We start from the raw sequence: 57,671 nt of genomic DNA, 5'->3' as shown, positions 1-57,671 counted from the left end.
CTCGGCCGTGCCCGAGGCGACGCCCGACGAGGTGCCGGCCCGGGACCGCATCCTCCTCACCGGCGACGTGCCCTCCCCGGTCAATCCGCCGTCGGGCTGCCGCTTCCGCACCCGCTGCTGGAAGGCGACGGACAAGTGCGCGAGCGAGGCGCCGCCGCTGGTGCGGGTCGAGGGCAGCCGGGACGGCCATCTGACGGCCTGCCACCACCCCGAGGAGCCACAGACCGCGCCGTCCGTCCCGCAGGCCCGCAGCGCCCCCCAGGGGGCCTCGCTCGACAAGGCCGCCGAGAACCCCGGGACCGAGGCCTGAAACCCCTGACCCCGGTCCCCGGGGAACCCTCGTCGGCACGGACCTGACCGGTCCGGGAACCGCGGGGTTCCCCCGGCCCGAGGAACCGAGCACGTCGGCCCTTTGACCCGAGCCACCTGCGAGCCCGGTTCCCGGGCACGAGGAAGCGCCCGGAACCGAATCGGTTCCGGGCGCTTCCGCATGCCCGCGCACCGCAGGCCCGCGCACCGCATGCCCTCATGCCCGCGCACCGCACGTCGGCACGCCGCCGGACCGGCGCCTCCTCCGGACAAAGCAACGATCACGTCCGCGCCCTACCGCCAAAGCTCAATAGTCGCTCAAGTCCCATATCTCACAGGGCACTTGGATGCCAAGATGTGACGCGTACCCCACAAGAACGCCTCGGATCCGGAGGATCTACGTGAAGCGTGTCATGAGCACCGTTCTCTCCACCGCGCTGCTGAGCGCGGGAGTCGTAGCGGTGTCCGCCGCACCCGCCTCGGCCGGTACCAGGTGCGACGACTCGCCGATCTACTCGATCGGCGACAAGAAGACCGTCTGGCGCGCGACCAACGTGCACAGCGACTGGGCGAAGCCGGGCGTGACTATCAGCTACGCCAAGAACAAGACCGGCACCTGGACGGCCACCGGTACCGCGACGGTCGGCACGGAGGCGGGCGCCATCTTCGCCAAGGCGTCGGCCTCGTTCAGCGTCGCCGTCGGCAAGTCCTGGTCGAAGTCCGACACCTGGACCTACTCGGCCAAGGTCGAGAAGAAGAAGGGCAAGAGCCGGGGCCGCCTGATGATGTACCACGAGGCCAAGGGCTTCAGCGTCACGAAGTACCACCTGGAGCCGAAGTCCGGCGGCGGCTGCAGGAAGGTGCAGAACTGGAAGAAGCCCAACAACGTCGCCCCGGTCAGGAAGAGCAGCAACCTGTGGGGCATCCAGTACGCGTAGGAGCCTGTCGGCACCACGTGCTGACGTACCGTCATGAAAGCGGAGGATGACGGTACGCCGACCACGGCGGAAGGCCCGGAACCCTTGCGGGTTCCGGGCCTTCCGTGTCATACGTGCCGGGTCACGAGGCCGCGCCGACGACGTCCTTCTCCTCGGCGAAGTGGCAGGCCGACTCGTGCGCGGCCGGCGTGTCCGAGGCCTTGAAGCGCTCGGGGACCGCCAGCAGCGGCATCTCCGTGGCGCACTTGTCCTGGACCTTCCAGCACCGCGTACGGAAGCGGCAGCCCGACGGCGGGTTCGCCGGGGACGGGACGTCTCCGACGAGGATGATCCGCTCGCGGCCCTCGCGGGCCTCCGGGTCGGGGACCGGGACCGCCGACAGCAGCGCCTGGGTGTAGGGGTGCGTCGGGTGGTCGTAGATCTCCGTGTCCGTACCGATCTCGGCCATCTTGCCGAGGTACATCACGCCGACCCGGTCGGAGATGTGCCGGACGATGGACAGGTCGTGGGCGATGAAGAGGTAGGAGAGGTTGAACTCGTCCTGGAGCTTCCCCATCAGGTTGATGACCTGCGCCTGCACCGACACGTCGAGCGCGGAGACCGGCTCGTCGCAGATGATGATCTCCGGGTTGAGCGCGAGGCCGCGGGCGATGCCGATGCGCTGGCGCTGACCGCCGGAGAACTGGTGCGGATAGCGGTTGATGTACTCCGGGTTGAGGCCCACGACGTCCAGGAGCTCCTGGACCCTGCGGCGCCGGTCGCCCTTCGGGGCCACCTCCGGGTGGATCTCGAAGGTCTCCCCGATGATGTCGCCGACCGTCATGCGCGGGTTCAGCGAGGTGTAGGGGTCCTGGAACACCATCTGGATGTTGCGGCGCACGGCCTTCAGCGCGCGGCCGGACAGCTTGGTGATGTCCTGGCCCTTGTAGAAGACCTCGCCGGCGGTGGCCTGCTCCAGCGTCATCAGGAGCTTGGCGACGGTGGACTTGCCGCAGCCGGACTCGCCCACGATGCCGAGCGTCTCGCCCTGGTACAGGTCGAACGAGATGCCGTCCACGGCCTTGACCGCGCCGACCTGCTTCTTGAACAGGATGCCCTGGGTCAGCGGGAAGTGCTTGACCAGGTTGCGGACCTGGAGGATCGGCTCGCCCTTCGACACCGGCGCGTCGAGGGCGGCGACCGCCTCCGCCTCGGTGGCGGCGTCGACCGTCTCCACTTCACTGACGTTCGGGGTGGCGTCCACGGGCTCCTTCTTGATGTCAGCCATGGATCGTCTCCTTCCAGAAGTGGCAGGCGCTGCCGCGGCCGACCAGCTCGGTGCCGTCCTGCTCGGTCACCGGGCTCAGCACCGGGATGTCCGTACGGCAGATGTCCTGCGTCATCGTGCAGCGCGGGTTGAAGGCACAACCCGTGGGCACGTTGAGCAGGTTGGGCGGCAGGCCCTTGATCGCGAAGAGCTCCTGGCCCTTCTGGTCCAGGCGCGGGATCGACTCCAGCAGGCCCTTGGTGTACGGGTGCGCCGGGCGCTTGTAGATCTCGTGGACCGGGGCGGTCTCGACGATCCGGCCCGCGTACATCACGGCGATCTTGTCGGCGACGTCCGCGACGACTCCGAGGTCGTGCGTGATCAGGATCAGACCCATGTTGTACTCGCGCTGGAGCTCCGCGAGGAGGTCCATCACCTGGGCCTGGACGGTCACGTCGAGCGCGGTGGTCGGCTCGTCGGCGATGATCAGGTCCGGCTCCAGCGCCAGCGCCATGGCGATCATGATGCGCTGGCGCATACCGCCGGAGAACTGGTGCGGGTAGTCCGAGACCCGGGCCTTGGCGGCCGGGATCTTGACCTGGTCCATCAGCTCGATGGCCTTGGCCTTGGCTTCCTTCTTGGACAGGCCCTGGTGGACCCGGAACATCTCGCCGAGCTGGTAGCCGACGGTGAGGACCGGGTTCAGCGAGGAGAGCGCGTCCTGGAAGATCATCGCGATCTTCCGGCCACGGATCTGCCGGCGCTCCTCGTAGGACATCTTGAGCATGTCCTGGCCGCGGAAGAAGATCTCGCCCCGCGGGATCTTGCCCGGCGGCATGTCGAGGATGCCCATGATGGCCTGGGCCGTCACGGACTTGCCGGAGCCGGACTCGCCGAGCACGGCGAGCGTCTCACCGGCGTCCACGCTGTAGTTGACGCCGTTGACCGCCTTGGCCACACCGTCGCGGGTGTGGAACTCCACGTGCAGGTCGCGGACTTCGAGCAGCGGGCCGACGTGGTCGTCACCCGAGCGTGCGGACGGGACTTCAGCGGTCTTGTCGATGGTGGTCACGTTCGCCCTCCTTATCGCATCTTCGGGTCGAGGGCGTTGCGGACCGCTTCGCCGAGCATGATGAACGCCAGAACGGTGATGCTGAGCATGATCGACGGGTACAGCAGGATGTGCTGCGCGACGCGGATCTGGCTGGCGCCACCGGAGATGTCGATGCCCCACGAGATCGTCGGCGAGGCAAGACCGAGGCCCAGGTACGACAGGGTCGCCTCGGCCGAGATGTAGACACCGAGCGAGATGGTCGCGACGACGATCACCGGGGCCATGGCGTTCGGCAGGATGTGCCGGAAGAGGATCCGGCCGGTGCCGGCGCCCAGTGCCCTGGCGGCCTGTACGTAGTCCGCCTGCTTGATGGTGATGACCGCACCGCGCATGACACGGGCGATCTGGGTCCAGCCGAGGAACGCCAGGGCGAAGACGACCACCCAGACCGTGCGCTCGGTGAAGGCCTGGAGAACGACCATGGCGCCGAGCAGGAACGGGACACCGAGGAAGATGTTGGTGAAGCCGGACAGGAGCGCGTCGACCCAGCCGCCGAAGTAGCCGGACAGCATTCCGACGAGGCCGCCGAAGACGGTCACCAGCGCCGTGACGCAGACACCGACGATCACCGAGGCGCGGGTGCCGTAGATGACACGCGCGTAGACACTGCGGCCCTGGAGGTCGTAGCCGAGCCACTCGGGCGAGCCGATCTTGCTCAGTTCGGGCTTGCCGAGGAAGTGGTGCACCAGGTCGCCGGAGGTCGGCGAGGCACTGGTGAAGAGCCCCGGGAAGACGGTGATCACGAGCAGGATCACGATGAGCACCGACGACACGATGAAGTACCAGTTGCGCCGCAGGTCGCGCCAGGCGTCGCCCCACAGGCTGCGGGCCTTCTCGGCCTTCACGGCCACCGGCTCTGCGGCGGGCGTCCCGGAGGCCTTGGGCGCGGGTGCGGTCTTGGTCACGTCAGGCATAACGGATCCTCGGGTCCAGGACCGCGTACAGCAGGTCGACGATGAGGCTCATGAAGAGGTAGACGAGCACGAGGACGGTCACCAGCCCGACGAGCGTGGTGCCCTCGCGCTTGACGATCGACTCGTAGATCGTGCCACCGATGCCCTTCACATTGAACAGGCCCTCGGTGACGACCGCGCCGCCCATCAGGGCGCCCAGGTCGGTGCCGAGGAAGGTGATGACGGGGATCAGCGAGTTGCGCATCAGGTGCACACCGACGATGCGGCGCTTGGGAAGTCCCTTGGCCACGGCGGTGCGCATGTAGTCCGCGCGCAGGTTCTCGGCCATGGTCGTACGGGTCAGCCTCGCCACATAGGCGAGTGACAGCGACCCCAGCACGATGGCCGGCGCCAGTAGTTCGCCCCAGGTCACGTCGAGCGAGACGTTCGGTTCGATCCAGCCGAGCTGGAAGGCGAACACCGTCTTGATGATGAAGCCGAGAACGAAGACCGGGATCGAGATGATCAGCAGGGTGAAGATCAGGATCACGTTGTCGGTGAGCCGGCCGGCGCGCAGACCCGCGGCCGTGCCGAGGCCGATACCGACGACGATCTCGATGACGAACGCCAGGCCGGCCAGCCGGAGGGTGACGGGGAACGCGTCGCCGAGGACGTCCGTCACCGGACGGCCGCTGGCAATCTGAGTGCCGAAGTCACCGTGCAGGACGATGCCTGTCATGTAATTCCAGTACTGCTGCAGGATCGGCTGGTCCAGCCCGAGCTTGTGCCGCATGGCGGCGAGGGTCGCGGGATCCGCGCCCTTGTCCCCGAACAGCCCGCGCACGGGGTCGCCGGGCAGCGTGTAGACCATCAGGAAGATCAGCAGAGTCGTCCCGAGGAAGACCGGGATCATCTGGAGCAGTCGTCGTGCGACATAGCGCCCCATCATGCCTCCATGTAATAGGCGGGCGGCAGCCGACGGGCCCTCCCTCGCTCCGACTCCCCCTGTGGGGTCGTCAGTTGCGTGGAAGGGCCCCCCGGCCACTGCGTGCGGTCGGCGCGGACCGTCCTCAGTGTCGGTCCCGCGCCGGCGCGCGGACTACGTCGGTGGTTACTTCTTGACTTCGATCTGCGTCAGGATCGGGTCGCCGTCCTGGGCGTAGTCGACGTTCTGGACCTTCTCCGAGTATCCGGCGTTGACCTTGTAGTACCAGAGCGGGATGGAGGGCATGTAGTTCACCAGCTCCTTCTCGATCTTCTGGTAGGCCGCGACGGACTCGTCGAGGGAGGCAGCGGAGTCGGCCTTCTTGATCTCCGCGTCCAGCGCCTTGTTCGAGAAGTCGCCCTGGTTACCGGCGGCACCGGTACGGAACAGGTCCGAGATGAAGTTCGCGTTCACCGGGTAGTCGAGCACCCAGCCGGAGCGGTACAGGGACTTGACCTGCTTGGCGTCACGGGCGTTCGTGTCGGCCTGGAAGTCGGCCTTCGAGTCGCCGGTGCACTTGACGCCGGTCGCCTGGGTGATGCTGTTGCAGACAGCCTCGACCCATTCCTTGTGACCGCCATCGGCGTTGAACTGGATGGAGATGGCGTCCTTCGGGACGCCGCCGCCGTCCTTGATGAGCTTCTTGGCCTTCGCCGGGTCGTACTTGGTGATGTCGCCCGCGGCGTCCGGCTGGTAGCCGAGAACGCCCTTGGCGACCCAGCCGGTGGCGGGCTCGCGGGTGCCCTGGAGCACCGTCTTGGTGATGGTGTTCCGGTCGATCGCCATCGACAGGCCCTGGAGGACCTTCGGGTTGACGTCCTTCCACTGGTCGGTGTAGAAGGCGACGGCGATGGTCTGGACGGCGGAGTACGCCTTGTCCACGGCGCGGTCACCGAGGTCGGCACGGTAGACCGGGAGGTCCTTCGGGCCGATCTGGCGCAGCACGTCGACGTTGCCGGACTTCAGGTCCTCGTAGGCGGTCTCCAGGGTGCTGTAGTTCTTGAAGACCACACCACCGTTCTTCGCCTTGTCGGGGCCCTGGTAGTCGTCGTTGCGGACGACCTTGATCTGCTTCTTGTGGTCCCAGCTGACGAACTTGTAGGCGCCGTTGCCGACCGGCTTCTGACCGGCGGCCTTCGGGTCCTTGTAGAAGGACTCGGGCAGCGGGGAGAAGACCGTGTAGCCGAGCTTGTACGAGAAGTACGGCAGCGCGCCGTTGAGCTCGATGGTGAAGGTGTGGTCGTCGACGACCTTCAGGCCGGACATCGTGTCCGACTTCGGCTTGGCCTTGGCGTCCTCGGGGTGGACGTCGGAGTAGCCCTTGATGTCGCCGAACCAGGACGCGTTGGTCTGGTTGTTCTTGATGTTCGCGGCCCAGTTCCACGCGTTGACGTAGGACTTGGCGGTGACCGGCGTTCCGTCGTGGAACTTCCAGCCCTTCTTGAGCTTGACCGTCCAGAGCTTGCTGTCCTTGGTCTCGACAGACTCCGCGTTGATCATTTCGAGCTTGCCGGCCGGGTCGTAGTCAACGAGCTGCGAGAAGATCGCGTCGGTGACGATGCTGCCGTTCGACTCCATCGTGTTCGCCGGCTGCAGCGGGTTCTGCGGCTCACCGACCTCGACGGAGAAGATGCCGTCGGCGTTGACAGCACCCTTGGCGCTGTCGCCCCCCTTGCCCTTGCCGCTGTCGTCGCCGCCACCACAGGCGGTCGCAGCCAGGGCGATGATTGCCGCTCCCGCGACCCACTTGGCGCTCTTGGCACCACGCATGGGTTTCCTCCTCATGAGTCCACTTTTGACTACAAGAGGGGCACTGGAGTGATCCACCGACACCCCTGACGGTGATCGTTTCAGTGCCCCGAGTGTGCTCGTGAGTCGGCACTCCCCACAGTGCGTGACCCATTGACCCGAGCTCAATGGAGCCAACTATTAAGTACAGCCGGGCCGTAAACCACACTTAAAGGGTCTCGGTTTGACAACATCAGCGAGGCATGGTTGACCGAAATCCGGACAAAGTGATCCCAGACAGACACGCCCGAAACGGACCGTTAACACATGTTCCGGAGAGCGACGCTCGATAACCGGACACCTCGGGCAGGGAAAACGAGTTGACGAAACGACCGGGCCCCCACAGTGTCTGCGGGGGCCCGGCCCTCATGTCAATGGCTCGAACGGCTCATACGGCCGAGCCGCCGGCCGACGCGTCGTCAGCGCTTGGCGCGCGACGCGGTGCGACCGCGCTCCTTCTGGTCCAGGACGACCTTGCGGATACGGACGGTCTCCGGGGTCACCTCGATGCACTCGTCCTCACGGCAGAACTCCAGGGACTGCTCCAGGGAGAGCTTGCGGGCCGGCACCACGTTCTCCGTGGTGTCCGCGGAAGCCGCACGCATGTTGGTGAGCTTCTTCTCCTTGGTGATGTTCACGTCCATGTCGTCGGCGCGGGAGTTCTCGCCGACGATCATGCCCTCGTAGACCTCGGTGCCGGCCTCGGTGAAGATGACACCGCGCTCCTGGAGGTTGACCATCGCGAACGGCGTCACGGAACCCGCGCGGTCGGCGACCAGCGAGCCGTTGTGACGGGTGCGCAGCTCACCGAACCACGGCTCGTGGCCCTCGAAGATGGAGTGCGCGATGCCCGTACCGCGGGTCTGCGTCAGGAACTCCGTACGGAAGCCGATGAGGCCGCGGGACGGAACGATCCACTCCATGCGGACCCAGCCCGAACCGTGGTTCGTCATCGTCTCCATACGGCCCTTGCGGGTCGCCATCAGCTGGGTGATCGCGCCGAGGTGCTCCTCGGGGGAGTCGATCGTCATGCGCTCGATCGGCTCGTGCGTCTTGCCGTCGACCTGCTTGGTGACGACCTCCGGCTTGCCGACCGTGAGCTCGAAGCCCTCACGGCGCATCTGCTCGACGAGGATGGCCAGCGCGAGCTCGCCGCGGCCCTGGACCTCCCAGGCGTCGGGGCGCTCGGTGTCCAGGACACGGAGCGAGACGTTGCCGATCAGCTCGCGGTCGAGGCGGTCCTTGACCTGGCGGGCGGTGACCTTGTGGCCCTTGCCGCCCTTGCCGACGAGCGGCGAGGTGTTCGTGCCGATGGTCATCGAGATGGCCGGCTCGTCGACCGTGATCAGCGGCAGCGCGATCGGGTTCTCGGGGTCGGCCAGGGTCTCGCCGATCATGATGTCCGGGATACCGGCGATGGCGCAGATGTCACCCGGGCCCGCCTTCTCGGCCGGCTTGCGGGTGAGCGCCTCGGTCATCATCAGCTCGGTGATGCGGACGTTGGACATCGTGCCGTCGCGCTTGATCCAGGTGACGGTCTGGCCCTTGCGCAGCTCGCCCTGCTCGACGCGGCAGAGCGCGATACGGCCGAGGAAGTTGTCGGCGTCCAGGTTGGTGACGTGGGCCTGGAGCGGGGCCTCGTCGTCGTACTCCGGGGCCGGGACGTGCGACAGGATCGTGGAGAAGAACGGCTCCAGGTTGTCGCTGTCCTGCGGGACGGTGCCGTCCTCCGGCTTGGTCAGCGAGGCCACGCCGTCACGCGCGCAGGCGTAGACGATCGGGAACTCGATCTGGTCCTCGTCCGCGTCGAGGTCCAGGAAGAGGTCGTACGTCTCGTCGACGACCTCGGCGATCCGGGAGTCGGGGCGGTCCGTCTTGTTGATGCAGAGGATGACCGGCATCTTCGCGGAGAGCGCCTTGCGCAGCACGAAGCGGGTCTGCGGGAGCGGGCCCTCGGAGGCGTCGACGAGCAGCACGACCGCGTCCACCATCGACAGACCGCGCTCGACCTCGCCGCCGAAGTCGGCGTGGCCCGGGGTGTCGATGATGTTGATCGTGATCGGGTCCCCGCCGTCCTTGGGGTGATACTTCACCGCCGTGTTCTTGGCGAGGATCGTGATGCCCTTCTCACGCTCCAGGTCGTTCGAGTCCATCATGCGGTCGTCGAGGTGCTCGGCGGCGTGTGCGGCGAAGGCACCGGCCTGCTTGAGCATGGCGTCGACCAGCGTGGTCTTGCCGTGGTCGACGTGGGCGACGATGGCTACGTTACGGATGTCGTGGCGCGTGGGCATGGGTGGCTTGCGCTTCTCTCGGTTCGTGGGGTCAGGCGTCTCAGTCGCTCTCGGGTCCTCGTACGCCCGCCGGGCGGACGCGCCACGGCTACCACCATGGTACGGGGCTGGCGCCCGGGCGGCTTCCCGGGCAAGAACTACCGGCCGCAGGACAGGCGCTCGGCCTCACGGGCGGCGGCCGGCACGTGCGTGCGGAACGGCTCCCCGCAGCGGAGGATTCCGCCGACCGGGGCGGTGGCAGCGGCTGCGGCCGCCGGTGTCCGCTTCGTGTTTCCGCCCCCGTGGTCATGTCTTCCGGTGGATTTCACCGGTGGTCATGACCACGGTCCCCCGGGCGGAGACGGCAGACACGGGACTTGAGCGGCTTCGGAGGCGGGGCTCCGAGGCGGCTGCTCCGAGACGGGCCCGGAGCCGGGGCTCCGGGGTGGGGGGCTCGGAGGCGGGGGGATGAGCGGCCACCCGGGTCGGCAGGCACCCACGACCTTGCCCGCCGGGGCTCCGGCGGGCAAGGGACTTGAGCCAGTTCTGAGCTTCCGGCCCCCTTCTGACCTGCTACTTCTTCTTGTTCGCCGGGCCTCCTGCGGCCTGCGGCTTCTTGAAGCCGATGTCCTGGTAGCGGGGTGTCCCGAAGCCGAAGGCGCCGACGTTCGCCAGCTTTCTGTTCGTCGCCACGAGCTGCGGGCGCTGGTAGAGCGGAATCGATCCGGCGGCGGCCCAGATCCGGGCGTCCGCCTGCTTCATCAGATCCCGGGCGGCCCCCTCGTCGAGCTCCGCGACCGCCTGGTCGAAGAGCTGGTCGATGTGGTCCGTACCGACGCGGGTGTAGTTCTGCTCGACCAGCAGCGAGCCGTCGGTGGCGGGTACCGGCTTGGCGAAGATCGGGCGGTCGTCGGTCGCCGGGTAGGCGGTGGCGGGCCAGGAGTACAGCGCCAGGTCGTAGTCGCCGGAGGCGATGTGGTCCTGGAAGTAGCTGTCGTCGGCGACCTTGGTGACCGACGTGCCGATGCCGATCGAATCGAGCATCGCCGAGATCTTGTCCCCGACGGCACGCAGCGCCTCCGAGCCGGGACCGGACGGCAGGACGAAGCGCAGGGTCAGCGCCTTGCCGTCCTTGCCCAGCGGACCGCGGCGGGCGTCGGGGGCCTGGGCGGGGGCCGCGGTGCCCGCGGGGGCGTACGCACCGGTGGCGCCGCCGGGCCGCTCGTCCTGGGCGGCGACCTCGGCGGGGGCGCCCTCGGAGGTGACGGTCCCGGCCAGGTGTCCGGCCTGGCGCAGGAGGGCGGCGCTGTGGAACGCGGCGGTGGTGGCGGGGGAGAGGATCCGGGAGGTGCTGCCGGACGCCCTGCTGTCGCCGGGCTTGCTGTCGTCGCCCACGATGTACAGGCCGTCGTCGGCCGCGGGCTCGCGCTCGTGCCGGTGGGCGGCGTGCCCGGCCTTGCCGTCGTCGGCCTTGCCGGTCTTGTTCTCGCCCGCCTTGTCCGGCTTCCCGGACGGATCCGCCTTGCCGTCCTCCCCGGCGGCGGTGTCCTCGTCCTTCGTGCCCTTCTTCCCGGCCTCGCTGCCCGCCTTGGTGCCGTCCGGCTTCTTGACCGCACCCTCCCGCGTCCAGCCCGCGTCGGCCAGCAGCGCCCGCGCCTCCTCGGTGTCGTGTCCGCCGAGTGCGCCGCTGCCGTCCTTGTACCCCGGCTGCCCGACCAGGGCCACGTGGCTGCCGAGCGGCGCGGCGGGCAGGCCGAGCGGTTTGAGTACGGTGTCGGCGAGCTCCTGGCGGTTCAGGGCCCGGGCGACCGCCCGGCGTACCCGGTCGTCGGCGAGCGGCCCGGACTCGCCGTTCAGCGCGAGCTGGGTGTAGGCGGGCTCCAGCGCCTTGCGGACCACGTACGCGCGCAGTCTGCCCTGCTCGGCGGCGTGCGCCTCGGCGGCCGCCCGGTTCTTCTCCCTGGCCTCCTGCGCGGCGGCCGCCGCCTTCTCGTCCGAGCCGTGCGCCACCGCCCAGGAGCGCAGCGCGGCGGCCGGACCGGTCCCCGAGCCGGGGCCCTGGGCGAGCGGCTGCCCGTCCCCGCCCCCGTCCCGGCCGGCCTGCACGACGCGGTGCGCGGTCGCGGCGTCGACATCGGCGACATCGACCTTGCCCTCGGTCAGCGCCTGGGTGCGGTCCTGCGGCTTGACCGCGCGGAAGACCAGTGTGTCGAGCTTGGCCGGGCTGCCCCACCAGCGCGGACTGCGGTCCAGGGCGACCTGGCCCGTCTTCGTGTCCACGCCGCGCAGGCGGAACGGGCCCGCGGTGGCCTTGAGGGTGGTCCGCGCGCCGTCGTTGAAGGCGTTCGGGGTGCCGGTCACCTCCTTCGGGTACAGCGGGGAGAAGAGCGAGCGCCAGTCCGCGTACGGCTTGGCGAAGGTGACCCGGACCTCCAGGTCGTCCGCACCGCGCTCGATCTTCTCGATCCGCTCGTAGCCGGCGTTGCGGGCGGTCCAGTACGCCGAGTCCTTGCCGTTCAGCGCCCGCCACTGGGCGGCGAAGTCGGACGCCCCGATCTCCCGGCCGTCGCTCCACACCGCCTGCTGGTTGAGCCGGTAGAGCACCACCTGCCGGGGCTCGCGCTCGACCACCTTCGCGGACTCCAGATAGTCCGGGTCGAGCTGTGGCCTGCCCTGCGCGTCCAGCGGGAAGAGCGTCGGCAGCAGAGCACCGGTGATACGGGTGGTGGAACTGTCCGCGTCGGCCTGGAAGGCGTTGAGGGTGGTGGGCATCGCGTCGATCGCCCAGGTGGCCGTGGAGCCCACGGCCACCGTGCTCCGGGCCGCGACCGCGATGTCCTGCGGGACCACGGCGGCGGTCGTGCCGCTGTCGTCGGAGCTGCAGCCGGCCAGTACGGGGAGCGTCAGCACACCCGTCGTGAGGAGCGCGAGCGAGCGGCACTTTCGGGCCGTCCCCCGCGGGACGCCGACGTGGGACATGGCTGATACCTCCGAGGCCGTCCCGGTCCACCCGCACCGGAGTGGGCCGGATTGTGCTTTTTTGGTGGCATATGCAGTTGATCACACCGATTCCGTCCGCCCACTGAAGGCGCCCCCGCGCGAGAGGCGGCGCAGACACGGCGCAGCGCCCCCCGAACCTCACCCGTGCGGCGGAACATCCACGGCGGACCGGAAGGGCCCGCACTCTTCCCAACGGGGGTGTGACGCGCGACACTCTCAGGCGCATGAACATGACCACCCGCGACCGCGGAAGTGAGAGCAAGTCATGTCACTGCAAGAGGAATTGACGGTTTTTCAGGACTGCCTCGACGATCTGGTCCGCACCGTCGGCCGGCTGGAGCGGAGTCTCGCGCGGCTGCGCGGGGCGGAAGCCGGGCCGGCCCCGCTCGAAGCCGCCGGCGGCACCGGACCCGTCGACGGCGTCATCACGATCAGCGAAACGCCGTACGACGCCACCCTGTGGACGGACTCGGACGACGAAGGTCTGGGCGTCCGGGGCCGGCACGCCCCCTAGGAGAGTTCCTTGGCCACCGGTACGGAAACAGGAACAGCACCAGGTACGGAACCACCCCACCCGAAGGGCGCGGGAGGCGTCCACCACGCCTCCCGGGCCGCCATCGCCGCCCGCCACCTGCGCACCGACCGCTGGTGGCTGTCGCCCGCGCTGACGGCCGGCGGGCTGCTCGCCTTCATCGCCTACTCGACGTGGCGGGCCTTCTCGAACGCCGACTACTACGCCGCCCCGTACGTGTCACCGTTCTACTCGCCCTGCCTGGCGGAGAACTGCGCCCCCATGCGGCACGGCCCGAACTGGGAGCTCTTCGGCAGCTGGTGGGGCCTCTCCCCCGCCCTGCTGATCCTGATCTTCCCGCTGGGCTTCCGACTGACCTGCTACTACTACCGCAAGGCGTACTACCGGGGCTTCTGGGCGTCGCCCCCGGCCTGCGCGGTCGCCGAGCCGCACACCGCGTACACCGGCGAGACCCGCTTCCCGCTGATCATGCAGAACGTCCACCGGTACTTCTTCTACGCCGCGGTGCCGGTCGCCGGAATCCTCACCTACGACACCGTGCTCTCCTTCCGCGACGAGCACTACGCCTGGGGCCACATGGGCCTCGGTTCACTGATCTTCCTGGCCAACATCACCCTGATCTGGGCATACACGCTGTCCTGCCACTCCTGCCGGCACATCGTCGGCGGCCGTCTGCGGCACTTCTCCAAGCACCCGGTGCGCTACCGGCTGTGGAGCTGGGTGGGCCGGCTCAACGCCCGGCACATGCTGCTCGCCTGGGCCTCGCTGATCAGCGTGGCACTGGCCGACTTCTACGTGTATCTCGTCGCCTCCGGCGCCTTCGACGATCCGAGGTTTTTCTGAATGACAGAGCTCGAACGGCAGCAGTGGGACGTCGTCGTGGTCGGTGCCGGAGGTGCCGGGCTGCGCGCCGCCATCGAGGCGCGGGAGCGCGGCGCCCGTACCGCGGTCATCTGCAAATCGCTCTTCGGCAAGGCGCACACGGTCATGGCGGAGGGCGGAATCGCCGCGTCCATGGGCAATGTGAACTCCGGGGACAACTGGCAGGTGCACTTCCGCGACACCATGCGCGGCGGGAAGTTCCTCAACCAGTGGCGGATGGCGGAGCTGCACGCCAAGGAGGCACCCGACCGGGTCTGGGAGCTGGAGACCTGGGGCGCGCTCTTCGACCGTACGCCGGAGGGGAAGATCTCCCAGCGCAACTTCGGCGGCCACGAGTACCCGCGCCTGGCACACGTCGGCGACCGTACCGGCCTCGAACTGATCCGCACCCTCCAGCAGAAGATCGTCTCGCTCCAGCAGGAGGACCACCGCGAATTCGGCGACTACGAAGCCCGGTTGAAGGTCTTCCAGGAGTGCACGGTGACCCGCGTCCTGAAGGACGGGGACCGCGTGTCGGGCACCTTCTGCTACGAGCGCGAGTCCGGCCGCTTCTTCGTGCTGGAAGCACCCGCGGTCGTCCTCGCCACCGGCGGCATCGGCAAGTCCTTCAAGGTGACGTCGAACTCCTGGGAGTACACCGGCGACGGCCACGCGCTGGCCCTGCTGGCGGGCGCGCCGCTGCTGAACATGGAGTTCGTGCAGTTCCATCCGACCGGCATGGTCTGGCCGCCGTCGGTGAAGGGCATCCTCGTCACCGAGTCGGTGCGCGGGGACGGCGGGGTGCTGCGCAACTCCGAGGGCAAGCGGTTCATGTTCGACTACGTCCCCGATGTGTTCAAGGAGAAGTACGCGCAGTCGGAGGAGGAGGGCGACCGCTGGTACGACGACCCGGACCACAACCGCCGCCCGCCCGAGCTGCTGCCGCGCGACGAGGTCGCCCGTGCCATCAACTCCGAGGTCAAGGCGGGCCGGGGCTCGCCGCACGGCGGGGTGTTCCTGGACGTGTCGACCCGGATGCCCGCGGAGGCCATCCGGCGTCGGCTGCCCTCGATGTACCACCAGTTCAAGGAGCTGGCGGATGTCGACATCACGGCGGAGGCGATGGAGGTCGGACCGACCTGTCACTACGTGATGGGCGGGATCGCCGTCGACTCCGACACCGCGGCGGCCGTGGCCGTGCCCGGTCTGTACGCGGCGGGCGAGGTCGCGGGCGGCATGCACGGCTCCAACCGGCTCGGCGGGAACTCCCTCTCCGACCTGCTGGTCTTCGGGCGCCGGGCCGGGCTGCACGCCGCCGAGTACGCGCACACGACCGGTGCCGCGCCGGTGGTGGACGAGGAGCAGATCGACGCGGCGGCCGCGGAGGCCCTGCGCCCGTTCGGCGCCGGGGCACCGGGCACGGCCGAGGGGCCCCCGGACACTGCGGAGACCTCGGAGGCCGCAGCGACCGCAGAGAATCCGTACACCCTCCACCAGGAGCTCCAGCGGACGATGAACGACCTGGTCGGCATCATCCGGCGGGCGCCCGAGATGGAACAGGCCCTGGAGAAGCTGGCCGCGCTGCGGGTACGGGCCCGGCGCGCCGCCGTCGAGGGGCACCGGCAGTTCAACCCCGGCTGGCACCTCGCCCTGGACCTGCGGAACATGCTGCTGGTCAGCGAGTGCGTCGCTCGGGCCGCGCTGGAGCGTACGGAGAGCCGGGGCGGCCACACCCGGGAGGACTGCCCGGAGATGGAACGCTCCTGGCGCCCGGCCAATCTGCTGTGCCGGCTGGCCGACGGGGCCGCCGAGGGCGTGCCGGGCGGCCCGATCGAACTCGTACGGAAGACGACCGAACCCATCCGTCCGGATCTGCTCTCCCTCTTCGAGAAGGAGGAGCTGGTCAAGTACCTGGCCGAAGAGGAGCTGTACGAGTGAGCAGCTACAACGCACGGTTCAGGGTGTGGCGCGGCGACCAGGACGGCGGTGGTGTGGAGGACTTCGAGGTCGAGGTGAACGACGGCGAGGTCGTCCTCGACATCATCCACCGGATCCAGTCCACCCAGGCGGGCGATCTCGCGGTGCGCTGGAACTGCAAGGCGGGCAAGTGCGGTTCGTGCAGCGCGGAGATCAACGGCAGGCCGCGGCTGATGTGCATGACGCGCATGTCGGTCTTCGACCGGGCGGAGACGATCACCGTCACCCCGCTGCGGGCCTTCCCCGTCGTCCGCGATCTGGTGACCGATGTGACGTTCAACTACGCCAAGGCACGGGAGGTGCCCGCCTTCGTACCCCCGCAGGGGGTGAAGGCGGGCGACTACCGGATGCAGCAGATCGATGTGGACCGCTCGCAGGAGTTCCGCAAGTGCATCGAGTGCTTCCTGTGCCAGGACACCTGCCATGTGGTGCGCGACCACGAGGAGAACAAGACGGCGTTCGCCGGGCCGCGCTTCCTGATGCGGATCGCCGAGCTGGACATGCACCCCCTGGACGCCGCCGCCGAGTCGGGGCTCGACCGGAAGGCGACGGCGCAGGAGGAGCACGGGCTGGGGTACTGCAACATCACGAAGTGCTGTACGGAGGTGTGCCCCGAACACATCGCGATCACCGACAACGCGCTGATCCCGCTGAAGGAACGGGCCGTGGACCGCAAGTACGACCCGCTGGTGTGGCTGGGGAACAAGATCGGCCGGCGCGGGGACCGGACGTGAGGCCGGGTACGGGGGTGGTCAGCCGAGCAGCTTGAGGATCGCCTCGGTGGTGTCCGTCTCGCCGAGGCGCGGGAAGATCCTCTCGACGCTGTTGCGGTGGGCCTCGGCGTCCATGTCGGTGACCGCGTCCGTGGCCACGGTGACGTGGTAGCCGTGCTCGTGGGCGGCGCGGGCGGTGGACTCGACGCCGATGCTGGTCGCGACGCCGGTGACGACGACCTGGGTGACGCCGCGGCGGCGCAGCCGGAGGTCGAGGTCGGTGCCGTGGAAGGCGCCCCAGGTGCGCTTGGTGACGACGATGTCGCCCTCGCGCGGGCCGAGCTCGGGCACGAGGTCGGCCCAGTCGGCGGGCAGCTGCCCGCCGGACTGCACGGGCCCCTCGTTGCGCCCGGGGGCGCCGCCGACGACGTGGACCAGGACGACCGGGAGGCCCTTGGCGCGGAAGGCGTCGGCGAGGCCCGCGGAACGGGCGACGATGCCGGCGGTGGGGTGGACGGTGTCCAGGGCGACGATGCCCTTCTGGAGATCGACGACGACCAGGGCGGTCTTCGGGTCCAGGATGGTGGCGGTCATGTCGGCTCCTCCGAGGGGGCGGATCGATCGTTGGGGTTCAGGTACGACGGGTGCGGGATCCGGGGCGGACGCCGCTCCCGGGGCGCGGACGGCGGACGCGTCACGCCCCGGCCGGTGGGGCGTCGGCCACGCCCCGGGCCGGTGGGGCGCCGGTCAGGTCCTGACCAGCCGGTCGAGCAGCTCCGCGGCCCGGGCGACGGTGAGCTGCTCGTCCGCGTCGAGCTCGGCGGCGACGGCCTCGGCGAGCCAGTTGTGCTTGGCGGCCCGGACCGCGGTGAGCGCGGCCAGTCCGGCGTCCGTGATCGACATGACCGACTTGCGGCCGTCGGCCGGATCGGGCGCCCGCCCGACGAGCCCCTGGCTCTCCAGCGCGCCGAGGGTCAGCCGCATGGACTGCGGACGCACGTACTCGGCGCGGGCCAGCGCGGCCGTGGTGTCCGGGCCCTCGCGGTCCAGCCGGGCGAGCACCGAGCGCTGCGTGGGCGTGAGCAGGCTCTCCGACGACGTGGTGCGCAGCCGTCGCAGCAGTCGGCCGATCACGGCGGCGAGCTGCGTCGCCAACTGCTCGGGGCTCGGCTCGGCGGACGGGGCTTCGGTCGGTTCCGGCATCCCTTCACCGTAAAAGATGCACAGGCAATCTTGCAAGGTTGCCTGTCTGTCCCGTGGCGGTCTTGCCCGTCACACAGCCCGCGATCTAGGGTGAATGCGCTTTCAGAAGAGGGTCGGTACATGCAACAGCAGGTGCTTCGGTACAGAAGAAGAAGCGGACGGTCGGTCGAGTGAGCGCCCCAACGGTGTACGACGTCGCCGAGCGGTCGGGCGTCTCCATTGCCACGGTCTCGCGGGTCTACCGCACCCCCGATTCGGTACGCGCCCAGACCCGCGAGCGGGTCCTCGAAGCCGCCCGCCGGCTCGGTTACGTACCCAGCGGGAACGCCCGGGGCCTGGCCAGCCGGACCACCGGCGTGCTCGGCCTGTGCTTCCCCGACTACGCCGACCCGGACGCCGAGGCCGACGCGGAGGCGGACAGCGACGCCGACGACGCGGTGATGCTCTACTCCGACCAGATCATCCGCGGCATGGAACGGGCGGCGCGCCGGCACGGTTACGCGCTGCTGATCGCCGCCTCGTTGGAGGGCGGGCCGGAGAGCCTCGTCGCGAAGGTCGCGGGGCGGGTCGACGGCTTCGCGGTACTGGCGCAGACCGTGCCGACCGAGGACCTCGACGTGATATCGCGACGGCTGCCGGTGGTGATGCTCGCCGGACCGCGCGAGATCGACCATCTCGACCACATCGTCGTCGCGAACGCCGACGGGGAGCGGGAGCTGGCCCGCCACCTGATCGAGGACCACGGGCTGCGCAGGCTCGCGTTCGTCGGGGGCGAGGTCGACTCACCGGACGCCGAGGCGCGGTTCCTCGGCTTCCAGCAGGCGTGCCGCGACGCCGGACTGCCGGTGCCGGACGAGCCGGACCTGCGGGCCTCGATGATGACGCAGGCCGAGGGGGCGCGGGCCGCGGAGGCGCTGCTCGACCGGGAGCCCGCATGGCCGGAGGGCGTGCTGTTCGCCAATGACCAGATGGCCGTGGGCGCGCTGCGCGCACTGGAGCGGCGCGGGGTGCGGGTGCCCGAGGACATCGCGGTGACCGGCTTCGACGGGATTCCGCTGAGCCGGATCGTACGGCCGTCGCTGACGACCGTACGCCAGCCGATCCGCCAACTCGGCGAGCAGGCAGTCGAGTTGCTGGTGCAGCGCCTGGGCGACAGCGCGCGCGACCCGGTATCGCTGATGCTGCCGGTCTCCCTGATCCACCGAGCGAGCTGCGGCTGCGGCTGACGAGGGCTGCGGCACGCGGCCAGGGCCGGTCCACCGTCCCGCGACCGGCCGGGCGCGGGACACCCCGTCGCCCGGCACCGGCGCGGGTGCCCGGCATCCTCGGCCGACGCGTCAGGACGCAGCCGCCGCCGGGCACGGCACCGGCCCGTCAGAGCCCGGCCCACCGCCGGCCCGGCTCACCGCTTGAGCCACGCCCCGAAGAACCGCCGACGGGCCGCCCGCAGCTCCTCCGTCTCCGCCGTCAGCCCCTCGTACACGAAGTGCCCCGCACTCAGCACCTGGAGCTCGCGCTCCCCCGCCAGCGCGTTGTGCACGGCGAACTGCCCCGGCGGCGGCACCGAGGGGTCGAAGAGCGCCGCGGCCACCAGCACGGGAAGCTCCAGCCGGGTCGCGGCCGTGGCGGCGTCGAAGTACCGCAGCACCTCCGCGACCTCCGGGTGCTCCCGGTGGTAGCCCTGCACCACCGCCCCGCTCCCCGCGCACGGCAGGGTGAGCCGCAGCGGATGGTTGCCGAAGGTCGGCACCGTCAGCTGCCCGGCCCCGAACCGGTCGTCCCAGGGCAGGGCCAGCGCGCCGAGTCCGCCGCCGAAGCTCTCCCCGAGGTAGCCGAGCCGCGGCCTGCCGTCCCCGGGCGCCGTCTCCGGCAGCAGTTCGTGCAGCGCCGACGCCGCACACCACAGGTCCGCCACGCAGTCGCCGATGACGTAGGTGTCGCGCGACTCGATGCCGTGCAGCACATGGGCGTCGGACACGTCCGGGATGCCGTCCCGCAGGCCGCGCGCGCCCATGCCGCGTACGCACGGCAGGATCGCCGCCGCCCGGGGCAACGGCAGCGGCACGTCGGGGCCGGGCTCCTGCCGGCCGCCGTAGCCGTGCCCGATGACGAATCCGTACTCCGCGGCCCCCTCGGCGGGCAGCGCGACCCAGCCCCCGAGCCGGACCCCGCCCACCGAGGTGAAGGTCACCCCGTGGATCCGCACACCGTCGCGCTCCTCCTCCAGCGGGCCGAGCTCCGGCTCCGTGGCGACCTCGCGGGCCTCCTCGTACCGGGCCCGCCAGAAGGCGTCGAAGTCGTCCGGGGCTGCGGGAGCGGGGATGCGCAGCAGGTCGTCGAGCGTGTGCCCGTAGGCCGGATCGAAGGGGAAGTCATGCGCAAAGGAAGCCATGATCACGACAATATCGCCCCCTCCCCGCCCCACCCGTGCCGGTGCGGACCGGCGAGCACGCGGACCAACCACGCGAAATAGGTCACACCATTTCCAATTTCACAAACAAGGCGCTTACCGTGCCAAGTTGAACATTCAGATGTCCAGCACGTTGCACGAGTGTGACCAAGCACCCTCTTGCGGATTCCCGAACCCCTGCCGCAGAGTGATGTATGCGCTTACAGGCAGCGCATACATTCGGATTGCTCAAGGAGGAGCCCTCCATGCCCCGCACCGCCAGAAACGTTTCGGTCGGCATCGCAGCCGCAGCCGCACTCACCTTCGGTGTCACCGCGTGCGGCAGTTCCGGTGGCGACGACGTCGCCGCGGACAAGAAGCAGACGATCACCGTCTGGGCCATGGGGGCCGAGGGCGAGAAGCTCGCGGATGTGGCCAAGGAGTACACCAGGGCCAACCCGAACGTGACCGTGAAGGTGACCCCGGTCGGCTGGGACGTCGCCCACCAGAAGCTGGTCTCCGCGGCCGCCGCCGGCACCCTGCCGGACGTGGCGCAGATGGGCGGCAGCTACATGGGCGAGTTCGCCGAGCTCGGCGTGCTGGAGCCGGTCGACACGAAGACGTTCGACGAGAAGGACTTCTTCCCGTCCGGCTGGAAGCAGGGCGAGGTGGACGGCCAGGCGTACGGCGTGCCGTGGTACGTCGACACCCGCGTCCTCTACTACCGCACCGACCTGGCGGAGAAGGCGGGCATCACCAAGGCTCCGACCGACTGGAAGGAGATGCAGGACCTCGCCTCGGCCTACCAGAAGAAGGCCGGAACCAAGTGGGGCCTGTCCATCCAGCCGAGCGGCCTGGACACGGTGCAGAACTTCTACTCCTTCCTGTACTCGGCCGGCGGTGAGATCGTCGACGACAAGGGCAAGGTCGTCATCGACAGCCCGGAGGCCGTCAAGGCCCTCAAGGAGTACGGCTCGTACTTCGACAAGGGGCTCTCCAACAAGTCCGTGCAGCCCGGCTACGACGTGGTGAAGGACTTCGGCAACGGCCGCGTCCCGATGTTCTTCGGCGGCCCCTGGCACGTCACCCTGCTGAACGAGGGCCAGCCGCAGCTCAAGGGCAAGTGGGCGGTGGCCAACGTGCCCGCCGACAAGTCCTCCGTCTCCATGGCCGGCGGTTCCTCCCTGGTCGTCTCCAAGGACAGCAAGCACAAGGCGGCGGCCACCGAGTTCGTCAAGTACCTGACGGACACCAAGGGTCAGGCCGACTGGTACAAGCGCACCAAGGACCTGCCGGCCAACACCTCCGCCTGGACCTCCGGCGACCTCGCCGACGACGCCGACCTCCAGGTCTTCAAGAAGCAGATGGACACCGCCAAGTCCTCCCCGTCGCTGTCCAACTGGACCGAGATCACCGACAAGGTCGACCAGGCCGTCGCCAAGGTCACCCAGGGCAAGGCGTCCGCCGAGGACGCGCTCAAGACGGCCCAGTCCGAAATCGAAGGCCTCGTGAAGTAGGAGTCATGCGCACCATGACCGCAAAGGCCGCGGAGTCGGCCAAGGTGCAGGCCGGGCCGGGGACCGCCGAGTCCCCGGCCACCGGGCCCGCAGGCCGCCGGGGTGGCAAGAGGCCGTCGATGGGCGTGCAGAACCTGGCCGGCTGGCTGTTCTCCACTCCCTTCCTCGTCCTCTTCCTCGTCTTCATGGCGTTCCCGATCCTCGCGACGCTGGTGATGAGTTTCACCGACTTCGGGCTGCGCAACGTCACGCACCCGCTGGACGCGAACTTCATCGGCTTCGAGAACTACGTCCATCTCTTCAGCGACGACAAGTTCCTCAAGTCGCTGTTCAACACGGCGTACTTCGTGGTGATCGGCGTCCCGCTGACGATCTTCCTCGGGCTGGCCGTCGCCGTCCTGCTGAACAACGGCATCGACCGGGCGCGGACCTTCTTCCGCGTCGGCTTCTACGCCCCGGTGGTCACGACCATCGTCGCGGTCGCCGTGGTCTGGCGGTTCGTGCTCGATCCGAGCGACGGGCTCATCGCGGGGCTCTTCTCCGAAGTGGGCCTCACCTCGCCCGACTTCCTGGGCTCCGAGACGCTCGCCATGCCCTCGATGATCGCGATGGCGGTCTGGCGCAACCTCGGCACGGTCATGGTGCTCTTCATCGCCGGCCTGCAGGCCATTCCCACCGAAGTACGGGAAGCCGCAAGGCTGGACGGCGCCGGTGTCTGGCAGGAGTTCAAGGGCATCACGGTGCCCCTGCTGCGGCCCACGCTGCTCTACGCCACGGTGATCACCACCATCGGTTACCTCAATGTCTTCGAGGAGCCGTTCGTGATGACCCAGGGCGGCCCCTCGGACTCCACGCTCACCGTCTCGCTGAACATGTACCGCGAGGGCTTCAACTTCTTCCACATGGGCTATGCGAGTGCCATGGCGTATGTCCTCTTCGTAGTGATCATGGGCATCACGGTGCTGCAGCTCCGACTGCTGAAGGACAACACGAAATGAGCGCCACCCGTGCACCCGGCGCCGTCTCGACGGCGCCGGCGAAGAAGCCCCAGGACGCGCCCGAGCCGGGCGCGAAGAAGGCCCGCAACCCGAAGCGCGTCCTCGTCTACGTCCTGCTCTCCCTCGGCCTGCTGATCATGTCGGCGCCGTTCCTGTGGATGGCCCTCTCGGCGTTCAAGACGTCGCAGGAGCTGACCGCGAGCCCGCCGGTGTGGATCCCGACCGAATGGACGCTGGACAACTTCCGGGACCTGCTCGACAAGCTCGATCTGCCGCTGTACTTCATGAACTCGGTGATCGTGGCGGTGCTGGTCACCGTCTCGAACCTGGTGTTCTGCTCGATGCTCGGGTACGCCCTGGCCAAGCTGAACTTCGCTGGGCGCAACAAGATCTTCGGCCTGGTTCTCGGCGCCCTGATGGTGCCCGGCAACCTGATGCTGCTGCCGCTCTTCGTGCTGATGAGCAAGCTCCACCTGATCGACTCGTACGCGGGTCTGGTGCTGCCGTTCGCCGCCGGAGCCTTCGGCGTCTTCCTGATGCGGCAGTTCATGCAGTCGATCCCGGACGAGCTGCTGGAAGCGGCCCGGATGGACGGCGCCGGTGAGTGGTACATCTTCTGGCGGATCGTGATGCCGCTGGTGAAGCCCGCCCTGGCGACGCTCTCGATCTTCACGTTCCTGGGCTCCTGGAACAACTTCGTCTGGCCGCTCATCGCGACCAACGACCCCGACAAGTACACCCTGCCGGTCGCCCTGGCCACCTTCGCCACCGACCCCAACAAGTCGGGCGGCTCCAACGGCATGCTGATGGCCGGCTCCCTGCTGATCGTGCTGCCGGTCCTGGTCGTCTTCATCGCGCTCCAGCGGCACTTCACCCAGGGCATCGCGACGGCCGGCATGAAGTAGCCGCCGCCCCGGGCGGGCCGGACCGCCCAGGCCGCCCAGGCCGCCCAGGCCGCCCAGGCCGCCCACCGAAACGTACGAGGCCGCACCCCGCACCCCGCCGGCCACACCCCTTTCACGCACCAGAAGGACAGTTTGCGATGACTCACACCCAGGTCCCGTTCCCCGAAGGCTTCCTGTGGGGCGCCTCCACGGCCGCCCACCAGATCGAGGGCAACAACACCAACAGCGACTGGTGGGTCAAGGAGCACGCCGCGGGCACCCACATCCAGGAGCCCAGCCTGGACGCCTGCGACAGCTACCACCGCTGGCACGAGGACATGGACACGCTGGCCGGTCTCGGCTTCACCGACTACCGGTTCTCCATCGAGTGGGCGCGCATCGAGCCGGCCGAGGGCCGCTTCTCCCGCGCCGAGCTCGCCCACTACCGCCGCATGGTCGACGGCGCCGTCGAGCGCGGCCTGCGCCCCATGATCACGCTGCACCACTTCACCGTGCCGCAGTGGTTCGAGGCGCGCGGTGGCTGGACCGCCGACGGCGCGACCGAGCTCTTCGCCCGCTACGTCGCGGCCTGCGCACCGGTGATCGCCGAGGGCGTCAGCCACGTCTGCACGATCAATGAGCCGAACATGATCGCCGTGATGGCCGGCCAGGCCAAGCGCGGCGACAACAGCTTCCCGCCCGCCGGTCTGCCGACCCCCGACGACGAGACGACCCAGGCCGTCATCGCCGCACACCACGCCGCCGTCGAGGAGGTCCGTGCGATCAACGCCGACATCCAGGTCGGCTGGACCATCGCCAACCAGGTCTACCAGGCCCTGCCCGGCGCCGAGGAGGTCACCGCGGCCTACCGCCACCCCCGCGAGGACGTCTTCATCGAGGCCGCCCGCGGTGACGACTGGATCGGTGTGCAGTCCTACACCCGGACCAAGATCGGCCCCGAAGGCCCGATCCCCACGGCCGACGGCGTCGAGCGCACCCTCACGCAGTGGGAGTACTACCCCTCCGCGGTCGGCTACGCGCTGCGCCACACCGCCGAGGTCCTCGGCAACGACGTGCCGCTGATCGTGACCGAGAACGGCATCGCGACCGATGTCGACAGCCGCCGGATCGACTACTACACCGGCGCGCTGAACGAGGTCGCGGCCGCGATCCAGGACGGCCTGAACATCCAGGGCTACCTGGCCTGGAGCGCGCTCGACAACTACGAGTGGGGCTCCTACAAGCCGACCTTCGGTCTGATCGGCTGGGACCCGGAGACCTTCGAGCGCCTGCCCAAGCCGTCCGCCGTCTGGCTGGGCGAGATGGGCCGCACGCGCGCGCTGCCGCGCATCGCCGACTGACGTCGGCCCCCCGACCGGGAGCGACCTGACCGCTCCCGCCCGTACGGGAACCGGCGGCACCTGACGGACGCCGGTTCCCGTACAGCTCTGCCCGCGTGGACGCCGCCCCTGTCCAGCCCCGCCCAGGTGCGGCGCCCACGCGGGTGCTCGACCACGGGATCCACGGTCATCGGGACTGGGCCGGCGCGGGCGCAGAGGCCAGGTCTCCGCCACCGCGCTCTCGAAGGGCTTCTCAACCGCTCTCCGAGCGGCTCTCCAACGGAACTGGGCCGCCCAATTCCGTACGGCCGGGGCCATGCGCTTCATCCGCGTCGGCGCGTGTCCGTCCCCCCTGAGTGCCGAGGCGTACCGGCGCAGCGTGAAGGGCGCCCCCGGCCTCCGGCCCCGGTTCCCGTGCCCGGTCGCCGGGTCGCGGGTGACCAAGGGTGCACATAGCCTCACAAAGGTGACACCGCTCGCGAGCCGTACCCGGATTCCGATACCGGGCCGGGCCCTTCTCACCGTGCTGCTGGCGGTGTGCTGGCTGGCCCTCCCCGCCGCGCTGACCGCTCGCGCCGACGATCCCGTCACCCTGTCCCGGGACGGGCAGATCACCGATCGGGTGGGGGCGCTCGGAGACCGCAGGGACCAGGTCGCGGCGGCACTCGACCGCCTGTACGACGACCGCCGCGTCCAGCTCTTCGTGGTGTACGTGCGGGACTTCTCCGGCCGCTCCGCGCAGAGCTGGGCCGATGCGACGGCCGACCGGAACGGTCTCAGGGGCGACGACGTCCTGCTCGCCGTCGCCACCCACGTCCGGCAGTACGCCTACACCGTCGAGCAGGGCTCGCGCCTCACCGGCGCCCAGCTCCGGGACGTGGCGACCACGGCCGTCGAGCCCGCGCTCAGGAAGTACGACTGGGCCGGCGCGGCAATCGGCGCCGCGAACGGATACTCCGCCGTACTGGCGGGCAGGGCCGTGCCCACCCCGACCCTCACCCCCGGCGCCCCCGATCCCGGAACCGGGAGTTCCGGCGGGACGGGTGCCGACGACCTGATCCTGCCGGTGGCCGTCCTCGCCGCGGCCGCCGCGGCCGCCGGTTACGCGTACACCCGGCGCAGGAGGCGGGCCACGACCCGCACCACGCCCGGTGCGACCGGCTGGGGTCCGGGCTCCGCCGGACCGGGCGGACCGCCCCGGCCGCCGGTCCCGTTGCCGGAGCTCGATGCCCGGACGAAGGAGACGCTGGTGGGCACCGATGACGCGGTCCGCACCAGCGAGGAGGAACTGGGCTTCGCCACCGCCCAGTTCGGGGAAGAGGCCGCGGCTCCGTTCGCCGCGGCCGTCGCCCGTGCCAAGGGCGAGCTGACAGCCGCGTTCCGGTTGCGCCAGCAGCTGGACGACGCCTTTCCCGAGGACGATGCGACGCGGCGCCGGATGCTGGACGAGATCATCAGCCGCTGCACGGACGCCAACGCCCGCCTCGACGCCGTGTCCGAGGACTTCGACCGGCTGCGTGCCCTGGAACGCGACGCTCCGCAGGCCCTGGCCGCGGCCGAGACCGCGTTCCGCGCCCTGACCGGCCGCGTCTCCGCCGCCGACGCCACTCTGAGCGCGATGCGCGACCGGTACGCGGAGTCGGCCTCCACGCCGGTCGGCGACGCCGTCGAACAGGCCAAGGACCGGCTCGTCTTCGCCACGTCCGGTCTCAATCGCGCCCGGCAGTCCGTGGACAGCGGGAACAACGCGGCGGCGGCGGTGTACGTACGGGCCGCCGAAGGCGCGGTCGACCAGGTGGCCACCCTCGTCGACGCCGTGGACCGGCGGAGCCGGGAACTCGCCGAGGCGGCGGGCAGGCTGCCCGCCGCCCTCGCCGAGACGGACACCGACCTGGCCGAGGCGGGCGGGCTGCTCGAAGGCACCGGGGAAGGTGTGCCGACGGCGGATCTGCGGGGCCGGATCGCCCGTGCGGAGTCGGTGCTCGGTGGTGTGCGGGAGCAGATGCGGGCCGGTCCGTACGATCCCATCGACGCCCTGCGCAGGGTGGAGGAGGCGGACGCGGCGCTCGACGCGGCGCTGGCCGGCGCCCGCGAACAGGAGCAGGGCGCTCGGCGGGCCCGCTCCCTCCTCGACCAGGCGTCGCTCACCGCGCGCTCGGCGATCGCCGCCGCCGCCGACTACATCACCACCCACCGCGGCGCCGTGGGCAGCCAGGCCCGGACCCGCCTCGCCGAGGCCCAGCGGCGGCTCGGCCGTTCCGGCGAACTGGCCGGGAGCGGCGATCCCCAGGGGGCGCTGGCCGAGGCCCAGCAGGCGGACGCCCTGGCCGGGCAGGCCCGGAGCCTGGCCGAGCAGGACGTGCGGTCGTACGGCGGTCCTGGTGGTCCGGGCGGTGGGCGGGGAGGGGGCGGCGGGGTCGGCGGCGCGGTGCTCGGCGGGATCATCCTCGGCGGTCTCCTGGGTGGTGGAGGCGGCCGCGGCGGGGGCCACCCGGGCGGGTTCGGCGGGGGCCACGGAGGAGGCTTCGGCGGGGGCGGCGGGCCCGGCAGCTTCGGCGGCGGGGGCACGCGCGGCCGGCGGGGCGGCGGCGGCCGCTTCTGAGCCGACGGCACGGCCCCGGGCCCAGGGCTTCACACGTACGCATCCACCCACAGGAGAGGCGCCATGACCAAGCAGACCGTCCTCGGCCGTGTCACCCAGCTGGCGAAGGCCAACATCAACGCGCTGCTGGATCAGGCGGAGGATCCGCAGAAGATGCTGGACCAGCTGATCCGCGACTACACGGCCAACATCTCGGAGGCCGAGCAGGCCGTCGCCGCGACCATCGGCAATCTGCGCCTGATGGAACAGGACCACCGGGAGGATGTCGACGCAGCCGGGGAGTGGGGCGACAAGGCGCTCGCCGCCAGCCGCAAGGCCGACGAGCTGCGGGCGGGCGGCGCGGGTGTGGAGGCCGACACGTTCGACCATCTGGCCAAGGTCGCGCTCGGGCGCCAGCTCCAGTCGGAGAAGGAGGCGAAGACCGCGGAGCCGGCCATCGCCTCGCAGACCGAGGTGGTGGACCAGCTCAAGTCCGGCCTGGACCGGATGAAGTCCAAGCTGACGGAGCTGAAGTCCAGGCGTGACGAGCTCGTCGCCCGCGCCAAGTCCGCCCAGGCGCAGAACCCGATGACGGACTCCGTCAAGAGCATCGACGTCCTCGACCCGACCAGTGAGCTCAGCCGTTTCGAGGACAAGGTGCGGCGTGAGGAGGCGAGGGCGCTGGGCCGGCAGGAGCTCGCCGCGTCGTCCCTGGACGCCCAGTTCGAGCAGTTGGACGGCCTGGGCGACAGCGCGGAGGTCGAGGCCCGGCTCGCCGCCCTGAAGACGGCCTCGTGACCTCGCCCCCGCCGGCCTCCCGAGCCCTCCCTTTCAGAACATGCTCAGCGACTGCTTCAGAACATGCTCATCAACTGCTCGACCGTGCGCTCGGCGACCGGCTCCCCGTCGGGCAGCGCCAGTTCGAACCAGACCGTCTTGCCACGCGGTGTCCGCCTGGACCCCCAGGCCACACTCAGCAGCCCGACGAGCTGCAACCCGCGCCCGCCCTCGTCGGTGTCGCGCGCCCGCCGCCGCCGCGGCTGGACGAGGCCCGCGTCCCACACCTCGCAGACGAGCGTACGGTCGCGCAGCAGCCTGAGCCGGATCTCGCCCTCCCCGTACCGCAGGGCGTTGGTGACCAGTTCGCTGACGAGCAGCTCGGTGGTGTCCACCAGTTCGTCGAGCTCCCAGGCGATCAGCTGATCACGGGCCAGTTCGCGCGCGCGGCCCACGGAGCGGGGTTCGCGGGGCAGCCGCCAGTCCCCGACGGCGTCCACCGGCAGCCCCCGGATGCGGGCCATGAGGAGGGCGATGTCGTCCTCGCCGTGCCGGGTGTCGAGGGTGGTCAGCACGTGGTCGCAGACGTCTTCGAGCGGCCGTTCCGGTGCGACGAGCGCGCCGCGCAGGGCGTGCAGCCCTTCGTCGAGCGGATGGTCGCGGGACTCGACGAGGCCGTCCGTGTAGAGGGCGAGCAGGGCGCCCTCCTTCAGTTCAACCTCGACCTCCTCGAAGGGCTCGCCCCCGACGCCGAGCGGCATCCCGGGCGGGACGTCGAGCAGCATGGCCGGTTCGCCGGGCTGGACCGCGGCCGGAGGGAGATGGCCGGCGTTGGCGAAGGTGCACCGCCGGGTGACCGGGTCGTAGACCGCGTACACGCAGGTCGCCAGGTACACCTCGGAGAGGTCTGCCTCACGGGACCTGTGGGCGGCCCGCGAGGGCCACTGGGCGCCGCCGCCGGAGGAAGAGGAGGTGCCGCCGCCGGGCGTGCCGAGCCCTCGCGCGACCTCATCGAGCGCGGAGAGCACCTCGGCGGGTTCCAGGTCCAGCAGGGCCAGGGTCCGCACGGCGGTACGCAGTTCGCCCATGGCCACGGCGGCACGCAGTCCGCGGCCCATGACGTCGCCGACGACGAGGGCGGTGCGGTGGCCGGGGAGTTCGATCACGTCGAACCAGTCGCCGCCCACTTCGGTGGCCGTGTTGCCGGGAAGGTAGCGGCAGGCGATGTCGAGACCGGCGGCGACGGGGTCGCCGGGCGGCAGCAGGCTGCGCTGGAGGATCAGCGCGCGCTCGTGCTCGCGCCGGTAGAGGCGGGCGTTGTCGATGCAGACCGCGGCTCGGGCGGCGAGTTCGGTGGCCAGTGCGCGGTCCCGCTCGCCGAAGGGTTCGCTGCCCTTGGTACGGGAGAACTGGACGAGGCCGACCACCGTGTCGTGGGCGACCATCGGTACGGCGAGCGTCGACTGGACGAAGCCCAGGTCGTCGCCGGGCACGTCCTCGACATGACCGGTGCGCAGGGCGATGGCGCAGGGCGAGCTGTACGAGAAGCGGTGTACGGCGCCGAGCGCGGGCGGGCCGCTGCCCGTGTCGGGTGCGTCGAGGTCGGTGGCGGGCAGGGCGTCCGACACCGCGCTGGCGAGGGCGACGCGGCGCAGTTCGGCGGAGCCGCCGACGGACTCCTGGCGGAGCGAGTCCCAGCGGCCGGGCGGCGCCTCGTCTCCGGTGAGCAGCCCCTGGTAGAGGTCGACGGAGGCGAGGTCGCAGAAGCCGGGCACGGCGACGTCGAGGAGTTCGCGGGCGGTGGTCTCCAGGTCCAGGGAGTTGCCGATCCGCGCACTGGCCTCGTTGAGCAGCGCGAGGTTGCGGCGGGCGCTGGCGGCCTCGCGGGCGGCGATGTGCCGTCGGGTCACATCGGTGGCCAGTCCGGCGATGCCGATGGGGCGGCCCGATCCGCTGTGCACGCGGTACAGGTTCATCGACCAGTGGCGGCTCTCGGTGTCACCCGGCGCGGTGCCGACGAGCTGGAGGTCGGTGACGGACGCGCCGGTCTCCAGGACGCGTTCCAGGGTGGCGGTGAGCCGGTCCGCCTCGGGGCGGGAGAGGTAGTCGTCGACCGTGCGACCGCGGTGGTCCGCGGCCAGGCCGCCGAAGACGGTGGCGAAGCGCTGGTTGGCGCGGATGACCGTGAGGTCCGTGCCGAACAGCACGAAACCGAAGGGAGATTGACCGAATATCGCCTGTGATGCGGCGAGGTCCGTCTCGATGCGGCGCAGCGCGCGGACGTCCACGACGATGCAGAGCGCGGCCCGTTCCCCGGTCTCCGTCTCACTCGGCATCACATAGATCTCGGCGAGTCCGTGCACCGGGTCGTCGCCCGGTATCCGGAAGGGGACGAGGCCCGTCCATTCCCTGCCGTCGAGGATCTCGCCGATACGGCGCCGGCCGTCCGTGCGCAGTTCGGCGGGCATGAATGCCTCGACCGGATCCAGGCCCACCGCTTTGTCCGCGGCAATGCCGAAGAGGCCGGCGGCCCGGCGGCTCCACTGCTCGATCAGGCCATCGGGGCCGATCGAGAAGGAGGCGACCCTGATGTAGTCGTAGATCGAGCCAGGCGGGCTGCTCTGCCACACGATGTCGCCCGCTGTCCCAGGTATTTCGCTCACGCGACCGTCCCCTCCAGCTCACACACCGGACCGGTCCTGCCCGCAGTATTCAGCACTACGGCCCCTACCGACACGGCGTTCACGATCACAGCACGGTCTCAGTCCCTTTCGGCCAGGTTCCGCCCGGCCCATGGTCCGACCTCGGTGATCGCTGTGCGTCCCACCCCACTCCTAACCAGGCAGAGCCAGCTCGAACCACACCGCCTTGCCGGTCTTTCCGCGCCTCGTCCCCCAGCGGCGCGCGGAACAGGCCACCAGCTGCAGCCCTCTGCCGCCCTCGTCGTCGGGTCCCGCCATACGTTCGGTGGGCGGATCCGGAAGCGGATCGGAGACTTCCACGAGCAGCCCGGGGTGGGCGGCGGGGCCGTCACCGTTGGGATGAGGGCGTTGCAACCGTACTCCGATGGGGCCCGATGTGTACTGCATGGAATTGGTGACCAGCTCGCTGACCAGCAGAACCGCCACCTCCCCCACGGCGTCGTCCAGCCCCCAGCCGCGCAGCGCCTCATGGACGGCGTGCCGCGCGGAGCGCACCGCGCCAGGCACAGCCGGAAAGGTCCACTCGGCGCAGTCGCCTTCGCCGTCGATCACGCCGACCACTTCCCAAGACCAGCAACGGAGGACGTCCTGTTTTACGGGGGTTAATCAGCACATACCCGATATTCAGGACGAACTACCGCCGCGATCGACACGTGGGGCGTACGGGTGTATGGCCGCGCGCACGAACAGTTGCACACACGGAGAGGGGCGCACGAGGCCACGGGTGCGCGCCGCAGAAACCCACACCGGCGGAGCTCGGCACCGCAGGGGCGCGCCGTCGGCGGGAACACGGACCGGCAGGCTTCGGCCGACGGGAGATGCGGCCCGGCAGCCGACAGACGCCCGTCGGCAGGGACACGGACCAGCGGACTCCCCCGCCGAACAAGGCGCCCTCCGACAGGCGCACGGACTGGCAGACGCACGGACCGACAGGCGCACGGATGCGCAGACGCACGGACCGACAGGCACACGGACCGGCGGGCACACGGCCCCGCAGACGCACGGACCCGCAGGCTCCACCCGACGCCCGTCGACAGGGCGGACCGCCGCCAGACCGGCCCGCCTCGGCTCAGCGGGGCACGCCGTCCGGCAGGCGGCGCATCGCCTCCGCGACCGCGGGCAGGTCCTGATCCAGCCAGTCGACCGTGCCGCTCTCGCCGGGCCCGATCCAGCGCAGCTCGTCATGGTCCTGGAGCGGCGCGGGCACCCCGGACACCAGACGGGCCGCCCACACCCGGAGCACGTACCCGGGCTTCAGCGGCCACTCACCCGGGATGCGCTCCAGCGGCTCCGTCTCCACACCGAGTTCCTCACGGAGTTCCCGCACGAGCGCTTGCTCGCCGCTCTCCCCCGGCTCCAGCTTCCCGCCCGGCAGCTCCCACCGGCCGGCCAGCTCGGGCGGGGCGCTGCGGCGGGCGGCCAGCAGGCGGCCCCCGTCGTAGACGGCTCCGGCCACCACCACCACGCGATCATTCATGAGCCGGAGCGTAACTCCCCGGGCCACTCCCCCGCGGACGCCGTACGAGCCCCGCGGACGCCGTACAAGTGCCCTACGGCCGGGCGCGCTGCCCGATGCGCTCCACCCAGTAGAGCTGCTTGTGGCCATGGGCATCGAGCTTGTCGGCGATCTTCTGGGCCTCGCTCTGCGTGGCATACCTGCCGACGCGGTAGCGATTGCCGTTGTCGTCCTCTCTTATCACCAGCCACGGGAGCTCGGCACCACTGTCGGTCATTGCGCCCCTCCCCAGCATTGCGCCCCTCCCTCGAACGGCGTGCACGTCTCTAAGGATCCCCAGGAAACCGCAGTACGCATATGCCGGACCCTACGCCTGACCTTTACTCAACGGATACGTAATTACACAAAGAGATACCGATCCGGCCACGAAAAAGGGGGCGCACCCAACTGGATGCGCCCCCTTAGGAGCGGGACATGACAAGCCATGACAGTCGACGAAGACCCGTCCGTCATGGCACCCGACCGGGCGGTGCTCCCCGCGTGCCGGTCACCGGACCGGAAGGTGGTAGGCGATCCGGAAGCGATCGGCCGGCACCACCACGTCCGCCGTCTCGACCGCGCGACCCGACGCGTAGTACGTACGCTCGATCACCATCACCACATGCCCCGGAACGCCACCGAGCGCCAGGAGCTCCTCCGCCAGCCCCGGGCGCGCACCGACCTGCTCGGCCACGTTGTCCACGACGATGTCGATCGCGGCCATCCGCTCGACCACCCCGCAGCCGCCCAGCGGCCCCTCCTCCGGCAGCATCACCGGTGTACGCCCCGTCACGGCGAGCGGCTCCCAGGAAGTGGAGAGCATCATCGGCTCCCCGGCCTCCCGGAAGGTGTATCTCGTACGCATCACCCGGTCGCCCGGTTCGATGCCGAGGCGCTCGGCGATCTCGCCGCTCGCATCCTCCTGCTCACTGCGGGACTCCCACGTTCCGCGCACCCCCTCCGCCGTCTGCTCCTGACGGAACGGACTGGCCCCGGCCCCGGACCGGTAGCCGGAGCGGGCGATCCGGCGCGGGACCGGGCGCTCGCGCACATACGTACCGGATCCGGAACGCCCCTCGACCAGGCCCTCGGCCATCAGCACCTTGCGCGCCTCCAGCGCGACGGTGTCCGAGACTCCGTACTCCTCGCGAATGCGCGCCTGCGAGGGCAGGCGCGTACGCGGCGGCAGCGAACCGTTGACGATCTTCTCTCTCAGATCGCTTGCAACACGCAGATAGGCGGGCTGCTCACCGAAAGCCACAGGCCACTCCCAACAGGTTGACAGTCTGCAACAGCCTGACAACCGTCGGTTGTTGTCCGCAAGTACAGGCCACAGTTTCACTCGAAGTGATGATTCGTCATGACCCCACGCATGGCCCGCGGCCGACCGACGCGAGGGCCGCGCCCCTCCTCCCCGAGCCCTCCCGCTCCCTCGCCTCCCCACCTCCTCGCACCCTTTGCCCCCTTGCCTCTTCGCTCCGGACCGGCGCTCCCCCTCCACCTGACGGGCCTGCCGCACTGCGGCCGGGGCTCGGCGGAGACACGGACGACGGCGAAAGATTGGCCGTTTCATATGATTCCCACAAGGGAACGTTGTGACGTGCTCTGCCATCGCCACTCGGCCACCACACGCCTGACATGCTGACGGGCATGGCCATGTATCTCTGTCCGCGGGACGGCACCCGTGCCCGAACCACCGCCCTCACCTGGTGCTGCCCGGTCTGCCGCGGCCCCTGGGACCTCGACTTCGAGATCGCCGGGCCGCTCTCGCTCAACGCCCTGCCCGGCCGGGTGAATTCGCTGTGGCGCTACGAAGAGGTGCTGCCGCTCGCCGCGCCCGCGACCACGCTCGGCGAGGGCCGCACCCCGCTCGTCCCGCTCACCGGCACGGTGTCGGCCAAGCTCGACTTCCTGATGCCGACGCTCTCCTTCAAGGACCGCGGCGCCGTGATGCTCGCCGAACTGGCCCGCCGCCTCTCGCCGGAGCGCGTCGTCGCGGACAGCAGCGGCAACGCGGGCACGGCCGTCGCCGCGTACTGCGCCCGGGCCTCGCTCCCCTGCACGGTCTACGTCCCCGAGGGCACGTCGCCGAAGAAGACCGAGCAGATCCGGGCCCACGGCGCCCGCCTGGAGATCGTCCCCGGCGACCGCGAGGCCACCGCGCTGGCCGCCCGGACCGCCGCCGACACCCCCGGCACCTTCTACGCCTCGCACGTCTACAACCCGTACTTCCTTCACGGCACGAAGACCTACGTGTACGAGATGTGGGAGGACCTCGGCGGCCGGCTCCCGGAGGCCATCGCCGTACCGGTCGGCAACGGCACCCTTCTTCTCGGCGCGGCCCTGGCCACCGCCGAGCTCCACGCCCAGGGGCTGATCGACCGGCGCCCGGCACTGATCGCCGTACAGGCCGAGGCCGTGTCACCGCTGGCCGCCGCCTTCCGCGCGGACGCGGACGAACTGCTCGACGCCCCGGCCGGTTCCGCCGCCCCCACTCTCGCCGAGGGCATCGCCATCCCCCGCCCGCCGCGCGCCCGAGCCGTCCTGGCCGCGGTACGGGAATCGGGCGGCACCTTCCTCACGGTGACCGAGGATCAGATCCGCACGGCACAGCTGGACCTGGCCGCCCGCGGGTTCTACGTGGAGACGACGGGCGTCGCCTGCTGGGCCGCGGTCGGCGGCTGGACGGACCGGAGCGTCGTCGTCCCCCTCTGCGGCGCGGGCCTCAAAACGGGCCTCGCCGGCTGAGGGCCGACCGGAAGCGGGCCGACCGGAAGCGGGCCGGTGAACGGCCGACCGGCCCGCCGGCCGTTCACCCGGGCGCCGCGCGCCGTACACCGCCGCTCGGTGCGCACCTCCATACCTTCGTACGGTGAGCCTCTCGCGCGTCTGTCTCCTCACGTCCCTGACGTCCCTGGTGGCGGGCGCCCTGATCGCGCCGCTGCCGTCCCTCTCCTACGCGGCCGCTCCCCGCCCGCCCACGTCCACCTCCTGCGGCCGGGACACCGACCCCGCCTGGGCGCCGACCTCCACCCGGTTCGGCGGGGCCGGCGGATACGCCGCCTATACCGGAAACGGATATCTGGCCCACCGCGTGCCCGCCACCGGCGCCGGATACGCCGCGCCGGGCGGGAAGACCGGCTGGCCGCTGTTCACCCCGCGCTACGACGGCGCCTTCGTCTCCGGCCTGTTCGGCCGCGACAAGGACCTCGCCGACGGCCGCGAGGTGATCGCCGCACTGCCGAGCTGGACGACCCTGGACGTACGCGTCGGCAAGGAGACCTTCGGCTCCGGCACGCCCCCGGGCCGGATCTCGCACTACCGTCAGACGGTGTTCCTGCGCTGCGGCCTGGTACGCACGTCACTGCGCTGGACCACGGCCGCCGGGCACGCGACCGACCTGGTGTACGAGGTGCTCACCGACCGGTCCGATGTGCACACCGGCGCCGTACGACTGCGCATGACACCGCACTGGAACGGAACGGCGACCGTCACCGGCCGCCTCGACCCCCGGGGCGCACGCCGGATCACGCTGAACGCCGACGGAACATTCCGCACGCGGGGCACCGGGACGGCGGGAGCGATCGTCCAGACACTGCGCACCGGCGGACCGGAACCGGCCCCCGGCACGGACCGGCCACGCGCCGCACGCCCGGCCCGCACCGCGCCCCACCTGCGCACCGCACCCCAGGTACGGGCCGGGCGCACGTACACCTTCGAGAAGTACGTCGGAGTCGACACCGCGCTCACCTCGTCCGCCCCGCGCACCACCGCCCGTGAGGCGTCCCGGCGCGCGGCCCGGCGCGGCTGGTCCGGAGTCCTCGCCGCGAACGCCGCCGCCTGGCGGCGGGCCTGGGCGGCCGACATCTCCGTACCGGGCAGTCCCGAGCTGCAGAAGTGGCTGCGGTCGGCGCAGTACGGCCTGCTCGCCTCCACCCGGACCGGGTCCCGCGACAGCATCGCCCCGACCGGGCTGACCAGCGACAACTACGCGGGCCTGGTGTTCTGGGACGCCGAGATCTGGATGTACCCGGGGCTGCTCGTCACCCGCCCGGAGCTGGCCCGTTCGGTCGTCGAGTACCGCTACCGCACGCGCGGCGCCGCCCGCGCCAACGCCCAGAAGCTGGGGTTCCGGGGCCTGTTCTACCCATGGACGAGCGCGAGCAAGGGCGACCTGCGGTCCGAGTGCCAGAGCTGGAACCCGCCGCACTGCCTCACCCAGAACCACCTCCAGGGCGATGTGTCACTGGCCGTCTGGCAGTACTACCTGGCGAGCGGGGACCGCGCGTGGCTGGCCGGGCGCGGGTGGCCGCTGCTCCGGGGGATCGCCGACTTCTGGGTCTCGCGGGCGACCGCGAACGGCGACGGCAGCTACTCGGTGAAGGACGTCGCGGGCCCCGACGAGTACAGCAACGGCGTCACCGACGGGGTCTTCACCAACGCGGTGGCGGCCACCGCCCTGCGCAACGCCACCCGGGCCGCACAACTGCTCGGCCGTCCGGCACCGGCCGCGTGGACACGGGTCGCGGACGGTCTGCGCATCCCGTACGACCCGAAGCGGAAACTCTTCCTCCAGTACGCGGGCTACAACGGCTCGACGATCAAACAGGCCGACGCGGTGCTGCTGATCTACCCGCTCGAATGGCCGATGGAGCCGGGCGCCAGGGCGGCCACGCTCGACTACTACGCCGAACACACCGATCCGGACGGCCCGGCGATGACGGACTCGGTCCATGCGATCGACGCGGCCGCGATCGGGGAGGCCGGCTGCGCCACGTACACCTATCTCCAGCGGGCCGTGCGCCCGTTCATGCGCGGCCCGTACGCCCTGTTCAGTGAGGCCCGGGGGGCGAAAGCGGGCGCGCAGGACCCGTTGTCGGGCTCCCCCGCCCAGGACTTCCTCACCGGGAAGGGCGGATTCCTCCAGGTGTTCACGCACGGTCTGACGGGCCTTCGGCTGCGGGAGGACGGGGTGCGCCTCGATCCGCTGCTGCCGCCGCAGCTGGGCGACGGCGTCACGCTGACGGGACTGCGCTACCGGGGCCGTACGTTCGACCTCGCGATCGGCCCCCTGACGACGACGGTCCGGTTGACCTCCGGTGCCCCGTTCACCGTCCACACCCCCACCGGCCCGCGCCTCCTCACCGGCGCACTCGCCCTCGCCACCCGCCGCCCCGACCTCGCCCTGACGACGAACGCCGCCCGCTGCCGCCCGGTGACGGCGACCTCCGAGACCCCCGGCCTGTACGCGGCCGCCGCCGTGGACGGCAGCGCGGCCACGGCCTGGTCCCCGGACGGCGCGACGGGCGCGCTGACGGTGGACCTGGGGCGCGCGGCCCCGGTGACCTCGATCGAGCCGGAGTGGACGGACGCCCGCTTCTCCTCGTACCGCCTGGAGACATCGGTGAACGGCACGGACTGGCAGCCGTACCGGTCGGGGGCGGTGGCGCGGCGGGTGCGCCTGACGGTCACTTCGGAGGACGCTCACAAGCCGGTGGGCGTACGGGAATTGAGGGTCGCGCAGCCTTGATCGCGGGCGCACCGCGCACCCGCCGCCCGGCCACCGGCCGTCCGAGGAGGATTCCGGCCAGGACGAGGGCCAGCCCGCAGAGCTGCCTGAGGGTGAGCGATTCACCGGCGATGGCGGTGCCGAGCAGTACGCCCGTCACCGGGTTGAGCAGGCCGACCAGGCCGACCGTGGCGGCGGGCAGGTGGCGCAGGCCCGCGAACCAGGCGGCGAAGGCGAGCGCGGTCGCCACCACGGTGACGTAGCCGAACCCGAGGACGGCCGGTCCGTCGAGTGCGGGCGGCGCGCCCTCCACGAGGACGGCGAGGGGCAGCAGCAGAAGCCCTCCCGCGATCAGTTGCCAGGCGGTCGAGGCGAGCACGTCGACCTCGGCGCCCCACCGCTTGGCCAGGACGTAGCCGAGGGACGACATGAGCATCGCGGCGACCGAGGCGAGCACGCCGCGCACCTCGACCGCCGCCGTCCCGGTGAGCAGCATGAGACACACCCCGCCGAGCCCGACGGCGGCACCGGCCAGCGGCAGCAGGCGCGGGCGCTCGGCGAGCAGCGCCCAGGCGATCAGCATCATCACCATCGGCGAGGCCGCCATGACCGTCGAGGCGGTGCTGGTCGGGAGCAGCTGAGCGGCTACGTAGACGAGGGCGAAGAACCCGCCCATGTTGAGGGCGCCGAGGACCAGGGACTTCCACCACCAGGGGCCGCGCGGCCGTTCCCGGCGTACGGCCAGGAGCAGCAGCCCGGCGGGCAGGGCCCTGATCGCGGCCCCATACAGGGGGTGGTCGGCGGGCAGATACGCGTGGGTGACGAAGTAGTTCGTGCCCCAGGCAACGGGTGCGATCGCCGTGATCAGGACCCATCGCAAAGTAGCTTCCATGGAAGCCATTATTCCTTCCACGGAAGCTAAAGTGAACCCATGCACCCCGACACCACCGGGCCCACCCCTGCGCCCGTTCCCTCACCGCTCGACCACATCGCCCGCATCCAGGCCGTGTGGGCCCGGGAACGACCGGATGTCGACGTGAGTCCTATGGGGGTGATCGGCCGGCTCCACCGCCTGGCCGGAATGCTCACGGAGCAGCTCTGTGTGGTCTACCGGCGGTTCGGCCTGAGCGAGGGCGAGTTCGATGTGCTGGCGGCGCTGCGCCGCGCGGGTGAGCCGTTCGAACGGGCCCCCGGGGAGCTGGCGTCGCACACCATGGTCACCACGGGGGCGATGACCAAGCGGATCGACCGTCTGGAACGAGACGGCCTCGTCACCCGCCGCCGCTCGGCCGGCGACGGCCGGGGCCGGGTGGTCGCACTCACCCCCGCGGGACGGGAACTGATCGACCGGGCCTTCGTCGAGCACATGCGCAACGAACGCCACCTCCTCGACGCCCTGTCGCCGGAGGAGGCGGCGCGACTGGAGGCGCTCCTGACCACGTGGCTCGGCCGCGTCGAACCGCCGCGCGCCGCCGGATGACCGGCCGGCCCCCCTGAACCCGGCGGCTCAGCCCTGCGGCTGGAAGTAGCGGGCCCCCTTCTCGATCAGGTGGGAGGCGTAGGCCCGCCCCAGGGCCGGCTTCCCCCGGTACATGCCCACGTAGCCCTGCGCACTGTCGACGACGACCGGCCGCGCGAAGCAGGCGAACTGGTTGCGCTGCTTCTCCTCGGCCCACGCCATGGCGGCCGGATCGATCCGGTCACTGACCAGCACGGGGAAGGACGCCACACCGGTCTGCATCCCGACGGGCAGGCCGCCCTTGTTCTTCTTGGCGTACGCGAGCACTTGAGTGGTGAACGTGTCGATCACCGGCACGGTGACCTCGGGCACGGCGGCGGCCACGGTGAACAGATGCAGATTGGTGGCCGCCCACCGCATCCGGAAGTCGGCCCGCCGCCCGACGAGGACCGGAACTCCGGCCCAGTCCTCCCAACGCGGGGCGCAGCCGTCCGCCGCCAGTCGGCTCTCGACCGAGGCCAGGTAGTTCCGTATCGAATCTTCGCTCATGGCCGCGATTGTCCACGGGCCGCCCGGGTTCACAAAGTTGCGGGGCGACCCGGTTCCGCAGCCGCGCGGAGCCCGGCACGGCTCCCCCGGAGGCGGGGGAGAGCCGAGGGCCCGGCACGGCTCCCCCACCTCCGGGACCGTCGTCGTGCCGTCGCCCCGGACGCACTCGTGCCAGGTGACGATGCTCCCGGCCGCGACCGCTTCGGGCACCGGCGGCGAGGCAGCCCTTCCGCGGTACCGGCACCCCGTGACCGGCGGCCGGAGACGGCGCCATCCGACCCCTTGTCACCCGGATCGATTCTGCCTACCTTCGTGGACCAGAACCTTGACTCAGCGGGCCTGCCGGTCTGACCGGCAGGCCTGCCGCCATAAGCGAATGCTCGACGAGACACGGAGGCGTCACATGCCCGTAGCCATGCTGGAACTCCCGAAGGTCGACGAATACCGCGACGCGGGACCGCTGGAACTCGATGACGAGGCGATCGTGTTCGAGGACGACGACCGCAGCGACCGCGAGCACACGGCGTGTCTCTCCGATCCCTGGGTCACCGCCACCACCCGCTTCTCCTGCGAGATGAACGCGTAGCGGTGGCCGAGTCCACCGCCGGCCGCAGCGGATGGTCCGACGACACCTGGTCGTACCTGAACGATCCGCGGATGCCGGCGGTGGACCACGGCTGGAAACTGCACGTATCGGCTCGCCCCGGCGATCTGGAGGACGTGACCGCTCTCGTCCTGACGGTGCTTCAACGGCATGTATGCCACGTGAAGTTCGCCAAGGACCCGGAGACGCTGCGCGCCATCAATTCCGGGGTGCCGAGCGCGGGCGCCGTCGGGAAGGCGGTCACGGTCTATCCCCTGCCCGCCGCCGTCGTCGAGATCGCCGGGGAGCTCGTCGCCGCGCTGCGCGGCCGGGAAGGTCCGCAGGTCGTCAGTGACCGGCGGGTCGATCCGCACTCCCCCGTCTACTACCGCTACGGGCCCTTCACGGGCGACTACCGGACCGGCCGGAGCGGGCGGCTGGAGTCGGTCATGACGGGACCGGACGGCCGGATCTTCGACGGACTGGCCGGCGGTTCGTACCGATGCCCGCCCTGGGCCGAGGACCCCTTCGCGACCGAACCCCGGCGCGTCACCGGGCCGCCGTCGCCCGGTTTCGGCGGCGGACGCTACGCGGTCACCGCCGGCATCGTGCGCAAACCGCAGGGGAACGTCTACCGCGCGGTCGACCGGTCCTGCGGACGGTCCGTGGTGGTCAAGCAGGCGAGGGCCTTCGTGGCCGAGGACGAGTCCGGTGCGGACACCCGGGACCGGCTGCGCAATGAACGCACGATCCTGGCCGCACTCGACTCCGTCGCAGGTGTGCCCCGCGGGCTGGACTACTTCCGGCATCACGTGGACGAGTACCTGGTGATGAGCAGTTGCGGCGATCGGGACCTGCGTCGGGATGTGCAGGAGAACGGTCCCTACCGGGACGACGACGCCCGGCCGTCGCGCGCTCTGTCCTCTCTCGCCACCCGGCTCCTGCGCATAGTGGACGAGATCCACGGCCGAGGCGTGGTCGTCCGCGATCTCAAGCCCAACAACGTGGTCCTCGACGGCACGGGCCGGTGCCACGTGATCGACTTCGGCATCAGCGAGCTGGACGGCGCCGGGCCGAGGGGAGCGACCCCCGGCTACAGCGCGCCGGTTCTGCGCGCATCCGGACCGGCCGCACCCGCCGACGACTACTACGCGCTGGGCGCGACCCTGTTCTTCGCCGCCACCGGCCTGGACCCGGTGATCGTCGACGCCGACGCCGGGGTGAACCGGGATCGGACCCTCGACGGCCTGGCGTGGGCGCTGCCCGGCGATGCCCACCGGGAGATCCGGTCGTCGATCACCAGCCTGATGAGCTTCGACGCGGCCGTGCGAACCGCCGGCGCCGACCGGCTCCGCACCCGGGTGCCCGGCGCACCCGGAACACTTCGGCGGCCTCGGCGACACCGCCTCGACGACGGCCTGCTCCAGGAGATCATCGAGCACACGACCGCGTTCTGTGTCGACGAGGCGCGCAGGATCGTGGACCCGGAGCTCGCCGCCCGCCTGAACGTCCCGACGCCGATCGATGTCTACGGCGGAAGCTCGGGGCTCGGACTCGAACTTCTCCGCCATACGCACCGGCCCCGGGTGCGGGAGACCGTCGATGCGCTGGCGCGGTGGACGGCGGAACAGTCCAGGAGCGTGTCGCCGGGCTTCTACTCGGGCCGCACCGGCGTCGAGCTCTTCCTCGCGGAGGCGGGTGCGGCAGCGGCGGACGGGCAGCCCGGCCACCCCGTCCTGCCACCCCGGACGCCGGACGGCGGACCGCCGGAAGCGGACCTGATCGAGGGCGCCGCCGGAATCGGCGTCGGCCGGCTGCTGCTTGCCCGGCACGCCCTCGAAGCGGGAAACCGCCACGCCGCCGACCGGCACCTCGCCATCGCCGCCGCGTGCGACCGGATGTGGGCGTCCGGCGCCGCCCGGCTGACGCCCACGGGCTCCGACACGATCGGCGGCGCCGCACTGCGTGAGGGGCTCGCGCACGGCGAGGCGGGTATCGCGTACTTCCTTCTCGAATACGGCAGTGCGACGGGGGATCCCGCCGCGATCACCAGGTCCGGGGAGGCATGCGCGCGCCTCGCCGCCGTCACACCGGGCATCATCGCGGCGGCGACCGAGCCGCGAGCGACACGCCGCTACGGCTCTTGGTGCCGTGGCCTCGCCGGAATCGGGGCCGTACTCGTCCGGGCCGCCGACCGCCTCGGCGAACCCGAGTACCTCGTCCTCGCGGAACGGGCCGCACGCACCTGCGCCGCACTGGCACCACGCATGCCGCTGGCCACGCAGTGCTGCGGGCTGTCGGGAGCCGGCGACCTGATGGTGGACGTCGCACTGGCGTCCGACTCCGAGGAGTTCTGGCACGCCGCCGAGACCGTCGCCATGATCATCCTGAGCCGCAGCGGCGGCACCCGGTCCCGTCCCGCGTTCCCCAACAGCGAACTGACCGGATCGAGCGCCACTTGGGCCGGCGGCTCCGCCGGGGTGCTCGCCTTCCTCAGACGACTCCACGACCGCGGCGGACGGCGGCTCGGCCTCATCGACTGACCGCTCCCGAGGCGGCCGCGGCCCGACAACAGACGACCGGCCCCGCGACGCCCGAAGCCCACGCACCGGAGCCCCTGTCGCACCGAAGCCCCGTGCCGGCAGACACCGCGCGCGGAGCCCAACGTGCCGAAGCCGCTCCCGTACCGGAAGACACCCTGCGCGGAGCCCCCATCGCCCCGACGCCCGCTCGCTGCTCCCAGGCAGCGAGGTCTGCTACTCCAGCCGAGGCACTGCTTCACCCTGGCCCGGTTCGGCACGCACGCGGACGCCGAGAACCTCGCCTCCTACCTCGGCGCCCTCTTCCACCACGACGCCACCTACGCCGCCCGCTCCACCCAGCCCGACCGCCTCCGGGACCAGTGGTCCATCTCCGCCCCGGCCGACCAACGCCGCTGGATCGACGAGCGCTGCGACTTCATGAACGACTGGGCCCCGCCCGTGATCCTGTCATTCTCGATCGCTATGTACCGATCGCGGTCGACCCCGGTCACTCCGAGAAACGGACGGGAAACAACGGAGAACGAAAGAGGCAACGGGCAACACCGCCGAACCCCGATTCTCCAGGCGCGCGTCGTGCCAGACTCACTTTCGGATGCGGAACGAAACGGCGCCGTCACAGCAGGTGTTCGCCGCCGGGTTTCGTATCGACCGGTGATCGTCGGATGGCGACTCCCGTGAGGGCAGACGGCTCTCGCGGTCACTGTTCAAGGGGAGGTTGATGATGAGCACGACTTTACGCTTTGGCCCGGAACTTCGCCGTTTACGAGTAGAAGCGGGGCTGACTCTGACTGAGTTCTCCGTGGCACTCAACTACGACAAAGGACACATAAGCAAGGTTGAGCGCGGGGAGCGTTCCGCGTCCCCCGAACTAGCCCGGCGGTGCGACGCCTTCCTCGGCGCAGATGGCGAGCTGCAGCGCCTGGTCACCCGTCCCGAGACGGACTCGGACTCGGGCACCGCCGAATCCCCCGCCGGTCCGAGCCGTTGGCTCGTCGGGCGCCGGGCGGTCCTCTCGGCGGGGACGGGAGCGCTGATCGACCTCGGCCTGAAACTCGGCAGTCAGGCGCTGTCCTCCACCGACGACCCCCTCCTGCCCTCTTTCCGCATGCAGTTCGACCAGCTGCGGAAGCTCGGTCAGTCCACCGCACCCAAGGTCCTGCTGCCCCTGCTGGAGACGCAGACCCGCATGATCGCCGGGCTGGCCACCGACGCCAGGTCCGCGTCTCGGGCCCCTGCACTCCTGCTCGCCTCGCGGTTCGCGGAGTTCACCGGCTGGATGGCCCAGGAGGCCGGGGACAGCGACGCGGCACTCGGCTGGACGGGCGAGGCCGCCGAACTGGCGCGCGCCGGGGGTGACCCGTACCTCGGTTCCTACGCACTGGTGCGACGCGCCCTGGTCACAATGTACGGCGGGGACGCCGCCGGCACCGTCGCCCTGGCCCGCCGCGCCCAGAGCAGCGAACTCCCGCCACGCATCCGGGGACTCGCGGCCCAGCGGGAGGCCCAGGGGCACGCGCTCGTCGGAAACGAAGTCGACTGCCTCCGCAGCCTCGACAGGGCGCGGGAACTGCTCGCCAGCGACGACGCCCGCAATGGCGCTGAGCCCGTGATCGGCACCTCCCATGTGAGCGATCCGGCGGCGATGTCAACCGGCTGGTGCCTGCACGACCTCGGCCGCCCCAAGGCCGCCGCCGAGGTACTCGACCGGGAGTACCGACGCCTCCCGCCGCACGCGCTGCGTACCCGCGCCCGATACGGCTTCCGCCGGTCCTTGGCCCATGCCGCCTCCGGGGAGGTCGAGCACGCGTGCGGAATCGCCGAGGATCTCCTGGGAGTGATGCCGGCCGTGCCCTCGGCGACGGTGAACAGCGACGTCCGGCGTCTCGCACGGGAACTCTCCCGGTTCCGGAGCAGCCGCGCCGTACGTGATCTGCAGCCCGCGCTGGCACGCGTACTCGCCCCCGCGCACGACTGACAGCCGCTCCACGGCCGACACAGACTCGAGCCGCCCGGCTCGCCGGACTACCCGGTCCCTCCGGCCCTCCGGATCCCACGATCCCCGGCGAAACCCTCTGATCACCGCTCGACGCGTGGCATCGCGCCCCCGGCTTCTTCGGGCTGGCCGCAACCAGTGACGCCTCAGGCGGCGCCCCTCCATCCGCACACCCTCCCGTGGATGCGCCATGCCGTCCACACGGTCGGGACCTCATGGCCCGGGCCGACCGGAGCCCCGGTCCACACCCCCGTGCTCGTTCACCCCGTCTTCCTTTCACGAAGGGAACCTTCATGCCCGACGTCTTCGTCAACTACCGCACAGGCGACGAGGAATCCGCAGCGACCATGATCGCTCGGGAACTCGCCCGTCGGTTCGGCGACGAGCGGATCTTCTTCGCCAGCAACTCGATCGAGCCTGGACGCCGTTTCCCGGTGGAACTGGTCAGGGCGGTGGAGGAGTGCGAGGCTCTCCTCGCCGTGATCGGCCCGCGCTGGGCGGAGGTGCGGGGGGCCGACGGCCGCCCCGCCCTCGAAGCCGAGCAGGACTGGACCCGTCGCGAGATCCAGACCGCGCTCGACCGCGGGGTCCTGGTGATCCCCGTGCTCGTCGGAAAGGCCACGAGGATCGACCGCTCCGTCCTTCCGGACGATCTGCTGGAGCTGGCGGACTGCCAGTACAGGCGGTTCGACCACCGCAACGCCGAATCGGACCTGACGGCGCTCGGCGACACCCTCGCCCGGCTCCTGCCCGAGCTGGGTGCGGTGGACCGCGACGCCCATGCGGCGCGGGAGCGGACGGAGGCGAAGTCCCGCAAGAAGTCGGCCAAGGATGCCAGGCACACCAGGATGCGGACGCGCGACGTCGAACAGCGCGTGCGCGGCATCGGAATCCTCAACGGAGGTCTGTCCGGCACCTTCGTCAACGAACCGCAGGGGCCCGTGAACACCGGTGGGGGGCACCAGTACAACGCTCCCCACTTCGAGGGCGACAACACCGGGGTCCAGTTCACCGCGGGCGACAACAGCGGTACGGTCCACCAACGCTTCGAGCGCGAGCGTCGGCGCTCGGACGACGGACGATGACCGAGCAGGACCGCGTCACCGTCAACGATCCGCGTGGCCCGGTGAACAATGGCGTAGGGCCCCAGTACGTCTTCTACGGTGGCGCGGATTGGATGATCCGCAAAGGGGTCGAGTCCCTCCGGATCGTCCGAGAGGACCGGGTGCGCCTGGCCGACCGGTTCGTTCGGCCGGTGGGCTATCGCATCGCCGCCCGCTGCCTGGAGAAGCCCGGATCGGTGGTGCTGCTGGAGGCTGCGCCCGGCAGCGGCCGGCGCGCCGCAGCGATCATGCTGCTGCACGAGCTCGGTGAGGACGCAGGCGCTGAAGAGGAGCAGGAGGAGGACCGGTTCGAGGAGCTTCCCGCCACGGACAAGGACGAGCCCACTCTCGCCCCCGGCGAGGGGGACCGCTTCCTCCTCGACCTCTCCGGGATCGCCGACGAGGAGGCGTATGCCAAGGCCCAGCGCCTCCTGGTCGTGCGCCGGTCACAGGTCCAGGAGGCGGGGGCCCACATGGTGGTCGTCCTGCCGTCGGGCATGGAGCACGCCCGCGCGCCGGAGCTCGAACCGCACACGGTGGCGCTGGGGCGCCCCCGGGGGATCGCCGTCGTCACCCGGTACCTCCGCATGGACCGGATGGCCTTCCGCCCCGCGGACCTGGGGAGCGCCGACCTCCAGCACTTGTGCGACCGCTCCCCCATGCGGGAACTGGCGCGGCTCGCGGGGCTGGTGAGGGCCGCTCGCGACAGCGGCCGGTTCGGCGTCGACTTCGCGGGATGGCTCGACCAAGCGATGCACGCGGTGACCGACCGTGCCGGTGAGGTGGGCCGGCAGGTGGCCACGGTCCGCACCGCGCCCGAGCGGGCCCTGCTGCTTGCGGCGGCAGTGTTCGAGGAGGCCCGCGCCGACACCGTCTACGAGGCGTGGCACGGCTTGATGAGGACGGTGAGGCACGAGGAAGAGACGACAACCGAGCTCGCACGGACGGATTTCGGGGAGCGATTGGCGACGCTCGGGATCGAGCGGGACCTGGAAGGGCGGCTCCACTTCGGACGGCTGGCCTACGCCGACGCGGTACGGACGTACTTCTGGGCGAACTTCCCCGGGACGCGCGACGACCTCAGGAATTGGATCGGCCATGCCGCCGGGCTCCGCGGTCTGACCACCGACGACCGGGTGACCGTCGTCGTCCGCTTCGGCGAGCGGTCCCTGGCCGTCGGGCGGCCCGACCACCTCTTCGACCTTGTGGTCCGCTGGGCGGACCACGCGACCGGGGCGTCCTGCGACCCACGAGCCGTGGCGGCCCTCGAGCTCGGTCTCAGCCACGAGAGGTTCGGGGCATGGTTCCGCAGACGGATGTACGAGTGCGCGAGGTCCGGCCCCTTGTCGGACGGTCTCGTTCGCGTTCTGACCGCTGCCTGCCTCCAGAGCCTCGGCGCGACGCACCCGGATCAGGCGATGGTGCGGCTCCATTACCTCGCCGTACGGAAGGGGGAGGCGGCACGCGGGGCCCGGGAAGTACTTCTCGACCTCGCCGGCCGCGACCGTCGGCCCTACCGGCTACTGATCGACCGCCTGCGGGACCGGACGCGTCGGGAGCCGCGCGGGGCAGATCCCCATCTCCAGCTGCTCGCTGAACTGTTGAGGAGCGACCGGGCACCGGAGCCGCCGCCGTGGCCGGACCTGTTCCTGGGCTGGGAGACGGTTTTCTCCCAGCCGCCGACGGAGCTCTGGAACCCGCTGGTGAGCAGTTGGCTGAACGCCGCGGCGGGCGACAGTACGCGGGAGATGGCGCTGGGCGTGATGGTCGGGGCGACACACGGCCGCACAGCCGCTCTGCACCGCCTCTACGCCATCGCCTGCGACTGGGCGGGGCCCAGGCACCACCCGTCCCGGGCGGCCGTCGCCGCCCTCTTCTGGCAGCACATCGACAACGCGCAGTACGTCCGCACGGAGAGTGCGAAGCGTGCAGGCGCCGGACCACGGACCACGGAAGAGGCGCGATGAAACACCGCTTTCCCAGCCTGCTGTTCGTCGCTCTCTGCGGCCTCGCACCGGCTGTGCTCGGAAACCTCCTGCACTGGTCGGCGTGGCTGTGGGGCTTCATGTCCATGGTCACATCCTCGGGCTCCCTGCTGCTCGTGATGACGGTCCTCAGCGGTGGCCGCGCGTCGGCCGATCCGTACGAGCCCGAGGAAGCTGAGCCGCCCGCGGCGCCGACGGAACAGCCGTACCAGGAGACTCGGGTGGTCGACGCGGCGCTGCCGAGCGCAACGGACGGCTACGACTTCCTCTTCTCCGCCACCGTGTGGTGGAGGCCGGTCCCCGACCACGCCGACTGGTCCGACGGCGCCTCCCCAGCCCTCGCCGTTTCCTCGGTCGTCAGCCGGGCCCTGCAGGTCGTCCGCCACGAGGAGCCCGGCCGGGCGAGCTTCGCACGGTATCTCCTGGAAGGGGAGCTGGGCGCCCCGCTCCCGGACCGGAGCGGACGGGTGATGGCCCTGGCGGCCGATGTGACACTGACCCTCACCCCCGCCGACCGCGAGCGCCTGCGCAAATTGAACGACTTTCGCAAGGACGAGGAGCTCTGGGAGTACGAGCGTCAGCACGAGCGCAACAAGCGGGGCTACCTCGGTGACGACGTGCTCAAGAGCACGGGCAGCGCCGTGGTGTGGTGGCTGGCCCGTCACGAGGACGACATCGAGAAGGCAGTCGACATGATCGGTCCGCTCGCCCAGATCTCCGCGGCGGCCAAGAACGAGGAGGTGCCCGAGATCTTCCGGCACCTGCTCGTCCCGCCCGTGGACGCGCGGACCGAAGCAACCGTCGGAGGCCCGCTGTGGGACGGACACGCCCAGGGAGGAGGGACGTTCGACCGCGAGGAGGAAGTGGGGGTTTCGGATCGGCTGCTCCTGCTGCTGACGGCGGTGGGCCTGAAGCCGGACATGGATGAGTACACGGTGTTCGTGCACCGTGTGGTGCGGAGCCTGGAGGCGGCCGGGCTGGACGAGGCCGCCGAGGAGATCAGGCGGACCCTCCTCCCGGCGCCCGACGAGGGGCCGGGGGGTGAGCCTCCGAGCGAGGGCGACACCACCGGACCCTGGTCGCCCCGCTCCCCAGCCCCCGAGGGCCCGCCGTTCACCGACACGGCCGCGGACCCGGATGCCGACGCGGACCCGTTCACGCCGGGGTCCGCGGAGAGCGGCGCAGGCGAACGGAGCCAAGACCGGCAGGAGACGAGCGAGGACGACATGGCGCCTCCCTACTTCTGGGACACCTCGCACAGCCCGCACCGGCCCGCCGCACCTCGCGCACAGGACGAGGACGACGAGGACAGGAGCTGATCCGGTAGACGGTCGGTCCTCCGAGGCTCCCCCTTCACCGCACACCGCGGCGGGGGAGCCTTTCCTGTCCCGGCACCTGGGCACGAGGAGACTCAGGACCGCCAACGCTGCACAACAGCGCCGGTAAGCGACCGAGGCCTCACCGACTCCCGTGCCTCACCTGACATCCGCTACTCACAGCGGCCAGGCGGTCAGCAAATCGCCGGGGCCGTAGGTGGCGTCGAGCCCCGGACAGTCGACTCCACTACGCGAAACCGCCACGACTGGAACAGGTTCGTCGGTGAGGGCAGCCCGGTGCCGATGCAGAGCGGCCAAGTCATGCCGGTCGAAGGGCGACTGCTCCAGCCACTTGATGGAGCCGACGAAGAACAGCTCCTTGGCGATGGGGGCGCGGTCGGCCCCGACGATATCGATCTCGATGTCGTTGGTGCGGGTCCAGTAGCCGCCCACTGCGGGGGCCGCGGGCAGCCGGTCGTCGGGCAGTATCCGCGCCAGGGCCTCACGGACAAGAGGCTCGACGGCCCGACCACGCCAGCTGGTCCAGTTCTCCCGGATGCGCGCCAAGGTCAGATCGCCCCGCCCCCGCTCGATCTCCTCCATCGACGGGCCGAGCAGGTGCAGCCAGAACCGCAGGTACGGATCTGTCACCCGGTAGCGGCGGTCCTTCGACGGGCGCAGCGATACAGGCAGCTCTCCGGCGACGATCCGTTTGTCCGTAAGCAGCTCCAGAGCTCGCTGCAGCGGCGTGGCCCCGATCCCGCCGGCTGCACGGGCGATATTGGTGAAGGTCCGCTCGCCACTCCCGATGGCCGTCAGCACCTTGCGCGCCTGTACCTGCGGGGGGAATTCGGCGGCCAGCGAACGCTCGGCCGACACCAGCAGGGCCGAGACCGGATCGCTCAGCGCCTCGCCGAGGAAGTCCCACAGCCCTGCGCCGCGCGGCCACTCTGCGCAGATCAGCGGCAGCCCGCCGGTGACCAGTGCGGCGTCGAAGGCTTCCGCCGGATCCAGCCCAAGCATCTGCCCCACCTCGGCGGGGCTGAGCGGTCCCAGCACCATCTCCCGGCCGCGCTGATGGAAGGGGCGTCCGTAGTTGTTCAGTGCCTCCATCATCGACAGATCGGAGCCGATGAGGACCAGCAGCACCGGCTTGGTCTCCAGCCCCCGGTCCCAGGCCCGTTGCAGCATCCCTTCAAAGGCGCCGTCGGTATCCATCAGGTACGGCACTTCGTCGATGATCAGAACGCTCGCCCGGTCGGCAGGCAGCGCCGCGGCCAGCACATCGAACGCGGCATCCCAGTTCTCCGGCCGCGCGGCGGCCACCAGCCCCGCCAACGGCAGCGTCGACACTTGGGCGTCCCTGGCCAGCCGTGCCAGATCATCCCTGGGGGATGCACCAGTCGCAGCGAAGAACAGGAAAGGGGCTCCGGAGCGCTCCGCAAACCGCTCGACCAGCCGCGACTTGCCCACCCGGCGCCGCCCACGCAACATCACGCACCGACCGGGCCGCTCCCCGCCGATCCCTGCCGCCACCTTCTGCAGCTCTCGCTCCAACGTCGCCAGCTCCTGGCGACGTCCTACAAAATCCACCACGTCTCGTCGACCTCCACCCGTGAGACTAACAACAATGTTAGCAACATTGTTGTTAGTAATTGCCTTCGCGACCCCCGGCAGGCGTGTCGACTGAGCCTTAAAACGTGGTGGCAGTCTGCGCACCGGTGTGCACTCAGGGTTGTCGTTTCGAGCAGACCGCGCGCGTGCGCATCGTGTACAGGCAGGCCACACCGGGGGCGCTGTACCGACAGAACCGGCACCCGCGCACGGAATGATCGAGGTCGCAACCTGGATCAGGAACGTCCACTACCCCTCAAGCCCTACCCCGCCCATCGGAATGGCAGGCCTCATGAAGAGCATCGATCACCCTTACTTCGGGCACCTTGAGGTTCCGCCGGTGGACGAGACGGAAGCCATCTGGGAAGGCACAGCCGCGCTGGGAAGCAGTGAGGTCGAAGTCCGGCTGTGGGCCGAACCCAGCTCCGGGCTGGATGCTGGAGAACTGGATGCGTTCGCGACGCACCTGGCCCACCTGCCGGCCCTGGACACCGCGGCTCGCGCGGCGATCCGCAAGAACCTGCAGCAGGATCGCTACTTCATCGACCACCACGCCGACGAACTCGACGACATCGAAGTGATCAAGCGCCTCACCCGGGAAGCAAACGGCGAAGCGATCAGCGTCGACGCGTTCACTGCAGCCATGCACCCCGTTCAGATCGGGCTGTGGCACCTGATCGGCGAGGACGAGGCCCGGATCGTCATGGACTACACGATCGACGCTGCGACCAGTGACGAACTCCTTGCCGTCAAGATGTCCCGCAACGGGACCGTGGCATCCGTCGACTGGGAAAGCTGACGGCGTCAGCCCCGCCTCGGTGGTGACAACCCGGCAGCGCCGAACGGGGCACGGCACATCGATCCTGGGCGCTGCACTGACAGAGCTGGAGAGCGACCCTTTCGGCTTCAACACCACGGCACTTGTATCCCGGCCTGAGCGCCGCCGCCTACGAGTCGGCGACTATCGCGTCTTCTACACCATCGACAACGGGGAACTAGTGGCGTGGGTCGTACACGTCGGACACCGCTCCACGGTCTACGACACGTAGCCGCTTCAGGTTCTGCGGACTACTGCGGACAGCGCAACGGCCCGACCTGCCTTCTCGCAGGTCAGGCCGTTATTCACGTCCACTCAGACGTTGAAGCGGAAAGTCTGAAGCCAGATCCTGACCTGCGGCGGAGCCCCTTCCAGGGCCCTGAACTGGGATTTTCTGGTTGGTATGCGTTGGCTCCCGACGGCCGTTTACGAGTGTCCCGCGGACTGGCTGCGGACTGGCCGGGCGTGCGGAGGCCGAGAAATCCATGGCGCACCGGCCGGACCTGCAACGAGACTGCGCAGGTGAGCGACCGCTACCCCTGTCCCTGCTGCGGGCACCGCGTGCTCGACGCCATGCCCGGCTTCTACGAGATCTGCCCTGTCTGCTTCTGGGAGGACGACGGGGTCCAGTTCCGCTGGCCGACCATGGACGGCGGAGCGAACAAGGTCTCCCTGATCGAGGCCCAACGGAACTACCAGGACTTCGGTGCCTGCGACCAGCACGGCCGGCAGTACGTCCGCCCGCCGGCCGCGGACGAGCCGCCCGACCCCGCCTGGCGCCCCATCCACCTGACGCGCGACTCCTTCGAGGACTGGGCAGCCGAGGACCGCGCCCCGTGGCCCGAGGACCTCTCGGTGCTCTGCTGGTGGCTCCCCACTTTCTGGCGCCAGGACCACTCCGCGTCATGACCTCTCACATCGAGACACTCGTCCAGCAGCTCGACGGCAAGGTTGACGAGTCCTACGACGCCCGCGCGGAGCTGATCTGGATCGGCGCCGACGCCATCCCCGCGGTCATCAACGGCCTGCCCTCCCTCGGCGGCTTCGGCCACCTGACCGCCATCGAGGTCTTCGAGGAGGTGGGCGATCCCCGTTGCGGCCCCGCTCTCATCGGCCTGCTGGACAGCGACAACCCGACCGTCCGCGAATGGGCGGCCATGGCCCTGGCGAGCCTGGAAATCGACGGCGCCATCGGGCCCCTGCGCCGCGCGTATCGCGCCTGCCTGGAACGGGCGACCCCACCGGACTGGACCGAGCCGGGCGGCATCCGCTGGGCCCTGACCGAACTCGGCGCACGCACCCCCGTCGTCCCGCCGCTCACCGCGCGCCTACGACCCACCACTGCGGACAACGCCCCCGGCTGGCCTTCAGCCCACTTCACCGAGATCATCAACGACCTGGCCGACCACACCCAGGTGATCCTCTACTCCCAGTTCTGGCGCGTTGACGCCGGCCGCACGTACGGCATCTCCGGCACTGGCCTGGACAGGGAACTCGACTGGACCGCGCCCTGGGAACACCTGGTCGAAGAGTCCCGCGCCCGGTCCCTACTGGAAGCCTCCGAAGCTCCCGCCGGCGACAACATCTTCGTCGCCCCTACCTGGATCGACCGTACCGACCTGTACCCGGAGAGGTGAGCGATGCCGTCCCAGCACCCCGAGGAGATCGGCTACGGCTACGTCATCGAGCGCTACGCGGCAAGGAAGGACTCAGGCCACGCGCGCTACCTCGTCCTGAAAAGTGGTCGATTCCTGCGGCCCGAGTGGCCTCACGCCGAACGTTTCGCCCATCACCTCATCGACGACTCGGCCACGATCACCGATGCCGAGCTGGAAGCCCTCCTCGGCTGCGAGTGGCGCTCACGCCTCACCGCCGCCTGGCTGATCGGCGTAGGCCGACGCGCCACGTTCCGCGAACGCAGCGGCGACCTGCTCCTGGCCAGCGAGTTCTGCTTCTCCGGCAGCGCCTACTGCTTCGCCCTGGCCCGCTTCGGCACCCACGCGGACGCCGAGATCCTCACCGCCTACCTCGACCACTACCTCCCCCGCACCGACCTCCGCTACGACCAGCCCGCCGCCCTCGGCGCCCTCCTCCGCCTCGACGCCCAGCTCGGCACCCACCACGCCGACCGCTCACCCAGCCCGGCGGCCTCTGGGACCAATGGGTCAACGCCCTGGCCCACCTCCGCGACCACCCCGCATACACCCCCGCCGAGCAGCGCCGCTCGACGGACCTCCAGTGCGACTTCGCCGACGGCTGGTCCCGCCCGTAGCCAGAGCGGGTGAGAGTGAGCAGGGCTTGCCGGCCGACACTCAGACGCCGCCAGCGGGCTTCGATCTCCCAGTGGCGCTGAGCGAAACTTGGCGGTCAGGAATCACAGGGCCGAGCTGGACGGGTCCACGCCCGACGGGTAGGCAAGCAGACAAAGCCTCTGGTGAAGCCGGATTGCTTGATCGAAAACCCATCTACCAGAAGCTTCACCTAACTGTCATTCCAGCCCGATGCACTGGAAGGCATTCACTCTCAGTCGGCAATCCACCGACGCAGAGAATTAAACACCGAGTCGCTATCCAATTCATGCCCTCGATCAAGGCTCTTTAGCATCGCCGTGGAGTTCGTCAGGCGGTCGGGATAATAGAGCTCGGGCGCCAGGCATGCAGGACAGTCACTTAGCAGGCAGAACGGCGAGAGTGGGATCGTCTCCCCCTGCTGGGTAAGCATGTAGAGGCTATCATCAACCAGAGGGCGAGCGTTCTCAAAACCAATTGGCTCAAAGTCCGGGTGATCACCCATCAAAGCCAACCCTGAGATCTTATACCTGCCCGAATCCGGGAGCCAATGCAGCCTATCCATATGCACCCATTTGGCCCGAGCAAGAAAAGCGCACCAGGAGAGACTACTGAGCATCAGCGTTTCGATCTGCTCTAGACTCCTCTCAAATTCGGCGCGTGTCCGCGGCCCAGCCCCATGACGGATCTTGTTTCTCATGCGCAGCAACTCATCTAGATCCGCCATCAATCCCTTCCCTCCCTTCTTTCGCTGGGTTCCTTCTGCTAGCCCTGCCGCCTCATCCCCATTCTCCCTAGCATCCGCACCCACTGCCCGGATTACCCCCACCCAGTGACCCAGCGAGACGCCGCCTTTTTCGACCCCTTCGCTCCACTGGGAGATCGCGCCCAAATCCTGGCGGCCACGGTCAGCCGCGATCGCGAGGGAAACAATACCCAATGACAAAATTAGCGACTCAACACACTGAATCGCCGCCTCATGCTTTTCGGCCAGCGAAAGGCTGTGCCTGAATTTCCGGACAGCCCGGGCAATTCCATATGGGTACGCCTCTTGAAAGACCCTATACGGCTCGTTTTGCTTGCGCAGATTTTGCGCGATGAGCGAGCTGAGGTCCGCTGCTTCTTCCAACCTGATCCTCCGCTCGCTACTGCTGCCACTGTCAAAGATTCTTGTTCGAGAGAGCTGAAGTTCACGCCGGATTTTTTCCGCCTGCTCCAGCCCCTCGCCTAGCCTAGCAATAGACGCTCGAATTTCATCGACATCCCCGTCGCACTTCGGGATTCGAATTTCTGCCAAATCCCTCCACTTGATGCGCGGAATCACGCCATAGCGAGGGAATTGATTCTCCGCCTGCGGGCTGGCCAAGTAGGCCATCAGATACTCCGCTGGGACGGCTTCACGGCTTAGCCTTATTACAAGGAGTCCCTGCCCTGCCTGTACGCCCTCATACTCGGACGGAAGTGCTGTCCAGTACCGATTCCCAGCAAGGTCACGGCCGACAATGTCACCCTCGCGAAGCCTATACTTCGGTTCCCTTTCGACAGTCCGCAAGGGGAGACTGGAGACTGGAGGAAGAGAGGAATCGAGGTGAGAGGGCGGCAGAACCCTGTGCCGCACATCAACTTCAGGGTCCTTCCTCTCTTTGTCAATCTCTGCCGAGATGACCGATCCTGCGAAGATCTGAGAGAAATCCCCTAGCCGCAGCCCCTCTTGTGTCAACTTCCTCGCCTCGTGCACCTGCCTGTAGCGCCCGAGTGAAAGATCGTAGCCCTGCGCTGCAATCTCACTCTTAACAACACAAAAGCTCTGCTCATTTCGTCCGCGCTTTCGCTCGCCATTGCTCCTTTGGGACCAGCGATACAGCAAGTCAGGCAGGTTATTCTTGGCGTGCTCTACTTCATCCAGAGGTTTAGCAGGCGAGTGGCCAAGCTTTTCGCTGGGCAGCAACGGCGTCCTCCTGTCGTCCAGACTCCACCCGTCAGCCGTCACCTCATAAAACCAGACGCTATCTTTCACCTCACTGCTCGATTTGGTAAAGAAGAGCGCAGCAGCAGAAATTCCAGCGTAGGGCTTAAATGCGCCGCTAGGGAATTTCACTACTGCTTCTAGCTTGTGCTCCTCCACCAAGAACCGCCGCAACTCCACGTGAGCCCTGGTGGAGCCGAACAACAGCCCCTCGGGAACAATGACCGCAGCGCGGCCTCCCTGCTTCAGCAACTTCGACGTCAGGGCGAGAAATAGGAGCTCCACCTTCTTCGTCTTGGTCAATTCAAGGAGCTCGGGAGCGACCCCATCCTGTTCCAAGCTCCCAGCAAACGGAGGATTGGTCAGCACTAGCGAATAGCTCTCGGAGTCATCTGCCAGTCCATCAGCGAGCACGTCCCGGTAGCGGATCTCCGGGCCTTCTACACCGTGGAAAAACATGTTCATGGAGCCAATGCGCAACATGGTTCGATCGAAGTCGAAGCCTTTGAATGCGGCACCATTTTTCGGCCTGTCTTGACGCGAACGATCGACATGTTCGGCAGCGGCTACCAAGAATCCCGCCGTGCCGCAGGCCGGATCACAGATTTCGTCACGCTCGGACGGATTCGTCATCTCAATGAGCAGCTGAACGATATGCCGAGGCGTACGAAATTGTCCGTAACGTCCAACGGTGGCAACCTTGCTAAGCATGTACTCGTAAAGATCCCCTCTAGCGTTTTTTTCACCTGAAGGGATTTCGCAGAGTATGTCGACGACCTTGGCCAGCAGGCTGGGTGTCGGGATAGTCAGCCGCGCGCCTGCCATGAGCTCCGGATAGCCGAACGCGTCCGGTAGATGGCTGCGCAGCCAAAGGAACACCTCATCACGGACAATAGCCAACATATTCTGAGGTGCTTCGGTGATGAAGTGAGACCAGCGCAGCCGCCGATCGGACTCCGCGAAGACGAGGTTGCCGATGGCCTGGCCGGTCCTCGCTGCCTCCCGTTCCTGAGCAGACTGCAGTTCATCGAGCTCCCTGATGTACATCAGGTACGTAAGCTGCTCGATGATCTCCAGTGGGTTCGACACGCCCCCAGACCAGAAGGCATCCCACAGTCGGTCGATCTTGCTCTTGAGGTCACCTGAGATCACGTATCGGAGGCTAGCGGGTACCCGTCTTGCTTCGCTCACGGATTCGATGACTGGCTGCGCCCCGACGCTCCTAAAGCTGGGAGGCTTCAGACGTCTTGGCCACCCAGCTGCTCGGGAGCGTCGTCTCGGCCGAGCCTGCGCACCGTCGGTCGCAGCCAGCGAAGGCAAGAAGTGCGACGCCTGGACGGCTGGCAGGCATCGTGATTCTCACGATGCCTGCCCCCCGGCCCGGGGGAACACCGCTACCGTGTTAAAGTTGTGTCGGTGAGCGCTGGGGGTGGG

45 protein-coding genes and 1 pseudogene (1 of these 46 cut by a window edge) are annotated in these 57,671 nt (G+C 69.7%); 27 read left to right on the top strand and 19 right to left on the bottom strand.

Translation table 11 applies throughout. From position 1 onward, the window contains the following. Both ACFVT1_RS11220 and ACFVT1_RS11215 read left to right on the top strand, forming a co-directional pair. On the top strand, positions 1 to 310 hold the final stretch of the coding sequence (locus ACFVT1_RS11220) for an ABC transporter ATP-binding protein (RefSeq protein ID WP_389794262.1). It extends 776 nt beyond the left edge of the window; 310 of the gene's 1,086 nt are visible here — the last part of the coding sequence; the start codon falls outside the window, past its left edge; it ends in the stop codon at positions 308 to 310. A gap of 412 nt (positions 311 to 722) precedes the next feature. Beyond that, positions 723 to 1,247, top strand: coding sequence for a hypothetical protein (locus tag ACFVT1_RS11215; RefSeq protein ID WP_389794261.1), 525 nt, complete (start codon positions 723 to 725; stop codon positions 1,245 to 1,247). 121 nt (positions 1,248 to 1,368) lie between these two features. Here ACFVT1_RS11215 and ACFVT1_RS11210 read toward each other — a convergent pair whose 3' ends face one another. From ACFVT1_RS11210 to ACFVT1_RS11180, 7 genes are all read right to left on the bottom strand, one after another. Continuing rightward, a complete protein-coding gene (locus tag ACFVT1_RS11210) occupies positions 1,369 to 2,514 on the bottom strand; it encodes an ABC transporter ATP-binding protein (protein ID WP_389794260.1) in 1,146 nt (381 codons plus the stop codon). Beyond that, on the bottom strand, positions 2,507 to 3,565 hold the full coding sequence (locus tag ACFVT1_RS11205; protein ID WP_389794259.1) for an ABC transporter ATP-binding protein: 1,059 nt from the start codon (positions 3,563 to 3,565) through the stop codon (positions 2,507 to 2,509). Before ACFVT1_RS11205 ends, ACFVT1_RS11210 begins: the two co-directional genes overlap by 8 nt. A gap of 11 nt (positions 3,566 to 3,576) precedes the next feature. After that, positions 3,577 to 4,521, bottom strand: a complete 945-nt coding sequence (locus ACFVT1_RS11200) for an ABC transporter permease (RefSeq protein WP_389794258.1) — start codon at positions 4,519 to 4,521, stop codon at positions 3,577 to 3,579. Then, positions 4,514 to 5,446: an ABC transporter permease gene (locus ACFVT1_RS11195; RefSeq protein ID WP_389794257.1), complete on the bottom strand. Its 933-nt coding sequence runs from the start codon at positions 5,444 to 5,446 to the stop codon at positions 4,514 to 4,516. The genes ACFVT1_RS11200 and ACFVT1_RS11195 overlap by 8 nt, the downstream gene beginning before the upstream one ends. A gap of 165 nt (positions 5,447 to 5,611) precedes the next feature. Further along, the gene (locus ACFVT1_RS11190) at positions 5,612 to 7,255 is read right to left on the bottom strand and encodes an ABC transporter substrate-binding protein (RefSeq protein ID WP_389794256.1); all 1,644 of its coding nucleotides are present in this window, start codon (positions 7,253 to 7,255) and stop codon (positions 5,612 to 5,614) included. A gap of 437 nt (positions 7,256 to 7,692) precedes the next feature. Then, complete coding sequence (gene typA / locus ACFVT1_RS11185; RefSeq protein ID WP_389794255.1) at positions 7,693 to 9,564, bottom strand: translational GTPase TypA; 1,872 nt, start codon at positions 9,562 to 9,564, stop codon at positions 7,693 to 7,695. A gap of 552 nt (positions 9,565 to 10,116) precedes the next feature. Continuing rightward, positions 10,117 to 12,522, bottom strand: coding sequence for an ABC transporter substrate-binding protein (locus tag ACFVT1_RS11180; RefSeq protein ID WP_389794254.1), 2,406 nt, complete (start codon positions 12,520 to 12,522; stop codon positions 10,117 to 10,119). Between the two features lie 286 nt (positions 12,523 to 12,808). Between ACFVT1_RS11180 and ACFVT1_RS11175 the strand changes: the two genes are divergently transcribed. Genes ACFVT1_RS11175 through ACFVT1_RS11160 form a run of 4 tightly spaced genes read left to right on the top strand, consistent with a single transcriptional unit; the run spans position 12,809 to position 16,647 of the window. After that, positions 12,809 to 13,057, top strand: coding sequence for a hypothetical protein (locus ACFVT1_RS11175; RefSeq protein ID WP_389794253.1), 249 nt, complete (start codon positions 12,809 to 12,811; stop codon positions 13,055 to 13,057). A gap of 9 nt (positions 13,058 to 13,066) precedes the next feature. Then, positions 13,067 to 13,918 carry a hypothetical protein gene (locus tag ACFVT1_RS11170; RefSeq protein WP_389794252.1) on the top strand — a complete coding sequence of 284 codons (852 nt, stop codon included), beginning with the start codon at positions 13,067 to 13,069 and terminating at the stop codon, positions 13,916 to 13,918. Then, the gene (locus ACFVT1_RS11165; RefSeq protein WP_389794251.1) at positions 13,919 to 15,874 is read left to right on the top strand and encodes a fumarate reductase/succinate dehydrogenase flavoprotein subunit; all 1,956 of its coding nucleotides are present in this window, start codon (positions 13,919 to 13,921) and stop codon (positions 15,872 to 15,874) included. Then, on the top strand, positions 15,871 to 16,647 hold the full coding sequence (locus tag ACFVT1_RS11160; RefSeq protein WP_389794250.1) for a succinate dehydrogenase/fumarate reductase iron-sulfur subunit: 777 nt from the start codon (positions 15,871 to 15,873) through the stop codon (positions 16,645 to 16,647). The genes ACFVT1_RS11165 and ACFVT1_RS11160 overlap by 4 nt, the downstream gene beginning before the upstream one ends. Positions 16,648 to 16,665: 18 nt before the next feature. On the opposite strand, the gene ACFVT1_RS11155 is transcribed toward ACFVT1_RS11160, so the two are convergent. Continuing rightward, positions 16,666 to 17,220: an isochorismatase family protein gene (locus ACFVT1_RS11155; protein WP_389794249.1), complete on the bottom strand. Its 555-nt coding sequence runs from the start codon at positions 17,218 to 17,220 to the stop codon at positions 16,666 to 16,668. Positions 17,221 to 17,373: 153 nt separating this feature from the next. Continuing rightward, positions 17,374 to 17,829 (bottom strand): MarR family winged helix-turn-helix transcriptional regulator, encoded by a 456-nt coding sequence (locus ACFVT1_RS11150; RefSeq protein WP_389794248.1) that lies wholly within the window; start codon positions 17,827 to 17,829, stop codon positions 17,374 to 17,376. Positions 17,830 to 17,999: 170 nt separating this feature from the next. Here ACFVT1_RS11150 and ACFVT1_RS11145 point away from each other — a divergent pair, with 170 nt between their 5' ends. Next, positions 18,000 to 19,055, top strand: a complete 1,056-nt coding sequence (locus ACFVT1_RS11145; RefSeq protein WP_389794246.1) for a LacI family DNA-binding transcriptional regulator — start codon at positions 18,000 to 18,002, stop codon at positions 19,053 to 19,055. Between the two features lie 176 nt (positions 19,056 to 19,231). Here the strand turns inward: ACFVT1_RS11145 and ACFVT1_RS11140 are convergent, their stop codons facing one another. Then, on the bottom strand, positions 19,232 to 20,221 hold the full coding sequence (locus ACFVT1_RS11140; protein WP_389794245.1) for an acetylxylan esterase: 990 nt from the start codon (positions 20,219 to 20,221) through the stop codon (positions 19,232 to 19,234). Positions 20,222 to 20,484: 263 nt separating this feature from the next. On the opposite strand from ACFVT1_RS11140, the gene ACFVT1_RS11135 reads away from it, so the two are divergent. The 6 genes from ACFVT1_RS11135 to ACFVT1_RS11110 all read left to right on the top strand — a co-directional run bounded on the left by ACFVT1_RS11135 (position 20,485) and on the right by ACFVT1_RS11110 (position 28,336). Continuing rightward, on the top strand, positions 20,485 to 21,735 hold the full coding sequence (locus ACFVT1_RS11135) for a sugar ABC transporter substrate-binding protein (protein WP_389794244.1): 1,251 nt from the start codon (positions 20,485 to 20,487) through the stop codon (positions 21,733 to 21,735). 5 nt (positions 21,736 to 21,740) lie between these two features. Continuing rightward, complete coding sequence (locus ACFVT1_RS11130) at positions 21,741 to 22,733, top strand: carbohydrate ABC transporter permease (protein WP_389794243.1); 993 nt, start codon at positions 21,741 to 21,743, stop codon at positions 22,731 to 22,733. Beyond that, complete coding sequence (locus ACFVT1_RS11125) at positions 22,730 to 23,638, top strand: carbohydrate ABC transporter permease (protein WP_389794242.1); 909 nt, start codon at positions 22,730 to 22,732, stop codon at positions 23,636 to 23,638. Before ACFVT1_RS11130 ends, ACFVT1_RS11125 begins: the two co-directional genes overlap by 4 nt. Positions 23,639 to 23,775: 137 nt before the next feature. Next, on the top strand, positions 23,776 to 24,978 hold the full coding sequence (locus ACFVT1_RS11120; RefSeq protein ID WP_389794241.1) for a glycoside hydrolase family 1 protein: 1,203 nt from the start codon (positions 23,776 to 23,778) through the stop codon (positions 24,976 to 24,978). 445 nt (positions 24,979 to 25,423) lie between these two features. Further along, complete coding sequence (locus ACFVT1_RS11115) at positions 25,424 to 27,559, top strand: TPM domain-containing protein (protein WP_389794240.1); 2,136 nt, start codon at positions 25,424 to 25,426, stop codon at positions 27,557 to 27,559. 63 nt (positions 27,560 to 27,622) lie between these two features. Further along, positions 27,623 to 28,336 carry a PspA/IM30 family protein gene (locus ACFVT1_RS11110; RefSeq protein ID WP_389794239.1) on the top strand — a complete coding sequence of 238 codons (714 nt, stop codon included), beginning with the start codon at positions 27,623 to 27,625 and terminating at the stop codon, positions 28,334 to 28,336. A 56-nt stretch (positions 28,337 to 28,392) separates the two neighbouring features. On the opposite strand, the gene ACFVT1_RS11105 is transcribed toward ACFVT1_RS11110, so the two are convergent. The 5 genes from ACFVT1_RS11105 to ACFVT1_RS11085 all read right to left on the bottom strand — a co-directional run bounded on the left by ACFVT1_RS11105 (position 28,393) and on the right by ACFVT1_RS11085 (position 33,773). Further along, positions 28,393 to 30,945 (bottom strand): SpoIIE family protein phosphatase, encoded by a 2,553-nt coding sequence (locus tag ACFVT1_RS11105; RefSeq protein WP_389794590.1) that lies wholly within the window; start codon positions 30,943 to 30,945, stop codon positions 28,393 to 28,395. A gap of 204 nt (positions 30,946 to 31,149) precedes the next feature. Further along, entirely contained in the window at positions 31,150 to 31,578 is a 429-nt protein-coding gene (locus tag ACFVT1_RS11100) for an ATP-binding protein (protein WP_389794238.1), read from the bottom strand. Between the two features lie 508 nt (positions 31,579 to 32,086). Continuing rightward, a complete protein-coding gene (locus ACFVT1_RS11095) occupies positions 32,087 to 32,494 on the bottom strand; it encodes a (deoxy)nucleoside triphosphate pyrophosphohydrolase (RefSeq protein WP_389794237.1) in 408 nt (135 codons plus the stop codon). A 73-nt stretch (positions 32,495 to 32,567) separates the two neighbouring features. Continuing rightward, complete coding sequence (locus ACFVT1_RS11090; protein ID WP_389794236.1) at positions 32,568 to 32,750, bottom strand: SPOR domain-containing protein; 183 nt, start codon at positions 32,748 to 32,750, stop codon at positions 32,568 to 32,570. A gap of 270 nt (positions 32,751 to 33,020) precedes the next feature. Beyond that, positions 33,021 to 33,773 (bottom strand): GntR family transcriptional regulator, encoded by a 753-nt coding sequence (locus ACFVT1_RS11085; protein WP_389794235.1) that lies wholly within the window; start codon positions 33,771 to 33,773, stop codon positions 33,021 to 33,023. A gap of 389 nt (positions 33,774 to 34,162) precedes the next feature. On the opposite strand from ACFVT1_RS11085, the gene ACFVT1_RS11080 reads away from it, so the two are divergent. Further along, complete coding sequence (locus ACFVT1_RS11080; RefSeq protein WP_389794234.1) at positions 34,163 to 35,260, top strand: threonine synthase; 1,098 nt, start codon at positions 34,163 to 34,165, stop codon at positions 35,258 to 35,260. A gap of 124 nt (positions 35,261 to 35,384) precedes the next feature. Continuing rightward, positions 35,385 to 38,042: a discoidin domain-containing protein gene (locus tag ACFVT1_RS11075; RefSeq protein WP_389794233.1), complete on the top strand. Its 2,658-nt coding sequence runs from the start codon at positions 35,385 to 35,387 to the stop codon at positions 38,040 to 38,042. Here the strand turns inward: ACFVT1_RS11075 and ACFVT1_RS11070 are convergent. Next, positions 37,981 to 38,913 (bottom strand): DMT family transporter, encoded by a 933-nt coding sequence (locus tag ACFVT1_RS11070; protein ID WP_389794232.1) that lies wholly within the window; start codon positions 38,911 to 38,913, stop codon positions 37,981 to 37,983. The genes ACFVT1_RS11075 and ACFVT1_RS11070 overlap by 62 nt on opposite strands. A 39-nt stretch (positions 38,914 to 38,952) precedes the next feature. Here ACFVT1_RS11070 and ACFVT1_RS11065 point away from each other — a divergent pair, with 39 nt between their 5' ends. Then, a complete protein-coding gene (locus ACFVT1_RS11065; RefSeq protein WP_389794231.1) occupies positions 38,953 to 39,501 on the top strand; it encodes a MarR family winged helix-turn-helix transcriptional regulator in 549 nt (182 codons plus the stop codon). 27 nt (positions 39,502 to 39,528) lie between these two features. Here the strand turns inward: ACFVT1_RS11065 and ACFVT1_RS11060 are convergent, their stop codons facing one another. Continuing rightward, a complete protein-coding gene (locus tag ACFVT1_RS11060; RefSeq protein WP_389794230.1) occupies positions 39,529 to 40,029 on the bottom strand; it encodes a levansucrase in 501 nt (166 codons plus the stop codon). Positions 40,030 to 40,432: 403 nt separating this feature from the next. Between ACFVT1_RS11060 and ACFVT1_RS11055 the strand changes: the two genes are divergently transcribed. The 6 genes from ACFVT1_RS11055 to ACFVT1_RS11030 all read left to right on the top strand — a co-directional run bounded on the left by ACFVT1_RS11055 (position 40,433) and on the right by ACFVT1_RS11030 (position 49,555). Then, positions 40,433 to 40,615, top strand: a complete 183-nt coding sequence (locus ACFVT1_RS11055; RefSeq protein ID WP_389794229.1) for an SflA family class IV lanthipeptide — start codon at positions 40,433 to 40,435, stop codon at positions 40,613 to 40,615. Positions 40,616 to 40,617: 2 nt separating this feature from the next. Continuing rightward, a complete protein-coding gene (gene lanL / locus ACFVT1_RS11050) occupies positions 40,618 to 43,155 on the top strand; it encodes a class IV lanthionine synthetase LanL (protein ID WP_389794228.1) in 2,538 nt (845 codons plus the stop codon). 718 nt (positions 43,156 to 43,873) lie between these two features. After that, positions 43,874 to 45,130, top strand: coding sequence for a helix-turn-helix domain-containing protein (locus ACFVT1_RS11045; RefSeq protein ID WP_389794227.1), 1,257 nt, complete (start codon positions 43,874 to 43,876; stop codon positions 45,128 to 45,130). Positions 45,131 to 45,441: 311 nt separating this feature from the next. Next, positions 45,442 to 46,233 carry a toll/interleukin-1 receptor domain-containing protein gene (locus ACFVT1_RS11040; RefSeq protein ID WP_389794226.1) on the top strand — a complete coding sequence of 264 codons (792 nt, stop codon included), beginning with the start codon at positions 45,442 to 45,444 and terminating at the stop codon, positions 46,231 to 46,233. Then, on the top strand, positions 46,230 to 48,218 hold the full coding sequence (locus tag ACFVT1_RS11035) for a hypothetical protein (protein ID WP_389794225.1): 1,989 nt from the start codon (positions 46,230 to 46,232) through the stop codon (positions 48,216 to 48,218). The genes ACFVT1_RS11040 and ACFVT1_RS11035 overlap by 4 nt, the downstream gene beginning before the upstream one ends. Next, positions 48,215 to 49,555 carry a hypothetical protein gene (locus ACFVT1_RS11030; protein ID WP_389794224.1) on the top strand — a complete coding sequence of 447 codons (1,341 nt, stop codon included), beginning with the start codon at positions 48,215 to 48,217 and terminating at the stop codon, positions 49,553 to 49,555. Before ACFVT1_RS11035 ends, ACFVT1_RS11030 begins: the two co-directional genes overlap by 4 nt. A gap of 174 nt (positions 49,556 to 49,729) precedes the next feature. Here ACFVT1_RS11030 and ACFVT1_RS11025 read toward each other — a convergent pair whose 3' ends face one another. Then, positions 49,730 to 51,148: an ATP-binding protein gene (locus ACFVT1_RS11025; RefSeq protein ID WP_389794223.1), complete on the bottom strand. Its 1,419-nt coding sequence runs from the start codon at positions 51,146 to 51,148 to the stop codon at positions 49,730 to 49,732. A gap of 310 nt (positions 51,149 to 51,458) precedes the next feature. Here ACFVT1_RS11025 and ACFVT1_RS11020 point away from each other — a divergent pair, with 310 nt between their 5' ends. From ACFVT1_RS11020 to ACFVT1_RS11000, 5 genes and pseudogenes are all read left to right on the top strand, one after another. Beyond that, entirely contained in the window at positions 51,459 to 51,965 is a 507-nt protein-coding gene (locus ACFVT1_RS11020; RefSeq protein WP_389794222.1) for a DUF2004 domain-containing protein, read from the top strand. 70 nt (positions 51,966 to 52,035) lie between these two features. After that, positions 52,036 to 52,215 (top strand): annotated as a pseudogene (locus ACFVT1_RS11015) (type II toxin-antitoxin system RelE/ParE family toxin); the annotation flags it as partial. A gap of 290 nt (positions 52,216 to 52,505) precedes the next feature. Next, positions 52,506 to 52,892: a CPCC family cysteine-rich protein gene (locus tag ACFVT1_RS11010; protein WP_389794221.1), complete on the top strand. Its 387-nt coding sequence runs from the start codon at positions 52,506 to 52,508 to the stop codon at positions 52,890 to 52,892. After that, positions 52,889 to 53,620 carry a HEAT repeat domain-containing protein gene (locus tag ACFVT1_RS11005; protein ID WP_389794220.1) on the top strand — a complete coding sequence of 244 codons (732 nt, stop codon included), beginning with the start codon at positions 52,889 to 52,891 and terminating at the stop codon, positions 53,618 to 53,620. The genes ACFVT1_RS11010 and ACFVT1_RS11005 overlap by 4 nt, the downstream gene beginning before the upstream one ends. 3 nt (positions 53,621 to 53,623) lie before the next feature. Continuing rightward, positions 53,624 to 54,268, top strand: coding sequence for a DUF6000 family protein (locus ACFVT1_RS11000; RefSeq protein ID WP_389794219.1), 645 nt, complete (start codon positions 53,624 to 53,626; stop codon positions 54,266 to 54,268). A gap of 238 nt (positions 54,269 to 54,506) precedes the next feature. Here ACFVT1_RS11000 and ACFVT1_RS10995 read toward each other — a convergent pair whose 3' ends face one another. Next, positions 54,507 to 57,389 carry an N-6 DNA methylase gene (locus ACFVT1_RS10995; protein WP_389794218.1) on the bottom strand — a complete coding sequence of 961 codons (2,883 nt, stop codon included), beginning with the start codon at positions 57,387 to 57,389 and terminating at the stop codon, positions 54,507 to 54,509. Between the last annotated feature and the right edge of the window lie 282 nt (positions 57,390 to 57,671).

This window comes from Streptomyces sp. NPDC057963, assembly GCF_042887155.1.
Taxonomy (GTDB): Bacteria; Actinomycetota; Actinomycetes; order Streptomycetales; family Streptomycetaceae; genus Streptomyces.
This window is presented reverse-complemented; position numbering and strand designations above follow the sequence as displayed.

What these genes read in the sequence shown, in the direction of transcription:
- ACFVT1_RS11055 (WP_389794229.1), top strand. Translation starts at nt 40,433, where the DNA reads ATGCCCGTAGCCATGCTGGAACTCCCGAAGGTCGACGAATACCGCGAC.
- ACFVT1_RS11195 (WP_389794257.1), bottom strand. Translation starts at nt 5,446, where the DNA reads ATGGGGCGCTATGTCGCACGACGACTGCTCCAGATGATCCCGGTCTTC.
- ACFVT1_RS11130 (WP_389794243.1), top strand. Translation starts at nt 21,741, where the DNA reads ATGCGCACCATGACCGCAAAGGCCGCGGAGTCGGCCAAGGTGCAGGCC.
- ACFVT1_RS11150 (WP_389794248.1), bottom strand. Translation starts at nt 17,829, where the DNA reads ATGCCGGAACCGACCGAAGCCCCGTCCGCCGAGCCGAGCCCCGAGCAG.
- ACFVT1_RS11110 (WP_389794239.1), top strand. Translation starts at nt 27,623, where the DNA reads ATGACCAAGCAGACCGTCCTCGGCCGTGTCACCCAGCTGGCGAAGGCC.
- ACFVT1_RS11035 (WP_389794225.1), top strand. Translation starts at nt 46,230, where the DNA reads ATGACCGAGCAGGACCGCGTCACCGTCAACGATCCGCGTGGCCCGGTG.
- ACFVT1_RS11060 (WP_389794230.1), bottom strand. Translation starts at nt 40,029, where the DNA reads ATGAGCGAAGATTCGATACGGAACTACCTGGCCTCGGTCGAGAGCCGA.
- ACFVT1_RS11155 (WP_389794249.1), bottom strand. Translation starts at nt 17,220, where the DNA reads ATGACCGCCACCATCCTGGACCCGAAGACCGCCCTGGTCGTCGTCGAT.
- ACFVT1_RS11210 (WP_389794260.1), bottom strand. Translation starts at nt 2,514, where the DNA reads ATGGCTGACATCAAGAAGGAGCCCGTGGACGCCACCCCGAACGTCAGT.
- ACFVT1_RS11070 (WP_389794232.1), bottom strand. Translation starts at nt 38,913, where the DNA reads ATGGAAGCTACTTTGCGATGGGTCCTGATCACGGCGATCGCACCCGTT.
- ACFVT1_RS11005 (WP_389794220.1), top strand. Translation starts at nt 52,889, where the DNA reads ATGACCTCTCACATCGAGACACTCGTCCAGCAGCTCGACGGCAAGGTT.
- ACFVT1_RS11180 (WP_389794254.1), bottom strand. Translation starts at nt 12,522, where the DNA reads ATGTCCCACGTCGGCGTCCCGCGGGGGACGGCCCGAAAGTGCCGCTCG.
- ACFVT1_RS11095 (WP_389794237.1), bottom strand. Translation starts at nt 32,494, where the DNA reads ATGAATGATCGCGTGGTGGTGGTGGCCGGAGCCGTCTACGACGGGGGC.
- ACFVT1_RS11120 (WP_389794241.1), top strand. Translation starts at nt 23,776, where the DNA reads ATGACTCACACCCAGGTCCCGTTCCCCGAAGGCTTCCTGTGGGGCGCC.
- ACFVT1_RS11175 (WP_389794253.1), top strand. Translation starts at nt 12,809, where the DNA reads ATGTCACTGCAAGAGGAATTGACGGTTTTTCAGGACTGCCTCGACGAT.
- typA (WP_389794255.1), bottom strand. Translation starts at nt 9,564, where the DNA reads ATGCCCACGCGCCACGACATCCGTAACGTAGCCATCGTCGCCCACGTC.
- ACFVT1_RS11045 (WP_389794227.1), top strand. Translation starts at nt 43,874, where the DNA reads ATGATGAGCACGACTTTACGCTTTGGCCCGGAACTTCGCCGTTTACGA.
- ACFVT1_RS11020 (WP_389794222.1), top strand. Translation starts at nt 51,459, where the DNA reads ATGAAGAGCATCGATCACCCTTACTTCGGGCACCTTGAGGTTCCGCCG.
- ACFVT1_RS11190 (WP_389794256.1), bottom strand. Translation starts at nt 7,255, where the DNA reads ATGCGTGGTGCCAAGAGCGCCAAGTGGGTCGCGGGAGCGGCAATCATC.
- ACFVT1_RS11080 (WP_389794234.1), top strand. Translation starts at nt 34,163, where the DNA reads ATGGCCATGTATCTCTGTCCGCGGGACGGCACCCGTGCCCGAACCACC.
- ACFVT1_RS11125 (WP_389794242.1), top strand. Translation starts at nt 22,730, where the DNA reads ATGAGCGCCACCCGTGCACCCGGCGCCGTCTCGACGGCGCCGGCGAAG.
- ACFVT1_RS11040 (WP_389794226.1), top strand. Translation starts at nt 45,442, where the DNA reads ATGCCCGACGTCTTCGTCAACTACCGCACAGGCGACGAGGAATCCGCA.
- ACFVT1_RS11030 (WP_389794224.1), top strand. Translation starts at nt 48,215, where the DNA reads ATGAAACACCGCTTTCCCAGCCTGCTGTTCGTCGCTCTCTGCGGCCTC.
- ACFVT1_RS11165 (WP_389794251.1), top strand. Translation starts at nt 13,919, where the DNA reads ATGACAGAGCTCGAACGGCAGCAGTGGGACGTCGTCGTGGTCGGTGCC.
- ACFVT1_RS11000 (WP_389794219.1), top strand. Translation starts at nt 53,624, where the DNA reads ATGCCGTCCCAGCACCCCGAGGAGATCGGCTACGGCTACGTCATCGAG.
- ACFVT1_RS11090 (WP_389794236.1), bottom strand. Translation starts at nt 32,750, where the DNA reads ATGACCGACAGTGGTGCCGAGCTCCCGTGGCTGGTGATAAGAGAGGAC.
- ACFVT1_RS11065 (WP_389794231.1), top strand. Translation starts at nt 38,953, where the DNA reads ATGCACCCCGACACCACCGGGCCCACCCCTGCGCCCGTTCCCTCACCG.
- ACFVT1_RS11200 (WP_389794258.1), bottom strand. Translation starts at nt 4,521, where the DNA reads ATGCCTGACGTGACCAAGACCGCACCCGCGCCCAAGGCCTCCGGGACG.
- ACFVT1_RS11140 (WP_389794245.1), bottom strand. Translation starts at nt 20,221, where the DNA reads ATGGCTTCCTTTGCGCATGACTTCCCCTTCGATCCGGCCTACGGGCAC.
- ACFVT1_RS11135 (WP_389794244.1), top strand. Translation starts at nt 20,485, where the DNA reads ATGCCCCGCACCGCCAGAAACGTTTCGGTCGGCATCGCAGCCGCAGCC.
- ACFVT1_RS11215 (WP_389794261.1), top strand. Translation starts at nt 723, where the DNA reads ATGAGCACCGTTCTCTCCACCGCGCTGCTGAGCGCGGGAGTCGTAGCG.